The sequence below is a fragment of the Rhodococcus koreensis genome (assembly GCF_017068375.1).
Taxonomy (GTDB): Bacteria; Actinomycetota; Actinomycetes; order Mycobacteriales; family Mycobacteriaceae; genus Rhodococcus_F; species Rhodococcus_F koreensis.
Map to the genome: position 1 here is coordinate 1 of NZ_CP070613.1, position 56,535 is coordinate 56,535.

Genomic DNA, 56,535 nt, shown 5'->3' on the forward strand with positions numbered 1-56,535 from the left:
GCGCCGCCGCTGTGATGATGTGGGATCCGCCGAAGCATCCTGTACGGCCAGGTCGCAGCGCCTGGTGGCCGTCGGCGCGGATGCTGCTGATCATCCGCGGACATGGGTTAAGAGTACGGGCCGCCGATACACCGCCCGCGAGGTGACAGCGATTAGTCCGACCGACGACCGATCCGCGCAGAAGGGGGTTTTGACCTGCAGTTATGGCAGGTCCCCTAACGGAAGGACTGCGTCGATGCGCGGTAGGGATCGCGAACGCGAGCGGTTCGCCTGACTCCGCCCTACTAGGGCGTGTCTCCCAATGATTTGGGTGTTGTGCTGCAGACTCTTCGCTGTGGCAGACGTTGTTAATAGGTTTGAGGTGTTGACGGACAAGCAGTGGGAGTTGCTTGCGCTGCTGTTGCCCAGTTCGGAGGGCTGCGGGGGCGGAAGTTCCAGAACAGCCGCTCGTGGTGGAGGGGATGCTCTACCGGCTGCGTACCGGGCTCCCGTGGCGGGATCTACCTGCGCATTTCGGCCCCTGGAAGACGTGTGGAAACGGCACCGACGCTACGCCGGGGATGGAACGTGGGATCGGGTACTCATAGCCCTGGCCGGCGATGGCCGATGCCGGTGGCGACCTGGATTGGGCGGTGTCGGTGGATTCCACCGTGGTGCGGGTGCACCAGCACGGCGCCAACGCCGCGCGTGACACAGGGGGATCTACCGAATTACACGAATCTGCTTGACGAACCGGTCGATCACGGCATCGGCCGGTCCCGCGGCGGGCTGACCTGCAAAGTCCACCTGGCGTGCGATGGCGACGGACGTCCCTTGTCGGTGCTGGTGGGTCCTGGCCAGGCCGGCGACAGCCCGATGTTCGGCCCGCTCCTGGAGGGCATCTGCGTGCCGCGCACGGTGGCGGCGCACCCCGTACGCGCCCGGACGAGGTCCGTGCCGACAAGGCGTACACATCCAAGGCCAATCGAGAACTGCTACGCAGCAAGGGCATCAAGGCGGTCATTCCCGAGAAGTCCGATCAGGTGGCCAACCGCAAGAACAAGGGCAGCGCGGGCGGTCGGCCACCGAACTTCGATGCCGAGTCGTACAAGGGCCGCAACGTGGTGGAAAGGGCCTTCAACAAGGCAAAACAGTGGCGAGCGGTGGCAACCCGGTATGACAAGCTTGCCCTGACTTACCGGGCTGGATTCCTCCTCGCCGGCATCGTCGAATGGCTCAAACTATTGGGAGACATGCCCTAGTACTACAGTCGCGTTTTATTTTGATCTTGTCGGTGTGTCGGCGCAGGTTCCGAGAGTCGCAGGATGCATGGTCCGTGTGTGGGCGATGATGTGTGCGTGGCTGAGGTCGGGTGTGGGCGGAGGGGCTGGCGGAGATCGATGCCTTGATCGGGCATCGTTTCGCCAGGTCCGAGCCCCGCAAGCATGCGGTGGAATATGTGCGGGGGTTGCTCTCGGGCGAGGAGCGGAAGAATTCGTGGACCCTGTCCGAACGCGCGGGCGATCGATTGCCGGACGGATGCAGCGACTGCTCTCGACGGCGGACTGGGATCCCGACGCGGTCCGCGACGACGTACGCGATTATGCGGTCGATCATCTTGCGGATCCGTCCGGTGTGTTGATTCTCGACGAGACCGGTTCTGAAGAAGGGCACCCGCTCGGCCGGGGTGGCCCGCCAGTACTCGGGCACCGCGGGCCGAGTCGAGAACTGCCAGATCGGGGTGTTCTTGACCTATGCCACTGCGGCGGGTCGAACGCTGATCGACCGAGAGTTGTACCTGCCCAAAGCCTGGACCGACGACCGTGACCGGTGCGGCAGGCCGGGATCCCCGCCGAGCGCGAGTTCGCGACCAAACCCGAGCTGGCGATCGCGATGCTCGAACGCGCCGTCGCCGCCGGTGTGCCGGCACGATGGGTCACCGGAGATGCGTATACGGGCAGGTGCACCGGCTCCGTGCCCGTTGCGAGGAACTCGGATTGTCCTACGTGCTGGCTACTTCGGTGAACCAACACGTCATCACCGTCGACGGCGCCGAGCTCCGTGCCGACGAGGCGATCGCGGCGTTGCCTGCCCAGGCGTGGCGGACCCGCTCGGCCGGTGACGGCGCGAAAGGCGAGCGACTCTACGACTGGGCGCGCACACCGGTGCGCGGGGTTGAACTGGCCGACGACTGGCTCCTGCCCGTCGCAGTCGCACCGATCCGGAGGACCTGGCGTACTACCTGTGCCACTGCCCGGCGCGCACCTACCTTGACCGAATTGGTCACCGTCGCGGAACACGTTGGGCGATAGAGGAAACCTTCCAGACCGCGAAGGGCCAGACGGGCCTCGACCACTACCAGGTTCGGCAGTACGCGGGCTGGTACCGGCACATCACCCTCTCGATGCTCGCGCACACCTTCCTCACCGTCACTCCGGTCAAAAAGGGGGCCCGAGAACCCGGCGACGACAGCGAGTTGATCGCACTGAGCGTCCCGGAGATCCGACGGCTGCTCTGCCTTCTGATCTGGACGTATCTACCCGACCCCCGCCACGTCCTCGCACGCTCCCACTGGCGCCGCCGCCATCAACACCGGGCCCGACAATGCCACTACCGAGCCCGAGGACACCTGTCCTAAACGCGACTGTAGTACTACCGGGGCTGCGCCCCAGCCCGACGAGTCGTGTGGTGGCGGCTGCGCTCCGGGGGCCCCGGCCGGTCGGGGTGATGACCCTGGTCGACGACGTCGATCGGGTGTATGAACCGTCGTAGCGGTTGGTTGGCCTGCCGGCCGCCCGATCGTCCGGAGCTCATCATGACCATACCGCGCAGCGTCGCCGACGTGCTCACCACGCACACGCTCTTCGACGTCGAGTGCATCGACCGGATGTACCTCAACGTCTACGTTCCCGGCCTGCAGTACGCTCCCGGCCTGGTCGCCTACGTGCATCGGCAGCTGGGATTGCCGGTCGCCTCCACCGCACCGCTGGCCAGGATCACCGACCGCTTCGCTGCGGCGGTGCACCGCTTCGCCGACACCGGGCACATCCCGTGGGTGGACTTCGCGAAGGGCCAGCGCAAGGACGACGTGATGCACGAGTACCTCGAGCAGTTCACCGCACCCGAGGGGGTGGTGTTCATTGGCCGGGCGCAGGGAGGACACCACTGTTCCGCACGGAGAAACGACGCGACGCCGACGGCAAGAGTTATCCGTGGATCGTCAAGTCCACCGGCGTGGTCAACCATTACTACTTCTACTGCGTCGACGCCGACTTCGGCCCGTTCTTCCTCAAGTTCTGCTCGTACTTCCCTACAACGCCAAACTCTGTATCAACGGCCACCACTGGGCCCAGCGTCAGGCCGCGAGGGCCGGGCTCGGGTTCACCGCGCTCGACAACGCCTTCGCCGCCGTCGATGACCCCGACGCGTTGCAGGCGATCTGCGATCGGCTGACCGGTCCACGGATCGACGCCCTCCTCCGGAAATGGCTGGCGATTCTGCCGGATCCGTTCACCGACGCCGATCGGGACGCCGGCTACCGCTACGACCTGTCGGTGTTGCAGGCGGAGTTCTCCCTGACCCAGATGCTCGACGCCCGGTTTCCGGTCGGGTCTTCTTCGAACAGGTCATCCGCGACAATCTCGATCTCGGCCGCCCCGACCAGGTCACGTTGGTCTTCGACCGGCGGTTGATGCGCCGCGGCCCCCGTGCCACCCCCGGGCGATTCCGCACCCGGGTGATCACCGAGGGCGTCACCCCCAGCCTGCACGTCGATTACAAACACACACCATCAAGCAGTACCACAAGAGGGACGCGCCCTGCGCACCGAAACCACCATCAACGACACCCGCGATTTCCACCTCGGGAAACGACTGACACATCTGCCCGCCCTGCGGGAGATCGGCTTCCACGCCAACCGCCGCCTACTGCGCGTCCAACGACTCAGCCACGACCCGATCATCGCGCCGACGCCCGCCGCCATCACCGCCCCCGTCATCACCACCACCGCACCCGTGTCCCGGGACTACGGTTCGCCGATCAGCGCAGCCACGCCCTGCTCTCCGCACTGCTGGTCTTCCGGCTGCACCCGAACGGCTTCACCAACAAGGACCTGCGCACCCTCACCGGCGAGCTGCGTGGACTCGACCCGGACGAAGTGTCCGCCGGGCAGATGACCTACGACCTGCGCCGGCTGAAAACCCGCAGCCTCATCGTCCGGATCGAGGGCACCCACCGGTATCAGGTCACCGACCTCGACTCGACACCGCGAAGTTCCTCACCTGTATCCACGATCGGGTCCTGCGCACCGGCCTGGCCGAACTCGCCGCTCCGACAACCACTCCCGGCCGCCTGCGATCAGCTGCCACCGCCTACCGCACCGCCGTCGATACCCTCACCGCCACAGCGCAACTCGCAGCCTGAAATATCAAGCAGTCGAACGTGACCCACACACCACAAACTTGACCCCAAAACCCGGCTACGCCGCTTCTAGCTACCTAGCTACCTAGTCGCTGTCATGTCCCGACAACATGTTATGCCACAATCTCATACCACAAGGGTGGATCCGGGCGACGACTGCGGGGCGTCCTCCGATTCCGGTCGGTTGATGGCCCGCAGTAGGAAGATCATATTCGCGATAAACTGAAGGCCGAAGGCAATGGCCGAACCCAGAAGCCGAAGATCCACTCCAAGCGAACGGTCCTGACCGGAAGAACGGCACGATCACAACCGGGGTGAACATTATCGGTGCCCAGATATTCACGTACCCCAGCCAACGAGGGAACAGCGGCTGTTGCCGCTTGTCGCTGAAGATGGCGTAAGCGAACGCGAAGTTCTGCACCATGAACGGGGTAAACGGCATAATCAGGAAGATCCAGCTCATGTCGTTGAGCATCATGGTCAACTCGGGCGAACGTTCCGGCCGGAACGCGGTGACAATGAACAGCAGTCCGGGCACCAGGAAGGTCAGCACCCGAACGCGCCACCTGCCAGCTGGGTGTACACGACGGTGGAATGCATGCCGGGGATCCGACGCATCTGCCCGGAAAAACGGCCGTGAATGACGCATAGAACATCGAGGCCGTCATGACCAGAACGGCGCCCATACGGATAGTGTTTCGCATTCTCCCGGTAATGGGCGGCCACTTCGGCCTGCGACCACGACGTCGGCATCGGCGGCAGAAATCCCGCGATGAAAAGCCGGTGAACATAAACAGGATGCAGGCCGGGCCGCTCAGGCGCATACCTTCTGGATAGCAGTGTGGTTCGTCGCCACTATCACATCGGCGTCATTGTGTTTGAACATCATTTCTCCTAACTCATCGAAAAGACTTGGTACACAGCGTGATCAAGCCCACAGATACATGCCGACGACCGCCGTGCAGACAATCAGGCAGTAGCCGTCGAACAGACCGCGCAACGGCAGCGGGGCATCCCGCAGCTCCATGAAATACATGCCGATGAATCGGACCTTGATAAAGGCGACGAGCAGAATCGCGACGCCGATCAGTTCTCGGTAGGCGTCGGCACCGTGCGCGCTCTCGAAACCCAGCCACCACGACAGCACGGTCGCGGACACCAGTACCAACCACACGGCCGTTGCCGTGGTTCGTGCCAGCGCAGTCAATGTCGGAATCATCGCTACCTCACTAGATACAGCAATGGGAACAGAACGATCCACAGCAGATCGACCATGTGCCAGAAGCAGGCGCCACCTTCGAAGAAGGCGAATCGATGCTCGGTGATCTCGGGTTTACGTGCGAACACGTACAGCGTCACGAGTACTACCAATCCCACGATGAGGTGGAACCAGTGCAACCCGGTCAGCACGAAATAGAACATGAAGAAGTCATTGGTGGCCGGGGTGATCCCGTGACTCACTTTTTCGGCGTACTCCAAGACCTTCAACGCCGAGAAGAGTATTCCGCAAAAGATGGCACCGGCGATCAGGTGAGGCGCCAGCGGCATCCGTTTCCGCACCGCCCGGACAGCGAGCACAACCAGCAGTGAGCTCACCAGCAGCACCACCGTGTTGGCCGCACCGTAGTTCTGATTCAGTGCGACTTGCGACTGATCGAAAATCTCCGGCTTCTTCGCTCGGTAATAGAAGAAGGTGGCGAAGAGGACGGCGAAAATGACCATATCGCCGAATATGAAAACCCAGATGCCCACCTCACCTGGTACTTGGGGAACGGCACGAGGATGTTGCCGAGAATTTCTCGTTACTGTCGACATGTTGCTTCCTCGAGGGTCAGGGGTGTCTATTGTGTCCGCAGCCGTCTCGGAGGCGGCGTTCTTGGCGCGTCGGTACAGCAGCACGGTCCTAGATATGAATTGAATCACTATTAAGTATCCTGGCAGTCGACCGATTAGGTGTCAAGCGTCACTTTTTGTCATCTGTCGTCTCCGAGGTCATACCTCGTCTACCGCGGTGCGTCAGGTGCGTCTCCGCGGAAAGCTGCCGGGCGTCGTGTGCGGCGCTAGGCCGTTGAGGTAACCCGTGCGGCTGTTGGCCCACCTGCACACCGCGAAACCTGGAGGCACCCCAACAGCCCGCAGGGAACGCCCACCCATGCCCCCGAGCGGTGGCCCGTTGGTCCGGGCCGCACCCTGCTCGCCAAGGCCGGCGTCCTGATCCCCGTGTCGGATCTGTTCGGTGTCACCGGCCGCCAGAGGCTGGCCCGGGTGCCGCTCGGGGACGCGTACGCGCAGCGGGTGGTCTCGCTGCTCGAGCTGATCGACACTGGAGCCGTTGCACCACAACCACATAGCGAAACCGAATCACGTCGTTGGTCCTCGACGCGGTCTCGGGCCCAGACCAGCCTGCACCGGGCCGGGCCACCGTCAAGACCATTCGTCCTCGCTCACGCTGCGGGCGCTCTGTCTTGACCCCGGCCCTCACCCGGCACTGCCCGCATAGAGGCCGAAACCCGTAAAACTCGACCCTTGACAAGCCCGACACCTACAGGGATGACGACTTACGGTGATCGGAGGCCTATTAGCGGTCCGCCGACGCCACCAGGTTCGGCGACACCGCCCCCGGATCATTCGAGAGACAGGGGCAAGAAGTCATACCGAACATGGCGACCGAAGTCCCGCGGAACGAGACCACGAAGACGGCAACGGGGTGAATCCCGGCTTCCATCGCGTTGTCGGTGACCGGGCAGGACACCGGGTTCAGAAGGGTCCGAGGTTGCATTGCCAGATCGCCGCGATGATGTACAGAACCACGGCCAATGGGCAGTAGGGCATCGCCACCTCAGGCGCCGAAGATTCGGGGAGTCGGTGCCCGTGACACCGGGATTACCGCAACGGCGGGCTGTACGCGGCGTGGTCAGTGCTTTCCGGTCCAGGTGCGGGCCTGTCGGTGGGGTTCGGGTCGGTGTGGATGCGGTGTGCTCGGGCGTTTTCGTGGTCGACGATCGCGTTCTGTCACTGCAGGTCCGAGCATGCGCCGGAGGGTGCGCAGGGATCGGGAAACCCGAGCCGGGCGCCGATCTGCGCCCAGGAACCGCCCTGGGTGAGGGCGGCGGTGATCGCCTGGGCGAGGAGTTCCTCGGCTATCTCTCCGGGCGTGGCGAGAGTGCCGCGGTCGTCGTCTCGGTGCTGCTGCTGCGGCCGGTCCTTTCGGTAGGTGTGGACTGGCTGATCCGTCCGGGGATTGTCGCGAACCGCGGGCCGGTGCAGCGGCGATGTTCGCCGGCAGCGAAAGGGGGAGCGGAGGGACCGGTCCGCTGTGAGTCGACGGCGCTGACAGGCCAGTCGGTCTGAGAGAGCATCTGAAACTCGGTGATCGTCGGCGTGTGACGGATGGGAAACAAGTGAACTCCTGGAAGGTCAGTGAGTGCTTACGTCCCCGCCCTGCCAGGAGCTCACTTGCCATCATCGCTCATCGAGCTGTGCCCGTCATGCCCCACCCCGGATCACTCCAGGACACCGGTGCGCGGTGTACCCCTCATCGTCCATCGCCGATGTACAGTGGGTGCTCCGCGAACCCCTGCTCCCGCCTCCCGGCAACACCGGAGGCGGCGGTGGTCGACCCGAAAAGCACTGCCGCCGTCTGGTGCTCGACGCCATCTTCGACGTCGTGCGGGGCGGCATCGCGTGGCGGCAGCTGCCGGCGGAGTTCCCGCCCGCCACCACGGTGTACGCGATCTTCGCCCGGTGAGTCCGGGCGGGGGTGTGGCAACGGATCCACGACGCACTGCGCGATCGCGCCCGTGTGCGGGGCGGCCGCGATCCGCAGCCGTCGGCGGCGATCATCGACTCCCAATCGGTGCAGGGCGCCGACACCGTGCCCGGGTCGAGTCGTGGATACGATGCGAGGAAGAAAACGAACGGGCGCAAACGGCACATCGCTGTGGACTCGAACGGGCTGTTGCTGGCGGTTGTGGTGACGATGGCCGGTATTCAGGACCGGGACGGCGCGTTCCGGCTCCTGGCTGCGCTGCGCGCCCCCTGCTCGACGATCAGTTTGGTGTGGGCCGACGGCGGCTACGCCGGCAGGCTGATCGAGTGGTGTTCTGTCGCTGACTGTTCAGGTCGTCAAACGCGCCGACGACGCCAAGGGATTCAAGGTTCTTCCCCTCAGGTGGGTGGTCGAGAGAACGTTCGCGGGGATCTGTAAACACCGCCGCTGCGTCCGCAACTACGAGAAGCGGCCCGACATCACGAAGCTATAGTCTACATCGCCATGATCGCGACCACGTCACGCCGACTCTCTCGGATGGCCTGACCCGAACCGGAGCTTTCAGATGCACTCTGAGGAGTGCATCGACTCTGGCGTCACCGTCGGTTCCCGGATGGAGTTCGGCAAGGTCACCAGCTTCAGCAGCAACCACAGCACCGCCGATAACTTCGCTGGCCACCCGCCGTATATGGCACGGGGCCGATCTGTCGCATCGAGCTCCCGTTCCACATGGGATGGACTCCTCACGGGCACTGGATGGACTTTCGCAGTGTTCCGTCACCGCACATGCTCTCCGTCGAGCTGGAGAGCTGAACTCCCAGCTTCGCTGGCGACGAGGCGGACGGCCACATCGAAGACCTGCGAGCCGACGCCCGAGGGAGCGGAGGGCGCGGCCACCCAGCGCCTGCTAACGGAACACGTGGTGGTCGGTGGAGGCGGGTAGCTGGAAACCGGGGATCTCGTGGGCCGTCATCGGCCCGTGAGGTCCCCGGCTTGTCATCGGGGGCTCAGTCGACCTCGTTATCGACCTCTTTGAGGAATCCTCCGTTGAGCATGCGCTTGGCGTTCTGGACCAAGGTGTCGACAGACTCTCCGCGTGGCTGCCACCATTCGGTGGACCAATTGAGCGAACCGAGGATGAGCATGCGTGCGAGCCGCTCGTCGACGCCCGGCCGAAGTTGCCCGGCCGTTCGCACGTCCCGGAACAGCTTCCTCCACAGCACCGCGTATTTCTGCTGCTCGGCGAGTTGCCGATCGCGCAGCTCGATGGGCATCTGGGCGGCATTGCGAATCGCGGCCATTGTGTAGTCGGACTCGGTCAGAATGAAGCGTAGGTGCTGCTCCAGTGCGATGTTCAGGCGTTCCGCGGGTGACACGCTGCTCGCAGCTTTGAGGGCCTTGCGCACATGGTCGTGCAAGTGTGCCATTCCCTGCCAGATGACCTCTTCGATCAGGTCCTCGCGCGATTCGAAGTAGTAGTAAATTGCCGGTGCTTGACACTCGGCGCGGTCGGCGATATCGCTCAGGCGAGTTCCGGAGAAACCTTTGCGGCACAAAATGTGCGCCGTGGCATCCAAGATCCGGGCTCGGGTCTTGGCGGACTTGGTAGTCGCTAAGGGAGCGCTGCTGGCATTGTTCGTCGCTAGGCGTGGCACAAACCCGATTCTAACTGCCCTTCTACGGTCGTGCCTGCGACACCCTGGTTTTGTTGACGATCCCGGTCACATGCACCTATTATTTAGTCTGAATTAGATACTTCCGGGAATGTTGGTCCTCGTTCAGCTGGCCCGTAGCGCGCCGTGAAGTCGTGATGACGCGCGATGTGTTTCGTGTGCCGAACGATCCTCGAGTTTGGAGTGAGAAGAGAAGATGGTGGAATCGATGAGCTGGACGGTTGTCGGCGGGGCGTCGGGTGGTTTGGGTCGGGCCATCGCTCGTAGCCTGGCGGAGGATGGCCATGACGTCGTCGTGGCGTATCGAGGCAATCGTGCGGGGGCCGACGAGACGGCGGAGCTCGTCCGTTCGAGTGGTCGAAAGGCCATGATTGAGCAGGTTGATCTTGCGATTCCCGACGAGGCTCGGGCCTTTGCGAGCCGAGTCGCGGATGCCGGCGCCGTGCGAGGTGTCGTCTACGCGGCGGGCCCGGTGATTCCGATGTCGTTCATCGCCAAGACTGAGCTCGAGACCTTCTCACGCGTGATCGACAACGACCTCAAGAGCTGCTTCAACTTGGTGCAGCCTTTCCTGCCGATGCTCCGTGCTTCGTCGGGTGCAGTAACCGCCATCGTCACACCGGTGATCGAGCGGTACAGCAAGATGGACCTGATGTCGTCGGCCCCCAAGGCGGGGGTTCAGGCATTGATCAGGGGCATCGCCGGCGAAGAGGGGCGATTCGGTGTTCGCGCGAATGCTGTCGGCGCCGGCGTCATCGAGGGGGAGGGCATGTTCGACAAGTTGGTGAAATCGGGGGTCTTCACGGAACAGGGCCTGGCCTTGGCGAAGTCGGAGACGACCCTTGGTCGGTTCGGGGACGTGACTGACGTGGCCGAGGCAGTCCGATTCCTCATGTCAGATCGTGCCGGCTGGATTACCGGCCAGACTCTCAACGTCGATGGAGGGTACGGAGTCTGATCGCGATTCGCGTCGTGAGCATCCTCTGGTGCGCGATGCGTTCGAGTGTCACCGGTAAATCCCCGGCCGCGTCACACGGGACTCGGGTGGCTCGCGGTCGGGGGTGCGAAGACATGGCCCTCTTTTCGGGCAACACCGCGCCGACCCAAAGTGAGCGGCCAAGGTCCTCCGACGGCGACCGTGCGGGCATCGCTGGTCCTGATCGGGCGCGTCGAAGATGTGGTTCAGATCATCGACCACGCGGTATTGATCGCGTGGGGGGTTCGAACGAATGCTTCTGTTCGCCCAAAGTTTAATGTACAGTAAAATATCTCGGGAGCTTCCCCGGTCCGCCGGAGCCCCCGCGCGAGGAAAGGCTGCCTATGTCGGAGGAACTGCACGTGTCGGTGGATGAGCACGTCGCCGTGCTTACGGTCGATCGTCCGCTCGCCAATAACTCACTCGGAGGGTCTCTGCTGAGGGAACTCTTGGACGTCTCCGCCGAGCTCGAACGTGACGACAGCGTTCGCGTCATCGTCACGACCGCGAACGTCTCGGACGGCGCGACGGCGTGGAGCCCCGGCGTCGACTTTGCCCAGCTGGACGGCAAGCTCGGTCCCGGCGCGGACGCGGATGTCATGTTTTACGGCGGAGTGATGCAGGGTGATCACGCCTCGCTCGGGGTCTCGGCTCAAGCTCGACGTTTCGACCCGTTGGGGCCGGGCCGATGGATTCTTCAGATGCTTAACAACTTTCAGAAGCCCACCATCGCGGCCATCAATGGAGCCGTGGCTGGCGGAGGCATCGGATGGGCTGGCCTGCACACTTACCGCATTGCGGGCGAGTCGGTGAAGTTCAAAGCTGCGTTCGGCACACTTGGATTCGGCCCCGACATGGGAGCCAGTTATTTCGTCACCAAGCTGATGGGACAATCGGCGGCGACGGACTTCTTGCTGCGGGACCAGCCGATGTCGGCGGAAGATGCGCACCGTGCAGGCTTCGTCAACCAGGTGGTCCCTGACGGCCAGGTGCTGGAGCACGCGCTGAAGGTTGCCAAGGATCTAGCGCAGCTGCCACCACTCGGGTTGCGGGCGACGGTCCGTGCCTTGCGAGGTGCTGAGACGAATACCCTGGCCGAGCAGCTTGACCTGGAGTGGGACAACCAGCGCATTACCTTTGCCACCGAGGACGCTGCCGCGGCCTTCGAGGCATTCAAAACACGCACGAAGGGGACGTACGTCGGCCGTTGACCGGAGGTGATCCGGTCTTCATCCACGATTCGAAGGAACACCATGCAGGGCATTGAAGACATGGACGCCATCGTCGTACGATCGATCCGCGAGCGGCGCGCCGAGCCGTCCCGCGACGAAGTGCCGACGGCGCCGAGCATGCGCATCCCCAAGTTCAGCGCTGCTGCAGGCGCCGGCATACGGGATGCGGGATGCGGAACTCTCCGGTATTTGTTTGACCCGTCGAGGCCTCAACCGGGTAGATTCCAGGAGTCCTCGCGTGAATGAGGGATTCGTAAAGTCGCCATCTGAAAGGGTCGGCCGAGGGGCAGGGGACGGCGAGGACCTGGAGGGAATCGGCCCGGTACCAACGATCGCCTGGGGACCCTTGCTCGGTCAAGCGACAACTGTGGCAGAGCAGGACGTCCCGGGCGATCTCGTCGATAGACGACGCGCGGTCCGTGATCTCGGTCGGGCGCTCCGCGCCCTCGGGACCGACTCGGTCATGTCGGAGGTACCTACCAAGATCCTCTGCCAGGCGAGGCTTCTGGTCGCCGAGGCCACCTCGATCCTAGGCGCGACGAGCCGGCAGGCCGGTGTGCCCTCCTCGGTTGACGACCCGTACAACGGCGTACGAATGTTCTCACCAATGACCGGGGAGGGGAGTCCATTCGTTGCTCCGTTATCGTTCGAGACTGTCGACGGCGTGGCCAGCGCCACCTGTACGTTCGGTGAGGCATTCGAAGGCCCGCCGCACCACGTACATGGCGGGATCTCGGCAATGCTGATGGATCACGCGCTGGGGCACGTCGTGGCAGACTCAGGCAAACCGGGCCTGACCCGGAAGCTCGTCGTCCAATACTTGCGCCCCGTCCCCTCCGGGGTGGAGCTGCTCGTGCGCGGGCGAGTGGTCGCCAGCGGGGACGGCGATGTCTTCGCTCAGGCGTGGATAGCCGCCGCTGCTGAGCCGGGGACGCGACTGGTGACGGCGGACGGGCACTTCCGCCTGCTGCGCCCGGAGCAGGCGGCGAAGCTTATGAAGCAGTTCGCCTGACTGGAATCGACTGGCTTCTGCTTCTTGCGAGCAGAATGACCGGGACCTCCGCAGGATGCCCGCACAACTGGCCTTCGGCGTCGAAAGCATTACCGGACATCCGGTGGCACGCCTCGCCGTGCCACCGGTCCTCGGGGCCACGAGACGATCTCGAAGATTGCAGACGTCGTCTCGCTCAGGGAAAGCCAGGCCTGGCTCTAGCGACTGCTCGAAGAGTCTGCGCCGAACCGGCCAATCCGGTGGCGGTCGGCACGGGTTGCCTCGATCGCCTCCGTGAGGCCGGTGCGCCCCTCACTGCGGGGATCCACACGTCTCCGGACGCCGGCGTCCTGCACGAAGGTCAACATAGCTACGAATGCACGGTGTGGCCGACATCGCGATCGGAAACCGGCTGAGTCGCCTCGTGCTGCGGGATGTGGCGCTTCCTGCGTCTGACCACCGACTGCGACCCGGGCGTACCTTCGCCGAGCAGATAGACGGTGTGATGTGCACGGCGCACCCCCAGATGCTGAAGGGAAGCCTCGAAAGAATTTGGCTGGCGGTTGCCGGCCGCTCCGGAACCCAGCGACAGAACTGTCGGGACACAGCACCCAGCTACGACTTGTCCGTGCGCTTCCAGACCCGGCATCGGGCGGTGAAGGTCCTCGGAGTCGACGACTTCGCCCTTCGACGACGGCACCGGTCCGGGATCGTCCTGATCGACATGGCCACCGCCCTCCCCGGCGACGTCCTCACCGACAGGAAGGTCGATTACCTTCGCCGACTGGCCGACCGCGTGCCCGGGCACGACCGTGGTGCCGTGTTGGCGCCGGCGCTTGCGTCGAAGGGGCGCGCACGGGGGCGCCCGACGCGATCGAGGTCGCCGAAAACTGACAGCTGTGGCATAACCTGGCCGAAGCCGCGCGGAAAACATTGCCGCTCAAAGCGTTTGTCTCCGACTCAGGGCTGCAGACGATCCCGAACGGCACACCGAACTCACCGCCGCGGAGGACTTCCGGCGGACCGCCGAACAAGCGTTGACCGCGCGCCGCGAGCAATCCGTCCTCGTCGCCTCCACCCAGCGCCGCTATGAAAGCGGTTTCCGCGCTCGAGGCCCAGGGCAAGTGGATCAAACCGATCCAACGGGGCTCGGGCGCGCTGAGGAGAACCGTGCGTCGGCCGTTTGGCAGCGTCGCCAACTGCTGGCCGCCCCGCAGGCCGGTCGGCACTCGGGTTGGACGAGTCCACCGTACATCTGCACGGGCGAAAATCCCGAACGTTCGGCGCGTCGCCTCGCGGATCCTGCACCGACCTGAGGGCATCACCGACGACGAGCAGCAAGTCCTCGCCAACTGCCAGCACCTTGAGACCACCGCCGCGTTCGTACCTCGTTCGCCCGAGATGCTGACCAGCACACGGCGACCGTGTCAACCTTGGAAGGCGGCCGTCTCCTCGAACGATCTGCCGAACCTGCATCGATTCGTCCGGGGGATCGGACGCGACCGAGCCGCGGTCCTCAACGGGCTGACCACCTGCCCGACAACTCCGGCGCTGTCGAGGGAAACGTAAATCGAATCAAAACGCGCGAGCGGCAGAGGGATGGACGCGCCGGATTCGACCTCCCACACATGCGAATACACCTCAGCCACTGACATACTCAGGAACCATCACGGAGAATGAGCCAGAGCCATTCGAACCTGACACACGCACGCGGCCGCAGTCGCGCCTTGGAGTTTCCCGGGAGCGGTTGCAGCGACCAAGCCGTGGCCACATTGCTGTGACCGTCCATGACATCGAGGTGAAACGCCACCCGTGACTGTCAGAGTCTGAGTTCATCGATGGCGCTCACGACCGCAGTCGTGGACGTTGCGCCATTGTCGGCTGCAGCACCGGACTCGGTCCCTCATCCTAGCCTTCGGCAACCCGGCTTGTTGTGTCAAAAAATCAGAGCAGCAATGACTTACGCAAAATTCTCGACTGTCACGGCTGCCCCCCGATCGTGCGTGTACATCAATGCCGCCGGCCGACCGTGTGTAACTCGGGGAGCTCTCACCACCCTCGCCCGACGCAGCTAGTTTCACGTCCGGTCGGCGGCCGCGTTGACCTCCTACACCGGTCCCGGAGAGGGGCTTCATCGGCGTCCTCCGCTCCCGGCTCTCCCGGCCCGGCAATCGGCAACTTGTACCGAGCCCTGCACACCACGGTCATCACCTCGTACTGTCGGACACGGTCGGTCGTGGTTACACGTGCTACCGCGCTGTGGGCACGAGTCGCCAGGACACGTTGCGCTGCTTGAAGACGGTTCCACCCTCTGCGGTGGCGGGCCGGGAGGACCCTCGGGGACGACTCCGAATCTATTATCCTGCCCGGCCCGCGGACACCCCACGCGTCGGTACGTCGGACCAGTCACGTCTTCCTCGTTTGAGGAAGACTGTGCGCATCACGCGTCCTCGAGCTCCACAGGCGAGGCAGCGCGTTCGAGAACTTCGACGGTTCCAGAATTGCCGTTAACGCGAATACGGTCGCCCGTCTTGATGGTGCGGCTTCCGCTCCGGGTGTTCACGACGCACGGCACCCGAAGCTCGCGGGCCACGACCGCTGCATGGCTAAGTGCTCCGCCGATGTCCACGACAAGGGCGGACGAGATGAACATCACCGAGGACCAACTCGGGTCGGTCGTCGGAGTCACTAGAACCTCGCCAGGTTGAACCGCGGCGAAATCAGGCTCGTAAAGGACACGCGCGATTCCCTCGACGACTCCTGCGCTAACACCGATGCCTTCAAGAGTCATCGCTCCCTCGGCGGTCAGACCGTCATCGGCGCCGACCGGCGTCGCCTCCGGCATGCCCTTCCACTCGCTCGGGATCGACAGCGCTGCGTAAGCATCCCGTCGCTCGCGCCGTTTCCGCACAAGCGACTTAACGTCGCTAGGTGTGTTTTCGACTTCTGCCGCGGTCAAGTAAAAGATGTCGTCGGTGTGCTCCAGAGTGCCCGCTTCAACGAGCAGTGCGCCAAGGCGCCGCGCGGATGCCCGGGTTCCATCGAGACCTTGCACCAACGACCGCTTTGCCGCACCGCGCAGCGGAATCCGTGTCGCTGCGAGTTTCAGCAGGAACCGAACGGCTGGTCTTTGCCATCTCGGCGTCGCAGCAAGCAGCTGTCGCGCCGCCATACCGGCCGCGATGTGGTGATCCGCCTCGCGAAGGCGAGGATCCTCATCGTCGTCTTGGAGGGCATAGGTCTCGATCAGTGTGCGCAGCGGCTCGGGATTCTCACGCCACACAACACTCGATATTTCGCCCTCCGACGGACCGTGCATTCCATGCCGCGCGACGACCTCGTCAAAGCGGAGCTCGTTGCGTGACGCCTTCCAGACGTCGGTGACGAGTCCCGAGACCTCAGCCCCACCGGAGCCGCTCAATGCCGAGATATCCACTCCAGCACGCTTGGTCAGTCGTTCAAGAATGTCGTACACCGGAACGATGCCTGCAAGGGAGCCGACGACCTGGGTCTCCAGGGCTCGGTCGAAGTGCCGTGTGGCGACGCGGAAGTTTTCGGTCGCCTCGGCTACCGTCAACGCTTTGGACACGCGCTGAAGATGCGGTGCGTACCAGGCGTCGACCGCTTTGACGGTCTCCCGGATCTCCTTGGTAACGGTCATGAATGTCCAGGGGAATCTGCCGGCGATAATGGGCCATCGACGACGTGTGGGATTCGCCTGCCAACCGTCGGGAACACGACCAAGGATGGATATGACGATGTCCTCGCTTGAAGTTCCAGGCATACGGTCGCCCATTGTGCCCATGTATTCGACCTGGATGGTGGGGCGGCCATAGAACACACGGAAGTAGTGGCGGTCGGCGTCATCAGTGAATTCCGACTCTGCCCGAGACAGAACTCCGATTCGGAATGCGGCCTTCAATGCGGCCTTCTCGAGCGTCCGGTGCCACAGCGTCCAGTTCAGGGGAGTTAGAACCCCGGGCATCGCCTCGCCGAGGTTAGACGTGGTCCAATGAAGGTTCGGAGTGCTCGACGAGTGCAGCGGATCCCATCGTTGGGGTGTGGTGAGGTCCGAGTCGTTACCGGATTGGGACTGCTTAACCGGGGGGACGGGTTGCGATGCCCAGACGGTTTCCGGCCTCGCCTGCAGGAGCTGCACCTGTGAGGACGGTCCGGACCCGGCAATTGCCCACTCGACGTCCATCGGGGCGCCGAAGGCCGTCTCGATCTCTCGTCCGAGTTCGGCGATCCTGCACACTTCCTCGTTGCTGAGGGACCAGTCCGCACGCTCGCCGGGCGAGACTTCTACCTTGCGAACCTGCTGACTCGCCTCATCGAAGCGGTACGCAATCTGCTTATCCCCGATGACGCGCTTGCGCAACCCAAGAGTTTTCTTGTCGACCCAGAAGGAGTCCGGCGTGACCTCCCCGGCTACGACGGCTTCGCCGAGCCCGTAGTTCGATTCGATGTACAGCGCGTCGCGGTCACCGTTGGCCGGATCGAGGGTCATCATGACTCCTGCCGCACGAGCTTGTACCATCTCCTGAACGACCACCGCCATGGCTACATCCTCAGGCGGAACTCCCAAGCGGGCCCGATAGGCGATGACACGCGGGCTGAAGAGGCTTGCCCAGCACCGTACGATATGGGTAATAACCTGGTCTGCCCCCTGCACCCAGAGATAGGTGTCCTGCTGTCCAGCGAAAGAGGCGTCTGCACGATCCTCGGCGATCGCGCTGGACCGCACGGCGACGGGAGTCGGGGACAAGCCCAGCCCGCGGTATGCATCTTCGATAGTCGTGCGAAGCTCATCACTGATGAGCGCTTCCGTGAAGAGCGCGGAAATCACCTCAGACACGGCTGTGAGATCGCCCTCGGGGTCGGCTCCGCGAAGAGCGCTCTCGATGTGCTCGTTGATGCCCGCAGCCTTCACCGCCGCCCGGTACGCGTCGGTTGTAACGACGAAACCCGGAGGTACGGTCATGCCCGACCGCATAAGCGCTCCGAGTCCCAGCGCCTTGCCCCCGACCTCCGATGCGACATCCTCTCCGCACTTCTCGAGCGGCATCACTGCGATGACGTCCATGAACCTCTGCCTTCTGTCTGAGTTAACGATTGAAAATGTCGTCGCGCGGTGACGTAAATTCACCTTCGCCGCAGTCGGGTGTCGGGCGCTACCGGAACGGCATGTCACCGCGGTGTCTTGGTGCGCTAATCACCCTGGGGTCCGCCAACTCCTCGCGATGCGGAAGGTCGGATCTGCTCATACTGCTCAGCGAAAGCATAACCCAGAGGATGCGGCCAATCCAGGGTTTTTTCTATCTGACTTTAAATTGTTGCGGATCGGCCTGACGAATGGTCGTACGGTAGGTGCGAACGATTTTCGCTTACGAGCGATCCCGATGCGCTTCAATATATTTCGCCGTCTCAGGCTCGGTCATGCTTGTTGCAGTTGCGCTACCCGCGGGAGCTTCTATGAAGTTGGGTGCCGCGGACAATGAGGTGCCGGGGCACCTCCGGGCCCACGAACGCAGACCGCCCGGCCAGGCCGGTCCAGTCGGGGCCGGCCTGGGAGAAAATCGTCGACCGTCGAGTCTCGTGCCGGCTTAGGTATGTGTCAGTTGGAGTGCAAGCGCTCCAGAAGGGCCGCCTCGGTGCGTCCGGAACCAGCGGACGGCCGTCAGTTCGGCTGCGACTACGTGGACGTCCACCTGGAGGGCCTTCTTGCCCCGTTCGCCAGCACTGGGCCGGCCCCCGCTGTGCGGGAAAGCCCGGATATTGCCTGGTGGGGTTTGCGGAGGCCTCAGCATTGACACTCGAAAGTGAGGTAGCTAACATAACGGTATTACAGACAACGTAGTTTGTCTCGTCGTTCCACCTGGAGCCGCGTACGCGCTGTCCCAGGAGGATGCAAGAAGGAGCAATGGTTTGGCGCACGTTGTCACCCAACCCTGCTGCAATGACGCAGCATGTGTGTCGGTCTGTCCCGTCAACTGCATCCATCCGGCGCCGCATGAGCCGGGTTATGGCACTGCGGAGATGCTGTATATCGATCCGGTCTCCTGTATCGATTGCGGCGCATGTGTCGAGGTATGCCCTGTGAGCGCGATCGTGGCCGATATCGATTTGACGGATGAGACGGCTCCGTACGAGGAGATCAACGCTGCGTTCTATTCGAACAGGACTTCCGAGGACGCGAATGTTGTTCGGGCACAGACAAAGAAAGTAGATTCGGACGAAAAGCTCCGCCCACTGAAGGTGGCTATCGTAGGTTCCGGCCCGGCGGCATGCTATACCGCAGAAGAGCTTCTCTTGCGCCGCGATCTCGCGGTCGAGGTGAACATGTTCGAACAGTTGCCCACTCCGTGGGGCCTGGTCCGTTACGGCGTCGCTCCCGATCATCAAGGGACGAAGGCGGTCGCCGGGCTGTTTCAGCGCACCGCAGGTCGCAGGGGTATGGAGATGTTTCTCAATGTCACTGTTGGAAAACATGTTACGCATGAGGAATTGCTGGAGTCGCACGATGCGGTGGTCTATGCGATCGGTGCTTCCGGGAGCCGACGGCTTGATATTCCCGGCGAGGAGCTACCTGGTAGCCACAGTGCAACCGAGTTCGTCGCGTGGTACAACGGACATCCCGATTTCGCCGACAGTGTGTTTGACCTGTCCGCCGACCGCGCTGTTGTGATCGGGAACGGCAATGTCGCTCTGGACGTCGCCCGTCTCCTTGTCAGCGAACCCCAAGCTCTCGCTAAGACGGATATGGCTACCCATGCCGTAGATAGGCTCGCTGGGAGCAATATCAAGGAAGTAGTCGTCATGGGACGGCGAGGACCGGCGCAGGCGGCATACACGACTCCGGAACTTTTAGCATTGAGTCAATCGTCGAGCTTTGATGTTCACGTAGACATGGACGAGTCCGAGCTGGATGCATACTCGCGCGCCGCTACCGAGGGGAATGACCCCATCGCGACGGTCAAGTTGGGGATTCTGAGGAAGCTCGCGTCCTCCGCCCCCAGTCCCGGCAAGAAGCGAATCGTCCTACGCTATCTCGCGTCCCCCTTGGAGGTATTGGGAGATGACCACGTAGAGGGATTGAGAATCGCACACAACGAATTGGTGTCCACACAGGATGGACGTTCGCAGGTGCGGCCTACGGGGGTCGAGGAGGACATCGAGTGCGGGCTCGTTCTGCGCTCGATTGGGTACCGAGGAGTTCCAACAGGACCGCTTCCCATTGAACCGGTCAGTGGCACGATTGCAAACCACGGCGGCCGTGTCACCTCGGAAAGCGGAGCCTGTCTGACAGGAGTCTACGTCGCGGGATGGATAAAGCGCGGCCCAACGGGCGTGATCGGCACCAACAAGAAGTGCGCAAAGGACACCGTCGAGAAGATCATCGAGGATCACCGCGCGGGGCGCCTCAAGGCACCTGTTCGTGCGCAGGAAAACTTGCGACAACTGATATCTGAGCGACAACCGGACTACCTGAACTTCGCCGGCGCGAAATCCATTGACGCGCACGAGCGAAGTCTGGGGAGGGAACGAGGAGCTCCGCGAATCAAGCTCATCGATTTGAATGAGATGCTGCGCGTTGCGGAAAGGCCAAATGTGTGAATCAACGTGATGCACAGAAGCCCGGTGTTCGTGACGGATTCAGCAGACTCTGTCAGTTCCCGGAAAAACTATAAGGAGGGCGAAGTAGTGAAGAGTGTGAACGAAATCGTCGAATCGATCGACTTGTACGATCCGGAACAGCGTCCGCATATGTTGGACGCGCTGCGTGCGGCTCGTGAAGGTGGGTGCCCCTTCCCGCGCGCCGCGGGCGACGGCGAATACTACGTCGCAACGCGATATGAAGACGTCAAGGCGATTGCTGAGCGACCCGACAAGTTCAGCAGTTGCGAACCTGCACTCAGGGGTCTCCCTGTCAGTTTGGCACCACTGGATCTGGACCCACCGATCCACCGCGACTTTCGGAAATTCCTCAACAAGTATTTCTCCCGCAACTACCTTCTGAAGTACGAGGACCAGATCCGTCAGGTCGGCCAAGACCTCGTCGCTAAAGTTGCGCGCAAGCTCGAGGAGCACGGCGAGTTCGAGTTCGTGCACGACTTCGCTATCCCGTTCACCGCCGGAGCGCTTGGTCGCGTGGTCTTTGCAACCGAGGACGCGGACCTCACCAAGCGCGCGGTCAGCGCCGTTGAGCGTGCCGCGACCGAAGGCACACCCGAAGCGTTCTTTGAAATCGCTCTGATCGCAGGTGAGCTTCTTGAAGAGGTCGAGAAGAATCCCGAATCGCGCGATGACGTACTCGGTGCGCTGGTCACTGCCACGGTGGAAGATGGTCGCTTGTTGACAGACGACGAACGCCTGGGCGTGGTAACAGCCCTGTTGGCCGGCGGACTCGACACCACTCGTAGCGCAATGTCGAATATCGCCTACCACCTCGCAACAAACCCTGAGGTCGAAGGCCGATTGCGTAACCCTGACTGGTGGAAGGTCGATCTCGACGAATTCCTGCGATTCGAACCCACGGTCTCCTTCATGGCTCGCACCGTCACCGAGGACACCACGATCGGGGATTGCGAGTTCAAAAAGGGCGACCGCATTGCGGTGAACTACATGTCGGCCAATCGCGACGTCGAACATTTCGACAATCCAGATGAATTGGACTTCGAGCGTATGGGCACTCCGCATGTGGCGTTCGGTGTGGGGGTTCATCGTTGCCTGGGCTCACATTTTGCGAGAATTCAGCTGGCGATCGCCTACGAGGAGCTGCTGAGCAAATTTGAAAACTTCCGGCTGACGATTCCGAAAGAAGAAACGCCACGTCAGGTTGGTATCAGTTACAACTCGGTCGAAAGCGTGCCGATTACCTGCTCTACGCGAAATGTTGTGAACGACGGTATCCAGGAGACAGTGTGACGATTCAGGCCAGTTCAACGGCTACCGCACCAGTGCAGTGCGGCGACGAACTACCGTTTGACGTGGACCGAGGTTCTGTTGTCGGTCCTGTCGAGCAACTCCGTGGGTGGGCGGCCGCCGATCCATCGGCGCCCTTCGTCAAATTCGGTGGGGAATGGATCACGGTCGGCGAACTCGACGGGAAGACCGACCGAGTTGCTGCAGGTTTGCTGAAACTCGGGCTTGTTAAGGGGGACCGGCTCGCCATCATGCTCCCCACAGCGGTCGAGTACGTCGAGCTCATTTTCGCGTGCGCCAAGCTCGGTATCGTCTTCGTGCCGATCAACGTCTTCCTGAAGGGCGAGTTCCTGAGGCACCAGTTGTCGACGAGCGGCGCGAGGGCGGTTGTCGGCGATGCAGCAGCAATGTCTCTACTGGGTGGCCAAGACTTTGCGACGACCTCGGTGCAATTCCTGGTAGGAGTAGACGGGAATGCCCCGGACCTTGATTCTCCGCCCATGTATGTCTCATACGCGTCGCTCGCCGAGCACGGTTCCGAACTTCCGGAAGTCAGCGTTCGACCTGACGACTTGATGAGTCTGATGTTCACCTCCGGGACGACCGGACTGTCGAAGGCCTGCAAGCTCTCGCACGCCTACTACTTCCAGGTCGCACGCATGTACATTGCCGCGAAATGGGTGGCAGCGGGGGACAAGATCGTCACGGCCCTGCCGCTCTATCACGCCGGCGGTCAGATCGCGGTCCTGATGTCGGCGCTATTTTCTCGGTCGTCGGTCAGCTTTCTCGCCCAATTCCACGCCAGCACCTTCATGCGTCAGGTCCACGAGGAAGGGGCGACCACATCGTGGGGTGTCGCGGCGATGGCGGCAGCCGTTCTGGCCCAACCCGAATCGTCGGACCCTCCCATGCGCGGCCAATTACGTCTGGCGGTATGGATTCCGCTGGACATCCCGCGCCAAGAAGAATTCGAGAGACGCTTCGGTACACGTGTCGTGTCTGACGGGTACGGACAAACCGAAGCCACCGCGATCTGCCTGAACCCGGTGAGTGAGGAACGGCTCCCAGGAACCGTGGGTCGTGCAGCCAGCCTTATCGAAGTTCGCATCGTCGATGATCTCGACAATGAGGTGCCCGATGGCGAAACAGGGGAATTCGCGGTGCGACCCCTGGCACCGGGTGCCATCTTCTCCGGGTATTGGGAGAACGACAGCGCAACCGTTTCGACGATCACCAACCTGTGGTATCACACAGGCGACTACGGCCGTAAAACTCCGGAGGGGGCATTCGCATTCGTAGATCGGAAGAAGGATGCGATGAGGCGACGTGGCGAGAATGTGTCGTCAATCGAGCTGGAAGTTGCCATCCGGCAGCACCCTCTGGTTGATGAAGTCGCTGTACACGCCGTGGCCTCGCCGATGACGGAAGACGACATCAAGGCGTGCATCGTCGCACGAGGGGAGCGCCCCGAGCCCGGCGAACTGTTGAAGTACTTCGAAACGCATCTACCGTACTTCTGCATCCCCAGGTTCATCGAGTTCTTTGATGAGCTGCCCGTTAACGGTGTTGGACGTGTTCTCAAACATCAACTTCGCGAGAGGGCATTGGGAGCCGGCACGATCGACCTGACCGGTGACAGGTATTCCCTGTCCAGGGAGAAGCGTCGCTAGGTGGAAGTGCTGTAGATCGGCCCACCAGCAATCTTGGTTTTGTCTCTTTAGAATAAACGACTCTGGGAGTTTTCATGGAAATGACAATCGGCGGTCAAGGTGTCTCAGGAGGTGACTATTTCGATGTAGTCAATCCCGCAACCGGCGACGTGTACGCGCAGGCGCCAGTCTGTACCGCAGCTCAGTTGGACCGGGCGATGGACGCTGCGTCGAAGGCTCAACTCGAATGGCGCAAAGACGAGGACTTCCGCCGGGAAAGGCTGCAGGAGTTGTCTGCTGCGGTCATGGATGCCGCGCCGGAACTGGCCGAGATCCTCGCGAACGAAAATGGAAAGACGCTCGATCTGGGCGGCGTGGAAGCGATGTCGGGTGCTGCCTGGCTCGACTACTACGCCAATGTAGAGCGGCCACGAGAAGTGATCCGTGACGATGACGGTGCCCATACGGAGATTGTGCGGCGCCCCCTCGGGGTGGTCGCGGGAATCACTCCGTGGAACGTTCCCGTCGCGATGGCCTTCTTCAAGCTCGCGCCGGCGCTGCGGGCCGGTAACACGATGGTGCTGAAGCCATCACCCTTCACTCCCATCTCGACATTGCGCATCGGCGAGATCGCAAGTGAGATTTTGCCACCCGGCGTCTTCAATGTCGTTACCGGAGGGGACGAACTCGGTGCTTGGATGACTGAGCATCCTGTACCGAGGAAGATCTCGTTTACAGGATCGGTGGCGACGGGAAAGCACGTTTATCGCTCCGCTGCAGCGGATCTCAAGCGCGTCACTCTAGAACTCGGCGGAAACGACGCAGCGATCGTGTTGGACGACGCTGATCCGGCGGAGATCGCAGAAGCTCTCTTCTGGGGCGCGTTCTGGAACAACGGCCAGGGGTGCATCCTCATTAAGAGGCTGTACGTGCCACGTTCAATCTATGACGGTGTGGTCGAGGCGCTCTCCGAGATAGCTAAACAGATTGTCGTTGGTGATCCGCTCGATGAGGAAACGCAGCTTGGGGCATTGGCGAATCGGCCTCAGTTCGAACGAGTCAGCGGGTTGGTGGAAGACGCTCTCAAGAGCGGTGCAAAGGCGACCGCAGGGGGAAGGCCGGTTGGCGGACCTGGAGTCTTCTATGAGCCGACCATCTTGGCCGGTGCGGTCGACGGCATGCGAATCGTCGACGAAGAGCAATTTGGACCCGCCTTGCCCGTCATACCGTACGACGATGTGAACGATGTGATCGCAAGGGTGAACGCAGGGCAGTACGGGCTCGGCGGGTCCATCTGGTCTCCGGATATCGACCGTGCCACGGCCCTGGCAAGCCAACTCGACGTCGGAACTGCGTGGGTTAACTCGCATGCGGTACTTGCGACAAACGCGCCCTTCGGCGGCGTCAAGTGGAGCGGTATCGGCGTCGAACACGGTCCCTGGGGGCTCAACGACTTGTCGAGCATCCAGGTGCTCCATTGCAACAAAGGCAAGACCGCACCGGGTGCGCTCTGAATCACCTACCTGGGACGAACACGTTCAGCAACGACATCTATGTGAAAGGAAAATGCAATGCCATTGTTCACATCTACTGAGGAAGCCGCGGCTACTCTCGGTAAGTTCATCGAGAATGTCGCCGTCGACCCCGAACTGAAAGCCAAATGGGTTTCATCGAATGTAGCGTTCCGCATGAACTACACGGACCCCGAGTTGGTCATCGTCCTTGACGCATCCCAGGATCCGCCGGTCGTGCGGCAAGGCGACGCTGCAAAGGCATCTGACGTCGAGATCGAGCTGTTCATGGACACTGACACCGGCCATAAGTTCTGGCTTGGTGATCTCAATGTTCCGATGGCACTCGCACGGAGGAAGATCAAAGTGAAGGGACCGGTGGGCAAGCTCCTCCAGTTGCTGCCGGCCATGCAGCCTGCCTTCATCAAGTACAACGAGTACCTTGCTGCACAGGGATTCGACCGGAAGTAGTCGTCAGGCCGGCGGGACAGGTCTCACATTGCTGGTGGCAACGAACAGCACTATCGGCCACCAGCGCCGTGGAGCGAGTTCAGGCGTCGTTCGGCGCAGGTGGGTTCAGTGCCGCGACCTGAGCACCGCGGGACTTGAGGTCAGCGCCCCTTTGCGCATGGTGACCTATCGACACCACCCACTGTTGGAACCCTTAGACGAAGGCTGGGATCGGGCCCGAAAAAGATCCGGTCTTGATGCGTCGGTCCGGCTCTGGATGATCGAAGCAAGTATGAAGATGCGTTACAAATGTATGAGTGTCCGATGATTGCAAGGAGTATCCATGTCCTCTCAACTAAGTGCTGGCGCGGACACCGTGTGGGGTCCGCTGGCGCAGCCCATCACAGCTCCCGCTGACCTCCCCGAAGGATCTCCCCCGTGGCGCGACAATGCGTGGCTTCCTTTTTGGGACGACGAGAACGGGATATACGGCACCGTCCACGTCTCGACCTCGCCGAACGCCGGCGCGCGCCAGGCGCGGTTCAGTCTGCAAACACCGAACGGAACGATCGAGCTCATTGAACCTCTGGACCCGGGGAGCTTTGAGAGTAAATCCATCCGGCTGGATCTTGACACCGGTTTCACCATCTCTACCCCGGAAGTGACGGCAGAACTTCGGTTCATGCCTCAGTTCGCGCGGGCCGACTTCGTCGGCGACGCCTCGCCAAAGGCGTTCGGCGGCTACGCCGAGACGGGAGCTCTCAAGCACTACCAGCAGGCGGCCTCGGTCGTTGGCTCGGTCAACCTCCGAGGACAGGAATCCGCGGTTGACGGATCCGGATTCCGCGATCGAACCTGGGGATTTCGTGACGAGACGATCGGGATGTCCGAGTACTTCGGGTTCATGTGGAAATTCGAAACCTTTGCCTTGAGTGTGATGAGGTTGTACGGCAGTGACGGCTCTGATCACGCAACGGGATTCCTGCTCGGCGATACCGCGACGCCGGTGGCCGGCGTCAGTTCGTTCACACGCGACGGCAGCGGACTGTTCGTCGAGGCAGAGATCGAGCTGGACTCCGGCGATCGGCTCACCGTGGCCTCGGTAGGCCGGCCAGCCGGACAGTGGGTTCCGATGGGGCCTCCGCGGACGGGCGCAGTGATGAGCGCCTACGACGAATTCCACACGTTCAGGACCGCGTCGGGGGAGGCCGGTGGCGGAATCGTCGAGCAGGGGTATGTCCGGCGGGGCGTCTGACCGGTCCGGACGAATTCGACTGCCGTCACTGCACATGGCACCGGCACTCGATTCGCCGAGCAGCGGCATATCAGCTTGCGGTACGGGTACGCCCGCGTCGCACTCAGCTCGCCGATGTGACGCCGAGGGGCTAGCGGGATGGACTCGTCGACCGTCGCCCAGCATGGTGATGGCGACACAGTCCCCGTCGATGCGACCGGCGTGTGGCAGGGTGAGGGCAAAGCGGCACGAGGCGGATCTCGGCACGGGACTGGGCCGAGTCCGAGGCCAGGGCAGGTCCCGGCATCACTCGGTGATGGCACTTATCGACGAGGGCATCACGTCAGCCTCGTAGCGTCCCTAGCCGAAACGTCGTAAAAGTAGGGTGGCACTCAACTCGGCGAGCGTAGATGGCGGGGTTCGTCGCCGGGGTGTGAGAGTGGGGCGGCGTGGTGTCGTGCCTCTTCCCGGCGGCGAACACCGCGGCGATTCCCCGAGCGTGCTCGAAGATGAATCGACTAAAGCGTACTGTTCTCGTGAATCTTCCGTTGAGTGTGAATAGTCGATGTAGGCACGCGGTTCGTTCTTGTAGGTTTGCTCGCTCATGAAATCCACTGCATGAAGGATTGTCAACTGTCCGGCGTATGGATTTCGCCGATTTCAGTCCCGCAGTAGCTCGTGTAGGTGAAGTCCAACTGGGAACTGGCCCCTATTGCGGTTGAGTACGACATGGCGGTGATGCGGTGAAAATATTGCAGCGTGTCGGACGGTGTTCACCAGACGGCTACTAGAGGCAGTTGGGCTGCTTGGTCACCTCGCCGACCACACTCGTCCCATCCTCGATGCCTTCGATACTGTCCCGGCGACGGTTGATGAAGCTGGTTGTCAAATAGTGGATGTTTCGGACGAAACCGAATTCGTCTGGCGGGAAGAAAGGTCCGGGTGGCACATCGGTGGCTCGACCCGTTGTCCACACCCCGAATGCGGTCGTAAGGCATTGGCTTCCAGCGTCGTTCATGCCGCTAATGAGCGTGCGTCCACCACCATGATTCATGAAGGTGGAACTTCCGGGCACCGCATGACGTGGGCACCGCTATGGCGTTGACACTCTGCAGTGAGGTAGCTAACATTAACGACATTACACACAACGTACTTTGTCTCGACGTCTGAGTTTGGTTTTTCTATGTCGTGGCTCTGCAGAACGCAAGTAGGCGTGTCGGTTTGAGGCAGGTAGCAACCCGTCTCTGCGCGCGGATTTAGCTGCGCATTCGAGAGCTGACATTCAACGCCACATGCGGACTCCCGAAGCGCTGCCCCGCGAGGGCTGGTAGCTCTCAGAAGTGATTCATTCAGTCGTACAGAATGCTGCAACTTGAGTATCGGATGGAAAAGGAGACAGGCTGATGGGAAGAGTTTCGGAAAAGGTAGCCTTTATCACGGGTGCAGCCCATGGCCAGGGCCGGTCACATGCACTGCGATTGGCGGAGGAAGGCGCCGACATCGTTGTAACCGATGCGTGTGCCCCTATTCATTCCTTGGTGGACTACAAGGCCGCGACACGGGAAGATCTGGAGGAGACCAGGGCGCTTGTCGAAAAGACTGGCCAGAAGTGTGTCAGCGCCGTCGCTGACGTTCGTGATAGGGCTGCGCTGACGGGTGCCGTCGAGGTCGGTATCGAAGCGTTCGGCCGGATCGACATCGTATGTGCCAACGCTGGCATTATGACGGTGCACGAGCACAGTTGGGATATCCCGGAGGACGCTGTCGATGCTGTACTAGATACCAATTTGAAGGGTGTCTGGAACACAGTCGTTGCAACAGCTCCATACATGGTCGAGTCCAAGCGCGGAGGATCGATCATCCTTACGTCTTCAACGGCCGGCCTTCGCGGGCATACGCCCTACGCGCATTATGCGGCAAGCAAACATGGCGTGGTGGGCCTGATGAAGGCCTTCGCCAACGAACTCTCGCGGTACAAGATCCGTGTGAATACTGTTCACCCAACTGGCGTCCTTACCGAAGGTATGGGAACGTTCAGTGATCGAACGATGGCGATTATTGGTAGCAGTGTGACTGGGCTAGCGGGGGCCACCAACATCCTGCCTGACCTCGATGCGGATCCTGATGCAGAATACGCGCCTGTGCCGCTATTGCTGCCGATTGAGATTAGTAATGCGGTGCTATGGCTCGCGAGCGATGAAGCTCGCTATGTCACTGGTGTTGCACTCGCGGTTGACGCTGGAAACACCGTAAAGCCTTGAGCTGTCACGCAGTGCACATAAGGCTGCAATTCAGGTGCGCCTTCCGTGTAAACGGAAGTCACCCTGATCCAATAGATTGGAAAGGAGTGAGAAATGCGAGTTGAGATTGACACGACCAAATGTCAGGGCCATGGCCGCTGTTATCTATTAGCTCCCGAAGTATTCGATATGGATGAAGAAGGCATGGGAATTGTGACCGACCTTCGGCCAGCGGTCGAGTACCTTGATAGCGCGCGGAGCGCGGCCGAAAATTGTCCCGAGACTGCAATTTCGATGAGGGAATGAACATCGACATCGCGGCATCACAATTACCTACACGGCCGGATGCCCCGCATCCGACCCCGAAACTATGAAAAGGTGACCCCTCTCGTAATCTGCGGCCCGCACAGTGGACATCCTGCACGTTGTGGGCATGCTCGCAGAACTGCGGTGGCGGATCGCCCATTAGCAGGCGCACTGCGGCGAGCAACATTGACTCGTCGAGAAGTCGGACCCCGCAGCACGATCCCCTGCGGGTCGGTCCGGTTGAGCTTTGATTGCCCCGCCGACGATGTGAGCCTCGACAAATGCCGCGGGCAATCGAGATTCGCCGACATGTGTGACAATGCGGTGCTTGCGCGAGAAGGAAGAGAGATTGTATTGCGCGTAGTCGCGATCCGCGCCAGGATTCTCGTAATCCATTGCTGAACAATGCTTCCGCTTATGGCAGGCGTTGAACTAAAGACCGATAGTCGTGAGTGCACGACTATCGTACCGATCGAGTGGCGCGACGGCGTTTCACGACGTGGGGAAGACGACCCCGATCGAGGATCCGCCGATCCTGTTGGAGGACGATCTCCGCTCGCAGAGGTAGCGCGCTAAAACCGCGGTGCTCCAGATCTATGAGCACACGGGCTGCATGTTCCTCGGGGTGATGCGACTAAGAGCGTGTCTCATGTGGGGAGCTTCTTGAAGCAGGTGAGTGCGGCGGCGAGGTGAAGGAAGCCGGCGAAGTGTTCGCCGTGGCGCTCGTAGCGGATGGTCATGCGCCGGTAGCCGGTGAGCCAGGCGATGGTGCGTTCGATCTTCCATCGGTACCGGCCTAGGCGATCGTTTCGCTCGATGCCGCGGCGGGCGATCCGCGGGACGATGCCTCGTTCGCGCAGCCACCGTCGGTGAATGTCGTAGTCGTAGCCCTTGTCGGCGCGAAGCTTTCCCGGCTTGCGTCGGCGCGGTCCGCGCCGAGACTTCACGCCCGGAATCGCTGCCACCAATGGTTGCAGCATCGTGCTGTCATGGGTGTTCGCCCCGGTCACGCCCACGACCAGTGGGATTCCATTCGTTTCGGACAGGACGTGGATCTTCGATCCCTTCTTACCGCGGTCGACCGGGCTGGGACCCGTCAGTGAGCCCCCCTTTTCGCCCGCACGCTTGCCGCGTCCAGGATCGCTGCCGTCCAGTCGAGTTCGCCCGCGCTACCGAGTCGATCGAGCACCTCGCGATGGAGTTTCTCGAACACCCCATCCCGCACCCAGGCACTGAACCGTCGATGCGCGGTCGGCACGGTTACCCCGAACGAGGGCGGCAGGTGCCGCCACGCACATCCGCTGGTGAGCACGTACACGATCGCGGTGAACACCGCCCGGTCATCGGCCGGCGCACTGCCACCTCCCTGCGGCCGGGCGACAAAAGGAGGAATCAACGGTTCGACTATCTCCCACAACGCATCCGGAACCAACCTCAGTGACAACTCATCTACCACGCGTCACATCATGTCCCACAGGTCACTTCATCCACATGAGACACGCTCTAAGGCCAGCTCGGGTGACGATGAATTGGCATCGGATTGCCGTCGAAGGGCGGTGTTCACTACGTGAGCGTAGTGCCAGGGCCTGTGAGACGGGCAGTGCGAGGGTGCATCCCGCCCTCCGGGGGTCATGTCAACCAGCGCCGAGGCGGTCCTTCGTGTTGTCGTTGAGACGACAAACGAATGTTGTATACTTGAAGCGTGGTGATCGTGCAATACGTGTACGTCCAGCCGTCGCGAACCGCTAGTGATTTATTGGCCACGCTGAATAGTTTGATAACCGAGTGGAAGCTCAAGGTGACATGGCGCGCAGGAAAGCAGGGAACGTCCTCAGCAAAGATGGCGAGGAAGCCCGCTCGCAGATTCTCCATGCTGCGCAGAAGGTGATCTTGCGCTTCGGTTTGGCGAAGACGACGATGGAGGATATAGCGACGGAGGCTGGAGTTTCACGTCCGACGGTATACCGGTACTTCCAGGATCGTACTGAATTGACCTCAGTGCTGATCGATTGGCGCGCTCGAGAAGTGCTGGAGGCTAGCAGGGAACTTCTTCAAAGGGAGGGATCCTTTGAGGATAATTTCATTGCGGGTCTGATTCATACCGTCGCCTTGGCGCGCGAAGATCCGATCGTGGCTATGGTTCTGGCCCCGGCAAATCAGCGAGGAGAGTCGTGGTCGGAAACTCTTGAGTTGGCTGCCGAGTTGACGGCCGACCTTTGGGAGCCTTTTCTGAAAGAGGCGAGGACCCGGGGTGAAATGAGAAGTGACCTTAACTCGTCGGAAGTCTACACTTGGCTCGCCCTTGTGCAGTTTGCACTGTTCAACAGCATGGAATCCATGGAACCCAGCGATCCTGCCCTTGCGCGGATGTTGAAAACGTTCGTCCTTCCAGCCCTCGTAGCGCCGACCGATGGCGTCACGGTTCGCAGGGGTCGCCCCTTGTCTAAAAACCTGAAGCGCCAGTAAAAAGTCGCCATGGCGCAGTGATTCGGAGGGCTCGGGTTGCTCAACACAGGAAGGTGCGCGTTGGCGATTGGGCGCTCAGCAGTTTTCGCGGATCGGAGCGTGCTGGTGTGACCGAGGTGGTTTGTGTTGGATAGAGTGACGCGTGGTGGATGGCCATATTGCGGGGCGCCTGCACACAATCACCTTCCTTGCATCTGAAGATCACCCGTGCCTCCCGTTTGCAGGACTGTGCCTTTGCAATCCGCCGCAGGTGCAGGCTTCGCGATGTGAAAGGGGACGGCCGCTACGTCTACCGCCTGTGGCCGCGTCAACAGGCAGTCCAATTCTTTCAGCAAGCAAAGGGAATCTCGTCGTTTCGGCTCACCCATCCCGGACACCACATCGGTGGCTCCAGGCTTAGTAGCTGTCCCACCGAATGAGCCATCGTCGGTGACTCGGCGCCATGTTGCTCGCCCTTGGCCTGATCGGGCTTACCCGCGACATCGTTGGGGATGCATGATTGAGGGGTGAAAGAAGCCCGTGCCTTTGCAACGTATTGTGTCGGATGAATCGATGTAGCCGATGACCGGTGTCGATCCATTCGCGACGCAACGCGACGTGTCCGGTTCGGTCACGGCGGAGTTGGCGGCGGCCGGATTCGAGGATGCCCAGGAGATCGGCCGCGGCGGTTTCGGCGTCGTGTACCGGTGCACGCAGGCTGCGCTCGACCGCACCGTGGCGGTCAAGGTCCTCACCGCAGACCTCGACGAGGAGAATCGGGCACGGTTCCTGCGTGAGCAGCGTGCGGCCGGCCGGCTGACCGGTCACCCCAATATCGTCAATGTTTTCCACGCCGGTGTCACCGGCAACGGTCGGCCCTTCATCGTGATGCCGTACCACGCCGGGGGGTCGCTCGACGAGCGGATCCGGCGTCACGGGCCGCTCCCGCTGGACGAAGCGTTGCGACTCGGGGTGAAGATGGCCGGCGCCCTCGAAACTGCCCACCGCCTCGGGATCCTGCACCGCGACGTCAAGCCCGGGAACATCCTGTTCACCGACTACGGCGAGCCTGCGCTGACGGATTTCGGCATCGCCCACATCGCCGGTGGGTTCGAAACCACGGCCGGCGTCGTCACGGGTTCGCCGGCGTTCACCGCCCCCGAGGTGGTCGCCGGTGAGCCTCCGAGTCCGGCCGCCGATGTGTACGGCCTCGGCGCCACCCTGTTCGCTGCTTTCACCGGTCATGCGGCGTTCGAACGGCGAAGCGGTGAGCAATTGGTGGCACAGTTCCTGAGGATCACGTCCGAGCCGGTTCCCAACCCGCGCGAACACGGCATTTCCGAGGGGGTCAGCGCTGTCATCGAACGTGCCATGTCCGCCGAGGCCGGCGCCCGCCCCTCCGCCGTGGAACTGGGTCGGCAACTCCGCGAGTCCCAACTGCATCACGGCTTCCCGGTCGACGAGATGGCGATGCACACCGAACCGGCCGCGGTGCAATGCGGAGCGTCAGTCCGGCCGTCGTGGTCACCGGCGGATTCGGGCCGAACGGGTGGACTTCCGCTGGAGCTGACCAGTTTCGTCGACCGCCGCACGGAACTGGCCGAGGCGACGAACCTGTTGTCGACGTCGCGGCTGGTGACGTTGACCGGAATCGGCGGGGTGGGAAAGACCCGACTTGCTCTACGCGCAGCCGCCAAGGCGCAACGAAACTTCTCGGACGGTGTGACGTTGGTGGAACTGGGTGAGCTGCGCGACGATACGCTGCTGGCGGGCCTGGTCGTGGCCGCGCTGGGGTTGCGTCACCAGTCTGCGCGACCCCCGCACGAGGTGCTCGTCGAGTTCCTTGCCCCGCGTGACGTGTTGCTCGTGCTGGACAACTGCGAGCAGGTGGTGGCCGCGGCCGCGAAACTCGCCGAAATCCTGCTCCGCGCGTGCCCTCGGCTGCGAATTCTCGCGACGAGTCGCGAACCGCTCGGAATCGGCGGGGAAACCGCGCTTCTGATTCCCCCGCTGCCCGTCCCTGATCCCGATCACCTGCCGAAAGGACTGCCCCGCAACGATGCGGTCACCCTCTTCGCGGAACGCGGCGCCGCCGTAGTCCCCGGATTCGAGCTCACCGACGAGAACAAGGTCACCATCGCCCGAATCTGTCAGCGGCTGGACGGGCTGCCGCTACCGATCGAACTGGCGGCGGCCCGGCTTCGCGCGATGACACCCGATCAGATCCTGCAGCGTCTCACCGATCGTTACCTACTCCTCACTCGCGGCAGCAGGGACGCGCCCTCGCGGCAGCAGACGTTGCGGATGTGCATCGACTGGAGTTACGACCTGTGCACCCCTGCGGAACAACGGATGTGGGCGCAGCTCTCGGTGTTCGCGGGCAGTTTCGATCTCGAGGCCGCGGAACAGGTCTGCGATGGTGACGACGCAGACGACCTCCTCGACACCGTGACGTTCCTCGTCGACAAGTCGATCCTGACGAGAGAAGAGTCGGGCTCCGCGGTGCGGTTCCGAATGCTCGAGACCGTGCGCGCCTACGGACGGGAAAAGGCGCAGGAGAACGGCGACTACATCGCGCTTCGCCGTCGGCACCGCGACTGGTGTGAGCGGCTGGCGGTCGAGGCGGAAACCGAATGGATCAGCTCCCGGCAGCTCGCGTTGATCTCCAGACTGACTCGGGAACAACCGAATATCCGCGAGGCGCTGGATTTCTGCGTGTCCGACAATCCCGCAACGGGACTGCGGATCGCTGCCGCACTATGCCCGTTCTGGCTTTCCCAGGGGTCGCTCAACGAGGGGCGTCGGTGGCTCGGTCGCCTTCTGTCCCGCAAGGTTGGTACCCTCACTGTCGAACGAGCCAAAGCGACATTTGCATATAGCCTGATGAGCGGACTGCAGGGTGACCTTCAGGGGTCGGCGGACCTGGTGGAAGCTTGTCGTACGCTCGTCGGCCAGTCGAATAACCCCTTGATTCGCGCACACATCGACCACGCCACTGGATATCTCGCACTGTTCGGAGGAAAACTGTCCGATGGACGCTTGCATCTTGAAAGTGCGGTCAGCGTGTACATCGCACGGGACGACCTCTTGTTTCAGGTCCTCGCTCTCGACGGCCTCGGCATCACGTGCGAACTGCAGAACGACACCGAGCGGGCCATCGAATGCTACGAGCACGTGCTCACGATTACGGAGGCGCGAGGCGAATCCGTGCATCGGGCCCATACATTGTGGGCGCTAGCGGTTGCGGTGTGGCGAAAAGGCGATCGCACGCGAGCTACTCGCCTACTCGTGCAGGCACTGAAGACAGGCAGGAAAGTCAACGACCGAATGAAGGCCAGCATGTGCATGCAAGCACTGGCGTGGATCGCAGCTGAGGAAGGGAACCCCAGACGCGCGGTCATGTTGGCTGGAGCCGCCGAGCAACTCAGTCGCTCAGTAGGGAGTTCGACGGTGTTGTTGCCGGACATGCTCGTGTACCAGGACGAGTTCGAACGTAAGACTCGACAGGCGATGACTAAGCAGGCCTTCGCCGCGGCACACCGGGAGGGCAGTATGCTCGGTTTCGAGGCTGCGGTCGCCTATGCCCTGGGCGAGCAGATTCCAGAACTCCCTGCTTCAGCAGCTAGTCCATCGGCCACGCCGACCAAGCGTGAGCGTGAGGTCGCCGCTCTGATCGCCGAAGGACTGACCAACAAGGAGATCGCAGCGCGGTTGGTGATCTCGCCCCGCACCGCACAGGGGCACGTCGAACATCTCCTGACGAAGCTGGGGTTCAACTCACGCGCGCAGATCGCGGCATGGGTAGTGGAATCTGCGAAATCGAGCGATGCCGCACCGCAGCAACCTCCGCCGGAAAGTCGATAACACGGTTTTACGGATATTGGAAGCATCCCTGGCCCACTGTGACCGTTTAGACCACTTCGGGAACGGGCCGAGTCGTTTCTGACGAGGTGGCGGAGGTTAAGCTTTATGCGGGGCGTCGCCGTTCGTGACCAAACACACCGGCTGCCCTGTGCTTACTTCCGTGGGTTCTCGAAAGTGAACTCTTCGAGGAAGTCGGGAAGGGGGAGTTCGGGTTTTGCGTCGGCGGGAATGGCCGCGGGGTGGACGAACACATATGCCGACCGGCATTGAGGGCGAGCATCAGTGGTTCGAAGCGGGGATCGCCAAGGTAGGCGCCTTCGTAGGCCGAGAGTAGGCCCACCCAGTCGTGGTGGAGGGTGTCGAGCGCGTACTCGAGTTCCCGGATGACGGCGGTGGTATCGCGCATCGGCAGTACGGCCAGGCCACCGAATCGGGTGGGATGCCGCTTGAACAGATCGGCGGTGTAGGTGTTGCAGTAGCGCGACATCTCGGCTGCTTCTGTTCCGGTGAGGAATTCGAATCCTGGGTCCGACACCGAGAGGGCTTGCGCCTGGATGCCGTAGCGGTCCATGAAGTCGATATGGACCATGAGTGCCCTCATTGGTCGAGCTGTTCGCCACTGAACGATCTCGCGGGCCTCTGCCTTCGGCCGTGGGCGACACGATGTTCGGAGGCTCAGTCCGTTTGTAGGTAGTTCGCGACGAACCGTACGCGGTCGCTGCGGCACGACCGGTGGATGTACACAGTCGGGCTGCCGTCCTCGTCGAGATTGAGGCCCTCGCGTAGCAGTACCGGTGCGCCCGGAGGGATTTCGAGTATCTCCGCCACGCGCGGTGACGCAGCCGCCGCGGCGAACGATCTCCAGGCGGCCTTCAGTCGCACGTCGTAGACGTCGCGCCACACCGTGTACAGCGGGACGCCGTCCTGCAGGTGCCGGTCGATGCCGGCGAACCGGCGATCGTCCATCCACACCGAGTTCGCGAACCAGGGTTCGCCGTCGACCGCGAGCACGGTGTCGATGCGGCGTAGCCGGCGGCCTGGCAGATACTCCTCGGCCTGGGGTGCAGTGCCACCGAGCACGATCGCACTGCGCACGGGCGTCTCGCTCAATGTGCGGCCGACTGATGTGAAGGCGGCGCCGAGTCCGTCGGGACCGCCGATGTAGCTGGCGGCGAGTTCGATGGGGAAGTGCTGGGGTAGCGGAGCCACGAAGGTGCCCGACCCCTGCCGCGCCACCAGTCGGCCCGCGCGGGTCAGCTCGCCGATCGCTTGGCGGACCGTGAGCCGGTTGACCCGGAGTTCGGAGGCGAGGTCGGTCTCGGGTGGCAGCCGGTCTCCCGGTTCCAGCATGCCGCTGTCGAGTCGCTGCAGGAGGACGTCCTGCACCTGTCGGTAGAGCGGCACCCGGGCTACGGACGTTTTGCTTGGCATGCGGCAAGTCTAGAGGACATTCGAGGATGCCTGCGCTTCGACCAAATCGCATATGACCTGTTCAAGACCCATTCACTTGCCGGACATCCGTGAGCGTGGTTTACGCTACTTGTCTAGATGAATATTCGGGCATCACTTCGAACACTTCTCGGAAAGGCCCCGCCCGTGAGCATCCACCCGACCCTGCGCCGCACCCTGGCCGCCGCCGCCTGTGCGGTCACGCTGTGCGGCGCCGCCGCCTGCGGCGACTCCTCCGCCCAGGACGGCGCACCCGATGTACTGAAGGTGGGGCTGCCGCCCGCGGAGGCCAACGCGGACCTGCAGGCGAAGTTCGCACCGATCACCTCGCTGATCGCGGACGGGACGGGCAAGTCGGTGGAAGTGAAGCCGACGAGCGATTACCTGTCGATCGTGGAGGCCATGCGGTCGGGCCTCATCGACGTCGCCGCGTTCAGCCCCTTCCCCACCCCGCTCGCCGAGGCTGTCGCCGGTGTCGAGCCGCTCGTGGTGGCCAAGGGCGCCGCCTACAGTTCGGTGTTCGTGTGCCGCACCGGCACCGGCATCGATTCGATCGACGACCTCCGCGGCCGCAAGATCGCGTTCGTCGACGCCGGCTCCACCAGCGGCAACTACATTCCCAAGCTCCTGCTGAAGCGGGCGGGCATCGACCCCGACACCGACATCGAGGGCAGCTACGCGGGCGGCCACGACACCGCCGAACTCGCGGTGAAGCAGGGCTCGGTCGATTGCGCCGCGGACGCCCGCTCCTCGTACCAGACGATGGTCGACAAGGGCGTCATCGACGGCACCGCGCAGAGGATCGTCGCCGAGTCCGACCCCATCCCGGTCTCCTTGGTGATCATCGCGCGCAAGGATCTCGACCCCGCGATCGAGCAGGGGATCGTCGACGCGTTCGTGGGCGGCGACAACACAGCGGCGCTCGGGGTGGTCGGCGCGACCAGCTTCGAGACGGCACAGGACAGCGATTTCGCGATCTTCCGCGACGCGGCAACCGAACTCGGTGTGAATCTCGAGGAGCTGTCGCGGAAATGACGACCACACGACACGGTGTGCCGCGGGTGGAAGCCGACGCGGTGAGCTACCGGTATCCGGACGGCACCACGGCCCTGCACGAGGTGTCGGTGCGGGTGGCGCCCGGCGAGATCGTCGCGGTGCTCGGTCGCAGCGGCGCCGGGAAGTCGACGCTCATGCGCTGCCTCGCCGGTCTCGCGGCACCGACATCGGGGCGGGTGCTGCACGACGGAGTCGACCGCGGCGGGCTGCGTGGCCGCGCCAAGCGTCGTGCCCACGCGCGAGTCGGGTTGGTGTTCCAGGAGTTCCAGCTCGTAGAACGTGCGACGGTGCTGTCCAACACGCTCATCGGGCGTCTCGCCTGTCAGCCGCTGCTGCCGAGCCTCGTGCACTTCGTGCGGCGCGCCGACCGGGAGATCGCCGTCGAGGCCGTCCGCCGCCTCGGACTCGAGGACCAGCTCCGCAAGCGGGCCGACGCATTGTCGGGTGGTCAGCGTCAGCGCGTGGCCATCGCCCGCGCGCTCGCGCAGCAGCCCGACATGCTGCTCGCCGACGAACCGGTCGCGAACCTCGATCCGGTTCTCGCCCGCGGCGTCGTCGACGACATCGTGCGACTCGCGCGTGTCGAGGGACTCACCGCGGTACTGAATCTGCACGACGTCGACTTGGCGCGAGATGTCGCAGACCAGCTGGTTGGTTTGCGTGCCGGACGCCTCGTCTTCGACTGCCCCACTGCATCCGTCACGACCGCCGATCTCGATCTGCTCTACGCCGAACCCGACCGTGCGCTCATGGGGGTGCGGTGATGTCCCTCGATACCGAACGCGTTCCGTCGACGCCAATGTCGACGTCTGACCTCGCCGCGCTGCGTCGGCCGTCCTGGCAGACCGGTGCCGGCGTCCTCGTTGCCGCCGTGGTGATCCTCTGGTCGGCGCAGGCCACCGAGTTCTCCGCCGCTGCCCTGCTCGACGGGATCCCGCACATCACCGATTTCGTCGGCCGCATGTTCCCGCCCGACCTGTCCATCCTCCCGACCGCGGTCACCCTGATGGGCGAGACCCTCGCGATCGCGGTCATCGGCACCACCATCGGTGTCCTCCTCGCACTGCCGTGGGCGCTGCTCGGCGCGCGTTCGGTCTTCGGTCAGGCCGGGCTCCACCACGCCGCGCGAACGTCGATCAACATCACCCGGGCCATCCCCGAACTGATGTGGGCGCTGCTGTTCGTCTCCGCTGTGGGCCTCGGTCCGCTCGCGGGCACCCTCGCCATCGTCATCGGATCGGCGGCGGGCATGGCCCGGCTGTTCGCCGACATCTTCGAGACGATGGACATGCGGGCATGGGAGGCGGCCGCCGCGGCCGGTGCCACCCGCTCCCAGCGCATCAGCTGGGTGCTGCTGCCGCAGTCCGTGCCGACCATCGCCAGCTACACCCTGCTCGTGCTCGACGGGAACGTGCGCGCCGCGTCGCTGCTCGGCATCGTCGGCGCCGGTGGCATCGGCATGGAACTCACCCAGCAACTCCGGCTCTTCGAGTACGGAAACGTCCTCACGATCGTCCTGGTCGTGCTCGTGGTCGTGGTGACCCTCGACCGCGCCGCCTCCTATCTCAGGAAGAAGCTCATATGACGGTGACCGACATCGATGTTCTCCCCAATCTCCGCGATCTGGGGGGCCTGTCCGCCTCCGACGGGCGCCGGACACGTCCCGGAGTGCTGTACCGCAGCGCGCTGCCCGCGCCCGGTGACACACGCCCCACCGTCGTCGCCGAATGGCCGGTCCGGACCGTCGTCGATCTCCGCAGCCCCCGTGAGTTCGCCACCCGTGCACACCCGTTGCAGTCCGACGGCACCGCGGTGCATCTGATCTCCCTGCTCACCGACACCGAAGTCACCGCGCCCAGCCAGGGTGCCCGGCTCGCCGACATCTACCAGGGAATCCTGATCAACGCGGGGAAGCAACTCGCGGACGTCCTGCGGGTCGCGGCCACCGCTCCCGGACCGGTGCTGCTTCACTGTGCCGCGGGCAAGGACCGCACCGGAATCGCCGTGGCCCTCTTGCTGCGCATCGCAGGCGTCGAACCCGGCGACATCATCGCCGACTACGTCTTGACTAACGAACACATGCCGGCCGTCCTGGCGCGGATCACCCGCTTCGCTCCCGAACTCGGCCGGGCGCATCCCCACGACCGCGACCTCCGCGGCGCCGTACCCGACGCCATCGAAGGGGTCCTGTCGCACTGGGATACGCACCCCGGTGGGGTGCACACCTGGGTGCGCTCGCAGGGTGCCACCGACGAAACTATCCGGCTCTGGTCCGCGCGTTTCACCGAATGACAGGGCGACAGGTTCAACGCCGGTGATCTGGTCGCGGCGTCGTTTCCCATATTCAGGGATCAGCCGTCCCCGGGCAAGGCCGCACCGCCCTCTTCGAGACGTTGTCCGCGGCCGTTGTATGGGCGAGAGGATTGCGTGCTGAACGACGGTGCCCGCATAGACCGCCGCCCACTTGTCGCGGTCAGGGTCTGTCGTCACTAGCGGTACTCGGGGCTCGATGTCCCAGGTTTCGGACCACCCAACACCGATCGTGAGATCGAACCGAATCTCCTTGGGAAGTACCGACCGGACTGGTTGATTGAGGTTGTCAGTCAGGCCGTCAGGACGGTGTAAGCCCATCGTTGGGGGCGAGAGCGGTAGTCAGCGCGGTCATCTGTGACTGGAGGTAGACCCGTGCGATGCCTGTCTTCTTTTCGACCAGATCGAAGCCGTGGTAGGCGCTGAGGTTGCCCCTCGGGAGTGGACACCGGATTTCATGCGGCGATTGACAGCGTAGACGACGCGATCAGTCGTTGTTCGAACTCCACCGGGGTGAGGTATCCGAGGGCGGAGTGACGGCGACGTCGATTGAAGTACGAGAGCCACTCGAACAGCTCCAGCCGTGCCTGCGACTTCGACCGGGAACACCGCTGTGGCGGGTGCACTGGACGCCATCGGCATATCCTCCGAATGCGTTTGGGCCGCACAACATTGCGCCTTGGGTCGATGCACGCACCCTCGATACCCGCGCGACTGTCATTCCGGCGCAGGGGCGTTTCGAGCCGGTCCACGACCGGGCGGTGTGCCCGGGTGGGGCCGCGCTGGGCGGTTACCTGTATCTCGGATTGTCGGTGGGTGCGGTGGTCGCCGAAGGGATTCTGCGTGGCCAGGACATTCCACCGGACTTGATCATCCGAAAGCGACTCTTGACCGGCAAGTCCTTGGCGCAGCTGGTGCTGGACGACGACGTCGACATCGCAGTCCTGGACGGGCAGCGGAACCTGATCCGACTCGGTCAGGAGGCCTCCCTGACGGCGTGCACCTGGCGGGACTACGGGCAGACTCGTCGGACCGCGACCGATATTCTGACCAACACTCCCGCGGCGCAGGGGCTTCGCTACGAGTGCCGACACGGACGAAACGAACTCGCGCTGATGCTGATCGACGGCCGAACGGCACCGGCGCTGACGGTGGTGCGCTCGGCGCCACTCGACGTTGACGGGTGGGCTCGGGATGCGGTGACTGCCTCGCTCCTTGATGACTTCGATCTGACGTTGGGGTAGTCGGCGGGAGATCCCGGCGAGGGCGGCGCGGGCGATCCTCGACACCCAGTCCGAGGCGTAGGCGCCGAACGCCCTCCTGGAGGCTGTACGCCCGGATCGGGACCAGGTCGACGAATCGGAGCCGCTGACCCCGGGGGTGGCCCGCCTGGGACCTGGAAACCGCCCTCCGCGGCCTGCGGGAAGTGGGCTGGACGAAGGCAGCGAAGTTGATCGCCCGCACACGCCCCGGCTGTATCCGATTTGGGACTCGGTGGTCAGTGGGGTCCTGGGCACCGCCCGGGCGCATGTGAACCCGGCCCGGGAGGCCCTCCGCGCCGACGACGCAGCGCTGCACCGCCGGTTGCTGTCGATCCGGAAGGAGGCCGGCCTCCCCGACGAGATCTCCGCACTGCGGGTGTTCGATGTGATCGCCTGGATGGACGGGGAAGAACCGCGGCCTGGGAGAGCCTTCTGACCAGGAAAGGTGACACGTCCCGGCGCTGTCTTCGGCAGGTGCACGAGGATGATGCACATGCGGATGAAGTTTCACGAGCAGCTGGACGAGCTGACGGACCGTCTGGCGTCGATGTGCCGGCTGGCCGGGGAGGCGGTCCAGGCGGCGACCGAGGCCCTGGCGCTGGCGGAGCTGCCCCTGGCGGAGCGGGTGTTCGACCTGAACGATCAGATCGAGGAGTTGCGCGGTCCGTGCGAGGACTTGGCGATGGCGCTGTTGGCGTTGCAGGGCCCGGTGGCGCGTGATCTCCGTCAGGTGGTCACCGGTGTGCACCTGTTGGCGGATCTGAGCCGGATGGGCGGGCTGGTGCAGCATGTGGCCGAAAGTGTCCGCCGCCGTCATCCCGAGCGCGTCGCCTCCGGTGTGGCGGAGGAGTTGCTCTCCGAGATGGGGCGGGTGGCGGCCGAGTTGGCCGGCCTCGCCGAGCGGGTTCTGCGCACGCATGGTCCCGAACTGGCCGCCGAGATCGGTAGACGCGACGACGTCCTCGACGACCTGCATCGACGGTTGCTCATCCTGATCGAGGATCCGGCCTGGCCCGGCACCATCCCGGCCGCGGTCGATGTGACCTTGCTCGGCCGCTTCTACGAGCGCTTCGGTGACCATGCCGTCGTGGTCGGGCGCCGGGTGATTTTCCTCGTCACCGGGGAACAGATGACCCCGTAGGTCGTCGCCGTCACGGGCCGCATCGCCGCGGCCGATCCGAGGGTGGACTTCGCCCTGCGGTTGGTGTGCGCGTTCCTGCGGTTGGTGCCGATGGCGGCGTTGGTGGTGTGGTTCTTGATGGCGATGGCGCTGTTCTTGGCGCTGTTCTTCACCTCCGATTGAACCTGCTATTCGGGTTGTTCGGTGTCGAGGGCGGCGGTGATGAGGTCGTGGACCGGAGGTTTCGAGGTTCTGGCCGGCTGTGCGGGCGGCGGCGTGGGCGCGGGTGTATTCGTCGTCGCTGAGCTGAATGTGGTGCGGTGGGGTCTGGTGTGGGCCTGTGGGCGAGTTCGCGTCTGGGGTGCTCGCGCATCTCGCTGATGCACCGTGGGTGTTCGTGCCGGCCGAGGCCCGGTCGCAAGCATCCGCTCCCCGGATCCTGTTGGGGGTAGGTCAGGTTCGGCGCCGCTCGGCTGGCGTGGGTGGCGTGTTTGGTGTTTCGGCAGGAACATTATGCGGCACAATGTATGTCGGTGGCGGTGTGCTTGGGTGTGGGGGTGGGGGTTCGTGTCAGGGGGCGAGGGTGTGTCCGCTTCCGGTGGTTTTGGCTTCATACATGGCGGCGTCGGCGCGTCGGATCAACGTCTCCCGGGTGTCTTCCGGTCCGGCGAGGGCGATGCCGACGCTGGCGGTGTACCGCAGTTCGCGTCCGGGCGAGTCGGGTCCGATGTGCAGTTCGGTGATGCGGGTGGCAAGGGCGATGGCCTGGTCGGCGGAGGTGGTGTCGGGGCAGACGATGAGGAATTCGTCGCCGCCGATCCGGGCCACGGTATCGATTGCGCGCACGACCGACTGGAGCTGTTCGGCCAACCGGATGAGGGCGTCGTCGCCGACGGCGTGGCCGAGTCGGTCGTTGAGGGTCTTGAACTGGTCGAGGTCGATCAGCAACGCGGCCACCGTGCGCCCGCTTCCGCGTGCGGTGTCCAGGGCGGCGTCGATCTGCTGGTGCGCCAGGGCACGGTTCGGTAGCCCGGTCAGCGGATCGTGCAGGCTCAGATGCCGCAGCGCCTCCTCTGCCTCGATGCGCCGGATCGCCGCCGCCAGCACCGCGGTCACCGAGCGCAGGAACATCACCTCCCGGTCGGAGTAGTCGCGGGGGCGGGCACTGTGTGCGGTGAGCACTCCCCACACCGTCTCGGCGCCGATGGGAACGCAGACCCCGCTCCGTAGCCCCCGGGAATTCATGGCTTCGGTGGAGAACCGGTGCTCGCCGTACCGGTCGGGGCAGATGATGATCTGATCGGTGGCGGCCGCGTATCCGGGCTGCGAATCGGTACCGGGGGCGAAGGTGTCCGGGACGGGTGGCTGACCGCGGTAGGCGAGCACCCGCAACGCACCGCCCGGCTCCTCGGCCCGGGCCACCGAGGCGCAGTTGACCCCGACCAACGCGGCGGCGGCGTCCGCCGCGGCCACGAGGACGTGGTCGAGGTCGCCGTCGACGGCGAGCTGACTCAGGTCGGCGAGGGCGCGTTGTTCGCGGACCCGGTACGCGGCCGCCTCCAATGCGGTGTGCAGGCGCTGTTCGTGCTCCTGGGCGGTGCGCAGGTCCTGGGCGATGCAGGCGATCACCGCCGGGCGCTGGTCCTCGGTGTGCTCGATCACGTAGGTGGACAGGGTCACCGGGATCGGTTCACCGGTGAGGAAGTGCCGAAACTCCGACCGGCCCTCCCACCGGCCCTGTTCGAGCAGGGCTGATTCCATCTCGGGGGCCTGGATGAATCCGACGTCGGTGAAGAACTCCGGCGCCCAGCGGGCGGCGACGGCCGCCTCGTCGGTCAATCCCATCAGCTGCATCCCGGCGGGGTTGAGGTAGCGCAGGCGTCCGGTGTCGTAGTCGGCGAGTGCGACCATGTTCTGGGCATGCTCGATCACCGACAGCAACATGCGGGCTTCCGCTGTGTCCGGTCTCATCGGTGCCGTCCCTTCCCGGGCGTCGATCAGGGGCGCCGCCACAGGTGTCGACCAGCTCGGGTCGAGCCTTCGCATTGCTTGTGATAATTCGAGTGAACACCGACAGATCCGATCAGTCGATGGCCGATGCGTCCACAATCCCGGGTCCCTCATCGTCCCATGGCCGGCGTTGGTGGCGTGGTTCTTCATCGGGATGAAGCGGTTCTTCACCCCCGGACTGAACCTGCCGGGTGTGTTCGGCCCTTGCAGCGCCTGAATCTGCTGTCCATCCACGGTTCGCCGCTATTCGAAGGTTCGAAAGGTGTTCCGAGTAATTCGGACGGGAAGTGGTTCGGTCATGGGTACGCAGGCGTTGGATCAGCACACGTATCTCCCGCAGACGGTGGAGTGTGCGGGGTTGGCGGCGGTGGTCGGCTTCCTCGACGCGCACGAGCGGCGCCGCGGTGACCGGGTCGAGCCGCGGTATCTGCTGGTCGGTGCCGGTGAGCATGATCAGGTGGAGTTGCCGGCGGAGGTGCATGCGGCGCTCAAACAGGTGGTGGCCGCGCTGGGGTCCGGTCGTGCGGTGACGGTGGCGCCTCGGGCGACGATGTCGACGACGCAGCAGGCCGCGGATCTGCTGGGGGTGAGCCGGCCGACGGTGCGCCGGTTGATCGATGTGGGGGAGTTTGCCGGCGGAGAAGGTCGGCAACCGGCATCGGCTGTTGGCAACCGGCATCGGCTGTTGCTGCGGGATGTGCTCGAGTAGCAGCAGCAGCAGCAGCGGCCGGCCCGCCAGTACGAGGCGCTTGCGCAGACGGGGGTGCAGATCGACGACGAGGACGATCCGGCGGTGGGGGCGGAGTAGTTGAGCACAGAAGCGGTCGCGGAGCGACGGCGCGCCCGCGGCGTGGGCTGACAGCGTCGGCGGGTGGTCGATAGACTGCCCGGACTGTCCTCTGGCCGAGCTTGCAGCGGGATTTCCTGCTGTCGATGGCGGTCGAGGGTTTGTATCGTCCGTTGTGGGCGGAGGTGATTCTCGACGAGCCCCGAGTTCCATGAGGCCGCCAAGCTCGAACGGCGCGAGCACTTTCCGGCGGAGGCCCAAACGGCTGGTGCGCGGCTGGTCGGGACGATGCGCGAGTACTTCGGGTGATGCGATGGTGACCGGTTGGGAGCCGCTCGAGGGCACATTCTCGCTGCCCGATCCCGACGATGAGCACGTCGTTGCGGCCGCCGTCGTCGGCGGGACCGGGGTGATCGTCACGCTGAACCGGAAAGACTTTCCACGAGACCGAGTTCCCGGGCACATCCAGGTGATCTCGCCGGACAGAGTTCGCGGCCGACACGGGGTCGGTGTCCCCGGCAGCCGCGGCGCGGGCGGTGGAGATGTTCGCGACACGGCTCCGACAAGATCGCTGGATCAGCGCCGGTACACCTTTTGGATGTTCACGGGTCACCGGTCGGCGCAACGGACATCGAGCGCCGTGACTTTACATTTGGGTTGCGTCTCACGGTTCTGGGAGCGGTGCGGTCCAGGTCAGTTGGGTTCCGCCGGTGGTGGGGGTGGTGATGGTGCAGGTGCCGCCGGCCTGTTGGGCGCGGGCGGTGAGGTTGTGGAGGCCGCTGCGGGCGGCTGTGTCGGGCAGGCCGATTCCGTCGTCGGTGACGGAGATGGTGAGGTCGTCGTCGACGGAGACGGTGACGTCGACGTGGTGGGCGTGGGCGTGGTGGACGACGTTGCTCAGTGCTTCCCGCAGCACCGCTTCGGCGTGGTCGGCGAGTGGTCCGGTGACCACGTTCAGCGGCCCGGTCATCCGCACGGTGGTGCGCAGTCCGCTCTCACCGGTTTGTTCGGTGATGATCGCGGTCAATGCCGGGCGCAGCGCGAACCCGTCGTTCTCTCCATTTTGCAAGTCGAAGATGGCGGTGCGGACGTCGGTGATGATGTCTTGGACGTCGTCGATCATCTCCGACAATCGTTGCCGGGCCTCGGGGACGCGGCTGCGGGCCTGGGCGCTTTGCAGGTGCAGTCCGTGCGCGAACAGCCGTTGGATGACGTGGTCGTGCAGATCCCGGGCGATCCGGTCCCGTTCGGCGATCAGGGACAGAGCGGTGAGTTGGCGTTGATCGTCGGCCAGTTTCAGCGCGAGGGCGGCCTGGTCGGCGAAGGCGGCGGCCAGCGGCAGTTGGCGGTCGTCGAACGGTGCCCGGCCGCGATTGCGGACGAGGGCGAGGACCCCGGTCACCGCGTCCGCGGACACCCGCAGCGGCAGCAGCAGAGCCGGACCATGCGGGCCGGTATCGCTGATGCCCGGCACCTGGATCAGGTTCCCGGTGCGGTAGACCCTCCCTGTAGCGGTGTCGTCGACGCCGATCCGCATACCGGGCACGCTCGGATCGGTTCCGGCGTACGCGGTGACCGTGAGGTCGGTGACGTCGGCGGCCTCTTGCTCGAGGTCATCGGGTCGGGCGATCAGGACGTGGTCGGCGCCGGCCAGGTGGCGGGCCCGGAGGGCGATCAGGTCGAGCACCTCGCTGGGGTCGATGGCGGCGAGCAGTTCACCGCGGATCTCGCTGGCCGCTTGCTGCCACTGCTGGCGTTGTCGTGCTTGTTCGAAGAGGCGGGCGTTGTCGATGGCGATCCCGGCGGCCGCGGCGAGGGCTTCGATGAGGATTTCGTCGTCCTCGGTGAAAGGCTGGCCTGCGGCTTTGTCGGTGAGATACAGGTTGCCGTAGACCTGCTCGCGGATGCGGACCGGCACACCGAGGAAGGTGCGCATCGGCGGGTGATGTGCGGGGAACCCCACGGATGCGGCGTGCCCGGCGATGTTGCCCAGGCGGATCGATGCGGGGCGGTCGATGAGTAGGCCGAGAAGGCCGTGCCCGGTCGGCAACTCCCCGATCAGGAGCCGGGTGTCTTCGTCGATGCCCGAGTAGACGAAATCCTGCAACCCGTCTCCGCTGTCGTTGAGCACACCGAGGGCCCCGTAGCGGCAGTCGACCAGACGTATGGCCGCGTCGACGATCCGCCGCAGTGTCGCTGCCAGGTCGAGGCCGGAGGAGATGGTGAGTATCGCCTCGAGCAGTCCGTCGAACTGCTCCCGGGAGGCGGTCATTTGCTCGATGCGCTCCTGCATCTCGGCCAGCATCTGCTGGAGCCGCAGCTGCGAGAGAGTGTCGAGCAGCAGTGATTCGTCGTCTCCTGGCATCGTCACCAAGCTTTCTGCCCCGCTTCGCGGATGCGCGCCCCGCCGTGCGGGCGGGGCGGCGTAGCCGACGGCGGTGCGTGCACCCCGGGGATAGCCCCTTGTCGTCGAGGTCAAACCCGGTCACGCGTGGGCGGGGCGCCAGGGGTGACTCCGACGACCGGGGCAACGACTTAGGACTCTAACCACGAGAGGAACACACGTTCATGCTGAGAAGGTAGACGCATGCACCCGACCGTCGCGCCTGGAAGGGAGCACAGCGTGATGCGTACATCCGGCCGTGACGGCACTCTGACCCTCACTGAATGGGCGGATTCAATCGGTCGTCGCAACACCTGGCTGTTGCAGTGAGCGTAGCTGCTCGGCGAAGACCTCGGCCGGGGTTCGCCATTCGTGGATCTTGCGGGGCCGGTTGTTGATCGCCAGGGCGACGGCTTCGAGGTCCTCGGCGGACCACCTGGAGAGGTCGGTGCCTTTCGGGAAGTACTGGCGCAGCAGGCCGTTCGTGTTCTCGTTCGTCGGTCGTTGCCAGGGCGAGTGCGGGTCGGCGAAGAACACTTTCGTGCCGGTATCGAGGGCGAACTGGGCATGACCGGAGAGTTCCTTCCCGCGGTCCCAGGTGAGGGTCTTGCGGAGCTGCTCGGGAAGGGTGGTCATCGATGTCGTCAGCGCGGCGTTCATCGCGACGGCGCCGTAGCCACCGAGGGAAGGACCGTTCTTCACGGGTGGCTTCTCGCCCCAGCCCTCCAGCCGAGGCAGGTGCACGAGGATCGTCGATCGGCTGCTGCGCTCGACGAGCGTGCCGATTGCGGACCGGCCGGTTCCGATGATCAGGTCCCCCTCCCAGTGCCCCGGGACGGCGCGATCGGCGGCTTCGGCGGGGCGTTCGCTGATCACGACGTCCTCGGTGACATGCCCTTGCGGTTTGTTCTGCGACCGCGCTCGGGGAACCCGCAGCGCCCGCCCGGTGCGCAGGCACGCGACCAGCTCCCGTTTGAGCGCGCCGCGGCCCTCGATGAACAACGATTGGTAGATCGCCTCATGGCTGATGCGCATGGACTCATCATCGGGGAAGTCGATCCTGAGCCGGTGCGAGATCTGTTCCGGGCTCCACGCCGTCGCCCATGGCCTGTCCTGCCGATGCGGCTTGTTCAGTCCCTTCCACGCGGGCGTCTCAGGCCCACGGACGATCGTGCCGTCGGGTCGGCGGACGCTGCCGGAGAGCCGCTCCTGCACGTACTTACGCAACTCGTCGTTGCCCACGAGCTTCGCCGTCTTCGGGCGCTTCGCGGCCTGTTGCGCTTTCCACTGCGCCACCAGTGCCCGGTAGACCGGCTTGCCGCCCCGGGTCGCTGCGTTGCGGCGCAGTTCGCGTGAGATCGTTCCCGGGTCACGTCCAATCCTGCGGGCGATTTCGCGCACGCCAACATCCTGGGCGCGCAGCAGCGCGATCTCCTCACGCTCGGCGAACGACAGGTAGCGGCCCGTGGGCTCGTCCAGGCTGATCGGCGGCATGCCGCCAGCGTGGCGGAACCAACGGCATCCGACCGGCCATGACACGCCGACGGCCTCCGCGGCCTCGACCGTCGTCACTCCCGATGCGATCCGCCGCCAGAAGTCCCGCTGCACCGCGCGAGAGGGCTCCGGCCGGCCCGGTGAACGCATCGGAGGTCGCAATGCCCTGTCCGCCGCCCACTGCCGCCTGGCACCCACCGGCGCCGCAGGCATCATCTGCTTGTTGCCCCATCCCATCGCAAACCTCCGTGATCGAGGTGTTGCATCGACCGGTTGAGCCCGCCATGTGTCCACGCGTTGCGGTCGGTGCCCACGGGTCGTCTGCTCTACACCGAGGACGCCCTACCTGCGGTGCGGTTGGTGACCTTCGCCGCCCCCCGCGCCGAGATCGTCATCGCGACCGAGAACGAGTCCTGGTTCGCCCGCTTCGATCGGACGTTCGTGGCGTTCGAGGCCGGCCACGTCGAGTCGGGAACCCGCGACGGATGGAGTGTGGTCGTGCTCGGTCACGCCCGCACTGCCACGGGCTCGGAGTATCTGTCCGGGTTCGACCACACGGGCCCCTCCCCGTGGATGATCCAGCCCTCGGATTGCTACCTCGTCCTCGACATCGAGTACGTCACCGGCCGCCGCCTGACCCTGCCCCGGCTGGCAGGCGACCACCGATAAGGGCTCGCACTGCGTGGTGACCGTGGTCGGGCATGGCCTCGGTAGCGGCGCGATCACCACCGATTTCTCCGGCACTGACACCCGCACCTTCGCGGCGCGCCGCCTGACGGAAGAATCCACGTTCACACACCCGAATCCGTTCTCGGCGAGAATGTGTCGACGTCACCGTTGAGGCACGCGACTCTCCGTCTCGGCGCACGCTCAGCCCATCGCATCGGACAGGGCGGACGGGGCGGCACGTGCCACCGTCGTCGTGTGGGTGACGATGCTTGCGCTCGGGGCGGTCACCGCGAGCTCAATGCGAGGCCGAAGGTCACCCGTTCGTCCTTGGCGGCTGGTCTCCGCGTCGCCGGCCTGCCGTCGACGCACGCCCGGTGGAACGTGGCCGGGAAGGTGCTTTCTCTGTCGCTTCTGCCGATGACCTTGTGCTCTACGCCGCGCGCCCTGAGTGCGGAAGACTCGGATTGCGTAAGGATGGCCGAGGAGGCACGGGATGAATGTCCATCAGTCATCCGCATCACGCTGGTGGAGACTGACTCCGTGGAGCCGAAATCCCCTCATGCGGGCCAGGGACCGTTTCGATGTCGTCGTCGCGGCCGTCGTGATCAGCTTCGTGCTGATCATGGTCCCGTTCGCGGCGGCGTTCGGAACGGTGACCAACACCCGCCTGAACGATCAGTCTCGCGCCGACCTGCAGAGCGGACATGCACAATCTGCTGTTCTCATCGACGATCCGCACCAAGTGCTCGTGGGGGGCGCGGCCGGTGACGCCCCGGACACCGAAGACCATGCGACGGCTCAGTGGACTGCGCCCGATGGCACCCTCCAGTCCACCGACGTGGAAACCCGACCCGGCGCCCGCCGCGGCGACACCGTCTCGGTGTGGATCGGTCCTGACGGCCACGTGGTCGACGAGCCCCGATCGGGCCCGGAGAACGCGGCGATCGCCGTCGGCGCCGCGCTGTCGGTGTGGGCCACCGCCGCGGTGGGTTCCTTCCTGCTGCTCTGCGGGGTCCGGTGGGTGAATACGCGAAGCCGGATGCGCCAGTGGGATCGAGAATGGAACGATGTCGGCCGCACACCGGGATGGCCGGTCAGCTGACGATCCCCGCCTGGCGGGGCCACTGGATCGGATCGTCATCGGCGGGACCACGAGGCTGCAGACGGGGCAAGATCATCTAATTCGCTTGCACCGCAACACTGTTGCGGTGCGCGCAGCCGGACCTCTGCATGTCAGATAGGCGACGGCTTCTCGTCGGTGCCAGCCGAGCCGGGGTCGTCCCCATCGGCGAACATCGCCTGGATCCGTTGCAGGATCTCCGGCGTGCTCATTGCTCGGCGGGTGGGAATGCAGTGATGCGGTGCGCTCACCGAAGAAGCCTGCAGGCGTGTCATGTGGGTACTCTCAGTCGCACAGATGTGGCCGAGCGGTGGCCAAGGCGCGGGCACCGATCCCGGTCACCATCAGTGTTCCTACCCACGCGACGGTCCGGCTAGGGGACAAAGTCCTTTCCACCGATCCCACCGATCCCGCCGAAAAACCCGCGGTGGGGCCGGCACGTCGATGGTGGCGGGGTCGGCGGCGGTCGAATTCCAGACCCCCGACTGATGAAGCTGTACGGTCGGATGTGCGGTCGGGCCCTCGCCTTCGCCCACGCCCGCGGGGGCGACCGGATCGCCATCGCCGCCTACCTCGGGGACGGCACCGATTTCGACGATGTGATGGCGGAGTTCGCCGACACGTACGCCGACCAGAACGCCCGAGACCATGCAGCACTGCTCGAGGCCATCACCGCGGGTCGCATCACGGCCGACACCGGGCTCTGAGTCGTACCCGACAGGCGTTCCAACATCATCGGTGATGGGGGGACTACGAAACAGACCGTGGGTAGAGGGGAGCGTGGGTAGAGGGGAGTTAGTCCCTCAGTTCCCCTCTGGCCCTTCGTCGGAGGCCGGTGCTGCGGGCTCCGGGATGCGCCTCATGCGGAACGAATTGAACAGCCCGATGAGACCGGCGAGGATGGGGATGAGCAGGGCGATTTGAAGGGCGAGCGGTCGTGCGTCGGTGTTGATGCGGATGATCTCGTCCTGAATTTCCGGGGGCTGGTCGACGAGCAACTGTTCGAGCTGGGTGTTGCTCATGACTTCGGCGTCGTCCTCGAGCACCTGCGCCACCTGTTGCTGCTCGGCGGGCGGGAGCACGGTGCTCGACTCCGCCATCGAGGTGAAGGTGAAGGACAGCGTTGCCAGCATGATGGCGCCGGCGAACGCCAGCCCGAACGAGAGCCCGAACGATCCCGCCGCGGAATTGACGCTGGCGGCCTCGCTGATCCGCTCCTCCTCGATCGGTGCCAGCGTGTAGTTGTTGAGTTGAGACACCAGCAACCCCAACCCGGATCCGGCGATCACCAACGGGATCACCAGGCCCCAGCCGAACTCGGCGCGCGGCACGATCGGGATCAGCGCCGCGATCCCGATCGTCAGAAGCACGAATCCCCACCGGATGATGCTGCTCGGGCGCCGGTCGCCCGCCTTCTTGCCCGCGAGCACCGCCACTGCGAACATGCTGAGCGAGAGGGGTGCGAGGGACAAGCCAGCCTGCATCGCGTTGTACTCGAGCACCATCTGCAGGTAGATCGGTAGCGCGATCATCGTGCCACCCAGGGCGATCTGCTGGAGCATCTGCCCGGAGATGCCCAGTCGGAAGATCTTGGAGCGGAACAGGTCCGGGTCCAGCAGTGCCGGCTTTCCTTGACGTTTGCGCCGCACGAGCCAGTACGCCAGCACGGCCATCGCAATCGCACCGATCACCAGGAGCGCACCAACGGATTCGCCGCCCTCCTGCCACACCAGGATTCCGAGCACGATCCCGCCCATGCCCAGAACGGAGAGGGCCGCGCCCACCAGGTCGATGACGCGGGGTCCGGTGTAGGGCACGTCGCGGACCAGTTTGATGCCGGACAGCACGACCGCGATGATGACGACTTCGAGCACGAACCCGACGCGCCACGAGAGATAGGTGGTGATGAAACCGCCGAGCAGCGGTCCGACGGCGGCGGCGATCGCGGCCGCCGCCCCGACCAGGGCGTAGACCTTCTTCTGAGCGGCGCCTTCGAAGTTGCCGTGGATGAGGGACTGCATCGCGGGCAACAGGAGTGACGCGCCGATTCCACCGAGTATTGCCCAGAAGATGATGATCGCGGTCAGGCTCTGTGCGAGTGCCATCGCGGACGCACCGATGGCGTAGCCGAGCAGGCCCAGCACGTACGCCCGTTTGCGCCCGATGAGATCGCCGACCTTGCCACCGATGAGGATGAACGCGGCGGATACCAGCGCCTCGAGTGCGATCGCGGCCTGGACGCCGCTGACGGTCGTGTCGAGGTCGCGAACCACCGACGAGATCGACACGTTCATCAGTGATGTGTCGACGACGAGCACGAACATCGCCATCGCCAGCAGCAGTCCGAGCAGGCGTTGCGGGCCCGCTGCCTTCTCGGAGGGATCGCTGGTCGTCGGTCCTTCGGTCATCACAGACCCACCGCCGCGGCTGTCATGACGTCGAGCCGGACGGGCGTGTGAGCGCGAGACCGTGTCGGCCTGCCGATCGGTCGCCCGCGCAGACCTGCGGACACGAGGTGGGTCGGTAATCGACGGCGAGCCACCCAAGACGTCACGGCCACCTCCTGCGCGCACACCGCCCTGGTCAGGTCATCGGGCCCGGGACGGGAATGGGGTGGGGGTAGACGCGAGCGCGACGTCGATCCCGCAACACTGAGTGTCTCATGTGTGGGGCGACCTATCTAGAATTCAAGCCCCGGGCCGGGCATGAGCCAAGCGTCGTTCCATACCCGACGCGCTCGGATGATTTCAGAAGCCACAGAGCCGTTCCGAGGACTGATCGTCGCAACGTCGAGCCGAGACGGGCCGGCATCGTTGTTGGTTTCTCCTCGGTTCGGACCGGCCGCCTGCGCCGCGGCGGTGACGGGGAGTACACACTTCGCCGAGGTCAGGAGTCGTCGTGCCCAAGCTGGAGATCCAGCGCAAGTCCGAGCTCTCCCGGAAAGAGGTGTCCGACCGGCTCATCGCGCTCGGGCAGGCCCTCGCGAGCGGCTCCGAGGTGGAACTGGGCTCGGGCGGCGACTCGATCGAAATCGTCGTCGCCGACCGGGTCCGGTGGGAGCTCGAGATTGAGGTCGACGGCGACGAGACCGAGATCGAAATCAGTTGGACGGCCGACGCGGAACTGGAATCGGAGAGTCCGCCTCCGGTCAAGAGTCCCGGCCAAGACCACCGCGCGTCGTGGGCGGCCGCGCACGGCCACCGCCAAGTGATCTGTGCGCGGCGCCGCTGAGTCGGTACCCGGTGGGATCGTTACCCGGCGGGTGGCAGCGCGGCGGGTACGGCGGACGGCGAGACCGATTCGGTGATGTGCCGGCGGGCTGCTTTCTCGACGAGGAGAGGCACGAAGTCACGTACTCGCCCGTTCACGAAGCGCTTGTGCATGTTCCGCACGGTGTTTTCGATGTCCGCCGGTGGGATCGAGGGGTAACGCGTGATCAGGCGGGCGATGACCTGTTCGATCTGCAGCATTTCGTCATCTCCGCGCATTCATTCATCGTCTGCCCCGGAACGGAGAAGGGGCAACACCCGAAATGGCAACGACACGTAGTGTGGTCACCGGTTGATATCGGTGCCGCGCGAAGTCATGTCGGTGCGATCGGTTCGAAGGGCCGGACTTCGTCGTCGCCGGGCCGGACCACCCCGGCCGATGATTCCGGAACTTCGTTCCACGCGCCTTCGAGGTCGCGGAGGGGTTCGGAGACCACGAAACGGGTCTCCCCGCCCAGCCGGTGCAGGACCTCGACCTCCGGGTGCAGTGCGCGCAGCTTCGCGATCTCGGTGGAGAAGAACAGTGACCTCGACTGCCGCTCGCTCGAATAGCGGAAGATCCACAGCGATTCGCCGTCGGTGGTCGCGACGGTCATCTGCACCGGATCCTCGACCCCGTGCGTGTGGCCGACGTCTTCGACGAAGCCGACCGCCCGGGCAACGGCATCGAAGGGATCGTCGACGAGACCGAACGTCAGGGCGAGGAAGAACAAGGTTTCCGAATCCGTGGACCCCTCGATGTCGAGGAACAGGGCCGGGTCGACGGCCATCACCAACTCGCGCCTGATCTCGTGGAAACCGCGCAGTGCGCCGTTGTGCATCCACAACCACTGTCCGTGCCGGAAGGGGTGACAGTTGCTGCGCTGCACCGGTGTCCCGGTCGAGGCCCGCACGTGGGCGAGCAGCATGGGTGTTCGCACCTGACCGGCGATCTCCCGGAGATTGCTGTCGTTCCAGGCCGGTTCGATGCTCTTGTACACCGCCGGTTCGGTGCCCTCGCCGTACCAGCCGACACCGAAGCCGTCACCATTGGTGGTCGTCGCCCCGAGACGTGAGTGCAGACTCTGGTCGATCAGCGAATGTTTAGGGCGGAACAACAGGTCCTCCGCGAGGATCGGCTCCCCCGAGTACGCCATCCACCGGCACATACCTCAATTCAAGCAGAGCCGACCCTGTCTGCGACAGCCCTGACGGGCACAGACCCCGCCCCCTTCGTGAAGGGCGCGCACGGACACCCGAAGGCGATGGTGGCACAGGATCAGCACGCGAAACAGTTTTCGCACCTCGATGGGGTCGACGCCGGATCGAGGGGCGGTCGGCGAGCCTGCGGCTGGCGCTGAGCGTGTCAGCTGAGCGCCTTTGCCTTGAGGGCGTCGAACTCGGCCTGGGTGATGGTGCCCGCGTCGAGCAATGCTTTTGCGTCGGCGATCTGTTCGGCAGCCGACTTCCCGGCCACCTCCCTGATGTAGTGGTCGGTCGCCTGCTTCGCCGCGCTCTGCGCCTCGAGTTGCCGTTCCGCCATGCCGGGGCCCCGGGCGATGAGGTAGACGAACACACTGAGGTACGGCAGCACGACCAGGAAGATGATCCACAGCGTCTTGCCGAGACCGGACATGCCGCGGTCGCGGAACAAGTCACCGAGGACGTGAAACAGGATCATCAGGTAGGCGACGAACGCGAACACCATCAGCGTGTACCAGATCAGTTCCCACAATGAATCCAACATGGTGTGACTCCTTCGAGTGCGGCAGCCCCGCATGTGAGCTGCCTGGGTGCGGAACGGTTCTCAGATGTGCCCGCTCACCAGGCAAGCATCCACCTCCCGGGGCCTGTCGTCGCTGGTTTCTGCGCAACTCACTCTCGCGGGCGCATCCCGTGCGATCACCGCAGTCGAGGCGAGTGCGGCCCCGTCGCCGACCAGGATGTCGTCGAGGTGATCCGGG

Annotated in this window: 44 protein-coding genes and 7 pseudogenes; 32 read left to right on the top strand and 19 right to left on the bottom strand. The window is 64.0% G+C overall.

What is annotated here, in order from left to right; genetic code table 11:
- Positions 1–301 precede the first annotated feature (301 nt).
- The 3 genes and pseudogenes from JWS14_RS49540 to JWS14_RS51095 all read left to right on the top strand — a co-directional run bounded on the left by JWS14_RS49540 (position 302) and on the right by JWS14_RS51095 (position 3,671).
- Positions 302–1,241, top strand: a pseudogene (locus JWS14_RS49540) (IS5 family transposase).
- A 63-nt stretch (positions 1,242–1,304) separates the two neighbouring features.
- Positions 1,305–2,617 (top strand): annotated as a pseudogene (locus JWS14_RS49545) (IS701 family transposase).
- A gap of 574 nt (positions 2,618–3,191) precedes the next feature.
- Positions 3,192–3,671, top strand: coding sequence for a hypothetical protein (locus JWS14_RS51095; protein WP_241031963.1), 480 nt, complete (start codon positions 3,192–3,194; stop codon positions 3,669–3,671).
- Between the two features lie 332 nt (positions 3,672–4,003).
- On the opposite strand, the gene JWS14_RS51100 is transcribed toward JWS14_RS51095, so the two are convergent.
- The 4 genes from JWS14_RS51100 to JWS14_RS49565 all read right to left on the bottom strand — a co-directional run bounded on the left by JWS14_RS51100 (position 4,004) and on the right by JWS14_RS49565 (position 6,213).
- Positions 4,004–4,213 carry a hypothetical protein gene (locus JWS14_RS51100; protein ID WP_241031964.1) on the bottom strand — a complete coding sequence of 70 codons (210 nt, stop codon included), beginning with the start codon at positions 4,211–4,213 and terminating at the stop codon, positions 4,004–4,006.
- Positions 4,214–4,483: 270 nt separating this feature from the next.
- A complete protein-coding gene (locus JWS14_RS49555) occupies positions 4,484–4,951 on the bottom strand; it encodes a hypothetical protein (RefSeq protein WP_206017555.1) in 468 nt (155 codons plus the stop codon).
- Between the two features lie 375 nt (positions 4,952–5,326).
- The gene (locus JWS14_RS49560; protein WP_206016322.1) at positions 5,327–5,617 is read right to left on the bottom strand and encodes a cytochrome C oxidase subunit IV family protein; all 291 of its coding nucleotides are present in this window, start codon (positions 5,615–5,617) and stop codon (positions 5,327–5,329) included.
- Between the two features lie 2 nt (positions 5,618–5,619).
- A complete protein-coding gene (locus JWS14_RS49565; RefSeq protein WP_206016321.1) occupies positions 5,620–6,213 on the bottom strand; it encodes a cytochrome c oxidase subunit 3 in 594 nt (197 codons plus the stop codon).
- Between the two features lie 375 nt (positions 6,214–6,588).
- Here JWS14_RS49565 and JWS14_RS52305 point away from each other — a divergent pair.
- The 4 genes and pseudogenes from JWS14_RS52305 to JWS14_RS52200 form a co-directional block, all read left to right on the top strand.
- Positions 6,589–6,720 (top strand): annotated as a pseudogene (locus JWS14_RS52305) (IS110 family RNA-guided transposase); the annotation flags it as partial.
- A gap of 669 nt (positions 6,721–7,389) precedes the next feature.
- Positions 7,390–7,749 carry a hypothetical protein gene (locus JWS14_RS49570; protein WP_206016320.1) on the top strand — a complete coding sequence of 120 codons (360 nt, stop codon included), beginning with the start codon at positions 7,390–7,392 and terminating at the stop codon, positions 7,747–7,749.
- 175 nt (positions 7,750–7,924) lie between these two features.
- Positions 7,925–8,146, top strand: coding sequence for a transposase (locus JWS14_RS52195; RefSeq protein WP_420855173.1), 222 nt, complete (start codon positions 7,925–7,927; stop codon positions 8,144–8,146).
- Positions 8,147–8,158: 12 nt separating this feature from the next.
- Positions 8,159–8,605, top strand: a complete 447-nt coding sequence (locus tag JWS14_RS52200; RefSeq protein ID WP_420855160.1) for a transposase — start codon at positions 8,159–8,161, stop codon at positions 8,603–8,605.
- A gap of 569 nt (positions 8,606–9,174) precedes the next feature.
- Here JWS14_RS52200 and JWS14_RS49580 read toward each other — a convergent pair.
- Positions 9,175–9,744, bottom strand: coding sequence for a TetR/AcrR family transcriptional regulator (locus JWS14_RS49580; protein WP_206032248.1), 570 nt, complete (start codon positions 9,742–9,744; stop codon positions 9,175–9,177).
- Positions 9,745–10,036: 292 nt separating this feature from the next.
- Between JWS14_RS49580 and JWS14_RS49585 the strand changes: the two genes are divergently transcribed.
- The 3 genes from JWS14_RS49585 to JWS14_RS49595 all read left to right on the top strand — a co-directional run bounded on the left by JWS14_RS49585 (position 10,037) and on the right by JWS14_RS49595 (position 13,060).
- A complete protein-coding gene (locus tag JWS14_RS49585; protein WP_105417956.1) occupies positions 10,037–10,798 on the top strand; it encodes an SDR family NAD(P)-dependent oxidoreductase in 762 nt (253 codons plus the stop codon).
- A 362-nt stretch (positions 10,799–11,160) separates the two neighbouring features.
- A complete protein-coding gene (locus JWS14_RS49590) occupies positions 11,161–12,027 on the top strand; it encodes an enoyl-CoA hydratase/isomerase family protein (RefSeq protein WP_141471507.1) in 867 nt (288 codons plus the stop codon).
- A 628-nt stretch (positions 12,028–12,655) separates the two neighbouring features.
- Entirely contained in the window at positions 12,656–13,060 is a 405-nt protein-coding gene (locus tag JWS14_RS49595; RefSeq protein WP_259376156.1) for a PaaI family thioesterase, read from the top strand.
- Between the two features lie 349 nt (positions 13,061–13,409).
- Here the strand turns inward: JWS14_RS49595 and JWS14_RS49600 are convergent, their stop codons facing one another.
- A complete protein-coding gene (locus JWS14_RS49600; protein ID WP_206016318.1) occupies positions 13,410–13,847 on the bottom strand; it encodes a hypothetical protein in 438 nt (145 codons plus the stop codon).
- Between the two features lie 1,632 nt (positions 13,848–15,479).
- Positions 15,480–18,125 carry a PEP/pyruvate-binding domain-containing protein gene (locus tag JWS14_RS49605; RefSeq protein WP_164065582.1) on the bottom strand — a complete coding sequence of 882 codons (2,646 nt, stop codon included), beginning with the start codon at positions 18,123–18,125 and terminating at the stop codon, positions 15,480–15,482.
- Between the two features lie 887 nt (positions 18,126–19,012).
- On the opposite strand from JWS14_RS49605, the gene JWS14_RS49610 reads away from it, so the two are divergent.
- The 8 genes from JWS14_RS49610 (at position 19,013) to JWS14_RS49645 (ending at position 29,354) form a co-directional block, all read left to right on the top strand.
- Complete coding sequence (locus JWS14_RS49610; RefSeq protein ID WP_338051876.1) at positions 19,013–20,656, top strand: FAD-dependent oxidoreductase; 1,644 nt, start codon at positions 19,013–19,015, stop codon at positions 20,654–20,656.
- Positions 20,657–20,743: 87 nt separating this feature from the next.
- The gene (locus JWS14_RS49615; protein WP_241031965.1) at positions 20,744–21,967 is read left to right on the top strand and encodes a cytochrome P450; all 1,224 of its coding nucleotides are present in this window, start codon (positions 20,744–20,746) and stop codon (positions 21,965–21,967) included.
- A complete protein-coding gene (locus JWS14_RS49620) occupies positions 21,964–23,634 on the top strand; it encodes an AMP-binding protein (RefSeq protein ID WP_164065584.1) in 1,671 nt (556 codons plus the stop codon). The genes JWS14_RS49615 and JWS14_RS49620 overlap by 4 nt, the downstream gene beginning before the upstream one ends.
- A 74-nt stretch (positions 23,635–23,708) precedes the next feature.
- Positions 23,709–25,127 (top strand): aldehyde dehydrogenase family protein, encoded by a 1,419-nt coding sequence (locus tag JWS14_RS49625; RefSeq protein ID WP_164065585.1) that lies wholly within the window; start codon positions 23,709–23,711, stop codon positions 25,125–25,127.
- Between the two features lie 57 nt (positions 25,128–25,184).
- Entirely contained in the window at positions 25,185–25,595 is a 411-nt protein-coding gene (locus tag JWS14_RS49630) for a hypothetical protein (protein WP_206017557.1), read from the top strand.
- Between the two features lie 307 nt (positions 25,596–25,902).
- Positions 25,903–26,829, top strand: coding sequence for a DUF7065 domain-containing protein (locus tag JWS14_RS49635; protein ID WP_206017559.1), 927 nt, complete (start codon positions 25,903–25,905; stop codon positions 26,827–26,829).
- A gap of 1,382 nt (positions 26,830–28,211) precedes the next feature.
- Positions 28,212–29,069, top strand: a complete 858-nt coding sequence (locus JWS14_RS49640; protein ID WP_105417968.1) for a mycofactocin-coupled SDR family oxidoreductase — start codon at positions 28,212–28,214, stop codon at positions 29,067–29,069.
- Between the two features lie 93 nt (positions 29,070–29,162).
- Entirely contained in the window at positions 29,163–29,354 is a 192-nt protein-coding gene (locus JWS14_RS49645; protein WP_141473872.1) for a ferredoxin, read from the top strand.
- A gap of 647 nt (positions 29,355–30,001) precedes the next feature.
- On the opposite strand, the gene JWS14_RS49650 is transcribed toward JWS14_RS49645, so the two are convergent.
- A protein-coding gene (locus JWS14_RS49650; protein WP_183102294.1) for an IS5 family transposase occupies positions 30,002–30,810 on the bottom strand; the annotation gives its coding sequence in 2 pieces (ribosomal slippage) (positions 30,002–30,468 and positions 30,468–30,810; 810 coding nt in all).
- A gap of 329 nt (positions 30,811–31,139) precedes the next feature.
- Between JWS14_RS49650 and JWS14_RS49655 the strand changes: the two genes are divergently transcribed.
- Entirely contained in the window at positions 31,140–31,820 is a 681-nt protein-coding gene (locus JWS14_RS49655; protein WP_241031966.1) for a TetR/AcrR family transcriptional regulator, read from the top strand.
- Between the two features lie 561 nt (positions 31,821–32,381).
- Positions 32,382–35,663 carry a protein kinase domain-containing protein gene (locus tag JWS14_RS49660; protein ID WP_206017561.1) on the top strand — a complete coding sequence of 1,094 codons (3,282 nt, stop codon included), beginning with the start codon at positions 32,382–32,384 and terminating at the stop codon, positions 35,661–35,663.
- A 103-nt stretch (positions 35,664–35,766) separates the two neighbouring features.
- Here JWS14_RS49660 and JWS14_RS49665 read toward each other — a convergent pair whose 3' ends face one another.
- Together JWS14_RS49665 and JWS14_RS49670 are read right to left on the bottom strand one after the other, a co-directional pair.
- Positions 35,767–36,252: an amidohydrolase family protein gene (locus JWS14_RS49665; RefSeq protein ID WP_240960967.1), complete on the bottom strand. Its 486-nt coding sequence runs from the start codon at positions 36,250–36,252 to the stop codon at positions 35,767–35,769.
- Positions 36,253–36,338: 86 nt separating this feature from the next.
- A complete protein-coding gene (locus JWS14_RS49670; RefSeq protein WP_164065918.1) occupies positions 36,339–37,094 on the bottom strand; it encodes a GntR family transcriptional regulator in 756 nt (251 codons plus the stop codon).
- 165 nt (positions 37,095–37,259) lie between these two features.
- On the opposite strand from JWS14_RS49670, the gene JWS14_RS49675 reads away from it, so the two are divergent.
- The 4 genes from JWS14_RS49675 to JWS14_RS49690 are packed head-to-tail and all read left to right on the top strand — an operon-like array spanning position 37,260 to position 40,460.
- Complete coding sequence (locus JWS14_RS49675; RefSeq protein ID WP_164065917.1) at positions 37,260–38,147, top strand: phosphate/phosphite/phosphonate ABC transporter substrate-binding protein; 888 nt, start codon at positions 37,260–37,262, stop codon at positions 38,145–38,147.
- Positions 38,144–38,932, top strand: a complete 789-nt coding sequence (phnC, locus tag JWS14_RS49680) for a phosphonate ABC transporter ATP-binding protein (protein ID WP_206017563.1) — start codon at positions 38,144–38,146, stop codon at positions 38,930–38,932. Before JWS14_RS49675 ends, phnC begins: the two co-directional genes overlap by 4 nt.
- Positions 38,933–38,967: 35 nt before the next feature.
- Complete coding sequence (gene phnE / locus JWS14_RS49685) at positions 38,968–39,753, top strand: phosphonate ABC transporter, permease protein PhnE (RefSeq protein ID WP_241031967.1); 786 nt, start codon at positions 38,968–38,970, stop codon at positions 39,751–39,753.
- Entirely contained in the window at positions 39,750–40,460 is a 711-nt protein-coding gene (locus JWS14_RS49690; protein WP_164065914.1) for a tyrosine-protein phosphatase, read from the top strand. The genes phnE and JWS14_RS49690 overlap by 4 nt, the downstream gene beginning before the upstream one ends.
- 473 nt (positions 40,461–40,933) lie before the next feature.
- Here JWS14_RS49690 and JWS14_RS49695 read toward each other — a convergent pair.
- Positions 40,934–41,077: pseudogene (locus JWS14_RS49695) on the bottom strand (integrase core domain-containing protein); the annotation flags it as partial.
- A gap of 162 nt (positions 41,078–41,239) precedes the next feature.
- Between JWS14_RS49695 and JWS14_RS49700 the strand changes: the two are divergent.
- From JWS14_RS49700 to phoU, 3 genes and pseudogenes are all read left to right on the top strand, one after another.
- Positions 41,240–41,722 carry a hypothetical protein gene (locus JWS14_RS49700; protein ID WP_241031968.1) on the top strand — a complete coding sequence of 161 codons (483 nt, stop codon included), beginning with the start codon at positions 41,240–41,242 and terminating at the stop codon, positions 41,720–41,722.
- Positions 41,723–41,904: 182 nt separating this feature from the next.
- Positions 41,905–42,176, top strand: a pseudogene (locus JWS14_RS49705) (DUF6308 family protein).
- Positions 42,177–42,233: 57 nt separating this feature from the next.
- Entirely contained in the window at positions 42,234–42,881 is a 648-nt protein-coding gene (phoU, locus tag JWS14_RS49710) for a phosphate signaling complex protein PhoU (protein WP_206017565.1), read from the top strand.
- 549 nt (positions 42,882–43,430) lie between these two features.
- Here the strand turns inward: phoU and JWS14_RS49715 are convergent.
- Positions 43,431–44,831 carry a diguanylate cyclase domain-containing protein gene (locus JWS14_RS49715; RefSeq protein ID WP_206017572.1) on the bottom strand — a complete coding sequence of 467 codons (1,401 nt, stop codon included), beginning with the start codon at positions 44,829–44,831 and terminating at the stop codon, positions 43,431–43,433.
- Positions 44,832–45,168: 337 nt separating this feature from the next.
- Between JWS14_RS49715 and JWS14_RS49720 the strand changes: the two genes are divergently transcribed.
- A complete protein-coding gene (locus JWS14_RS49720; protein ID WP_338051872.1) occupies positions 45,169–45,579 on the top strand; it encodes a helix-turn-helix domain-containing protein in 411 nt (136 codons plus the stop codon).
- 742 nt (positions 45,580–46,321) lie between these two features.
- On the opposite strand, the gene JWS14_RS49725 is transcribed toward JWS14_RS49720, so the two are convergent.
- Together JWS14_RS49725 and JWS14_RS49730 are read right to left on the bottom strand one after the other, a co-directional pair.
- Positions 46,322–48,022, bottom strand: a complete 1,701-nt coding sequence (locus JWS14_RS49725; RefSeq protein WP_206017574.1) for a GAF domain-containing sensor histidine kinase — start codon at positions 48,020–48,022, stop codon at positions 46,322–46,324.
- 312 nt (positions 48,023–48,334) lie between these two features.
- Entirely contained in the window at positions 48,335–49,747 is a 1,413-nt protein-coding gene (locus tag JWS14_RS49730; protein WP_082764511.1) for an IS30 family transposase, read from the bottom strand.
- Positions 49,748–49,807: 60 nt separating this feature from the next.
- Between JWS14_RS49730 and JWS14_RS49735 the strand changes: the two genes are divergently transcribed.
- Together JWS14_RS49735 and JWS14_RS49740 are read left to right on the top strand one after the other, a co-directional pair.
- Positions 49,808–50,203, top strand: a complete 396-nt coding sequence (locus tag JWS14_RS49735) for a pyridoxamine 5'-phosphate oxidase family protein (RefSeq protein WP_420855192.1) — start codon at positions 49,808–49,810, stop codon at positions 50,201–50,203.
- Between the two features lie 493 nt (positions 50,204–50,696).
- Positions 50,697–51,305 (top strand): Rv1733c family protein, encoded by a 609-nt coding sequence (locus JWS14_RS49740; RefSeq protein WP_206017575.1) that lies wholly within the window; start codon positions 50,697–50,699, stop codon positions 51,303–51,305.
- A 131-nt stretch (positions 51,306–51,436) separates the two neighbouring features.
- Here the strand turns inward: JWS14_RS49740 and JWS14_RS49745 are convergent, their stop codons facing one another.
- Entirely contained in the window at positions 51,437–51,598 is a 162-nt protein-coding gene (locus JWS14_RS49745) for a hypothetical protein (protein ID WP_164065873.1), read from the bottom strand.
- A gap of 178 nt (positions 51,599–51,776) precedes the next feature.
- On the opposite strand from JWS14_RS49745, the pseudogene JWS14_RS49750 reads away from it, so the two are divergent.
- Positions 51,777–52,030: pseudogene (locus tag JWS14_RS49750) on the top strand (DUF2252 family protein); the annotation flags it as partial.
- 96 nt (positions 52,031–52,126) lie between these two features.
- On the opposite strand, the gene JWS14_RS49755 reads toward JWS14_RS49750, so the two are convergent.
- On the bottom strand, positions 52,127–53,731 hold the full coding sequence (locus JWS14_RS49755; protein ID WP_206017577.1) for an MFS transporter: 1,605 nt from the start codon (positions 53,729–53,731) through the stop codon (positions 52,127–52,129).
- A gap of 490 nt (positions 53,732–54,221) precedes the next feature.
- Here JWS14_RS49755 and JWS14_RS49760 point away from each other — a divergent pair.
- Positions 54,222–54,534, top strand: a pseudogene (locus JWS14_RS49760) (amphi-Trp domain-containing protein).
- Positions 54,535–54,574: 40 nt separating this feature from the next.
- Here the strand turns inward: JWS14_RS49760 and JWS14_RS49765 are convergent.
- The 3 genes from JWS14_RS49765 to JWS14_RS49775 all read right to left on the bottom strand — a co-directional run bounded on the left by JWS14_RS49765 (position 54,575) and on the right by JWS14_RS49775 (position 56,318).
- Positions 54,575–54,811 (bottom strand): three-helix bundle dimerization domain-containing protein, encoded by a 237-nt coding sequence (locus JWS14_RS49765; protein WP_206017578.1) that lies wholly within the window; start codon positions 54,809–54,811, stop codon positions 54,575–54,577.
- Between the two features lie 95 nt (positions 54,812–54,906).
- Positions 54,907–55,728 carry a class II glutamine amidotransferase gene (locus tag JWS14_RS49770; RefSeq protein WP_206017579.1) on the bottom strand — a complete coding sequence of 274 codons (822 nt, stop codon included), beginning with the start codon at positions 55,726–55,728 and terminating at the stop codon, positions 54,907–54,909.
- A 209-nt stretch (positions 55,729–55,937) separates the two neighbouring features.
- On the bottom strand, positions 55,938–56,318 hold the full coding sequence (locus JWS14_RS49775; RefSeq protein WP_206017580.1) for an SHOCT domain-containing protein: 381 nt from the start codon (positions 56,316–56,318) through the stop codon (positions 55,938–55,940).
- Positions 56,319–56,535: the final 217 nt, after the last annotated feature.

Excerpts from the sequence above, each read along its gene's own strand:
- JWS14_RS49560 (WP_206016322.1), bottom strand. The coding sequence starts at position 5,617 with ATGATTCCGACATTGACTGCGCTGGCACGAACCACGGCAACGGCCGTG.
- JWS14_RS49565 (WP_206016321.1), bottom strand. The coding sequence starts at position 6,213 with ATGTCGACAGTAACGAGAAATTCTCGGCAACATCCTCGTGCCGTTCCC.
- JWS14_RS49585 (WP_105417956.1), top strand. The coding sequence starts at position 10,037 with ATGGTGGAATCGATGAGCTGGACGGTTGTCGGCGGGGCGTCGGGTGGT.
- JWS14_RS49590 (WP_141471507.1), top strand. The coding sequence starts at position 11,161 with ATGTCGGAGGAACTGCACGTGTCGGTGGATGAGCACGTCGCCGTGCTT.
- JWS14_RS49595 (WP_259376156.1), top strand. The coding sequence starts at position 12,656 with ATGACCGGGGAGGGGAGTCCATTCGTTGCTCCGTTATCGTTCGAGACT.
- JWS14_RS49605 (WP_164065582.1), bottom strand. The coding sequence starts at position 18,125 with ATGGACGTCATCGCAGTGATGCCGCTCGAGAAGTGCGGAGAGGATGTC.
- JWS14_RS49625 (WP_164065585.1), top strand. The coding sequence starts at position 23,709 with ATGGAAATGACAATCGGCGGTCAAGGTGTCTCAGGAGGTGACTATTTC.
- JWS14_RS49630 (WP_206017557.1), top strand. The coding sequence starts at position 25,185 with ATGCCATTGTTCACATCTACTGAGGAAGCCGCGGCTACTCTCGGTAAG.
- JWS14_RS49640 (WP_105417968.1), top strand. The coding sequence starts at position 28,212 with ATGGGAAGAGTTTCGGAAAAGGTAGCCTTTATCACGGGTGCAGCCCAT.
- JWS14_RS49645 (WP_141473872.1), top strand. The coding sequence starts at position 29,163 with ATGCGAGTTGAGATTGACACGACCAAATGTCAGGGCCATGGCCGCTGT.
- JWS14_RS49660 (WP_206017561.1), top strand. The coding sequence starts at position 32,382 with ATGACCGGTGTCGATCCATTCGCGACGCAACGCGACGTGTCCGGTTCG.
- JWS14_RS49665 (WP_240960967.1), bottom strand. The coding sequence starts at position 36,252 with ATGGTCCATATCGACTTCATGGACCGCTACGGCATCCAGGCGCAAGCC.
- JWS14_RS49670 (WP_164065918.1), bottom strand. The coding sequence starts at position 37,094 with ATGCCAAGCAAAACGTCCGTAGCCCGGGTGCCGCTCTACCGACAGGTG.
- phnC (WP_206017563.1), top strand. The coding sequence starts at position 38,144 with ATGACGACCACACGACACGGTGTGCCGCGGGTGGAAGCCGACGCGGTG.
- phnE (WP_241031967.1), top strand. The coding sequence starts at position 38,968 with ATGTCGACGTCTGACCTCGCCGCGCTGCGTCGGCCGTCCTGGCAGACC.
- JWS14_RS49690 (WP_164065914.1), top strand. The coding sequence starts at position 39,750 with ATGACGGTGACCGACATCGATGTTCTCCCCAATCTCCGCGATCTGGGG.
- phoU (WP_206017565.1), top strand. The coding sequence starts at position 42,234 with ATGCGGATGAAGTTTCACGAGCAGCTGGACGAGCTGACGGACCGTCTG.
- JWS14_RS49715 (WP_206017572.1), bottom strand. The coding sequence starts at position 44,831 with ATGAGACCGGACACAGCGGAAGCCCGCATGTTGCTGTCGGTGATCGAG.
- JWS14_RS49720 (WP_338051872.1), top strand. The coding sequence starts at position 45,169 with ATGGGTACGCAGGCGTTGGATCAGCACACGTATCTCCCGCAGACGGTG.
- JWS14_RS49725 (WP_206017574.1), bottom strand. The coding sequence starts at position 48,022 with ATGCCAGGAGACGACGAATCACTGCTGCTCGACACTCTCTCGCAGCTG.
- JWS14_RS49730 (WP_082764511.1), bottom strand. The coding sequence starts at position 49,747 with ATGCCTGCGGCGCCGGTGGGTGCCAGGCGGCAGTGGGCGGCGGACAGG.
- JWS14_RS49740 (WP_206017575.1), top strand. The coding sequence starts at position 50,697 with ATGAATGTCCATCAGTCATCCGCATCACGCTGGTGGAGACTGACTCCG.
- JWS14_RS49745 (WP_164065873.1), bottom strand. The coding sequence starts at position 51,598 with ATGACACGCCTGCAGGCTTCTTCGGTGAGCGCACCGCATCACTGCATT.
- JWS14_RS49755 (WP_206017577.1), bottom strand. The coding sequence starts at position 53,731 with ATGACCGAAGGACCGACGACCAGCGATCCCTCCGAGAAGGCAGCGGGC.
- JWS14_RS49765 (WP_206017578.1), bottom strand. The coding sequence starts at position 54,811 with ATGCGCGGAGATGACGAAATGCTGCAGATCGAACAGGTCATCGCCCGC.
- JWS14_RS49770 (WP_206017579.1), bottom strand. The coding sequence starts at position 55,728 with ATGGCGTACTCGGGGGAGCCGATCCTCGCGGAGGACCTGTTGTTCCGC.
- JWS14_RS49775 (WP_206017580.1), bottom strand. The coding sequence starts at position 56,318 with ATGTTGGATTCATTGTGGGAACTGATCTGGTACACGCTGATGGTGTTC.